Source organism: Serratia sp. CY83965 (genome assembly GCF_052166375.1).
Lineage (GTDB): Bacteria > Pseudomonadota > Gammaproteobacteria > Enterobacterales > Enterobacteriaceae > Serratia > Serratia marcescens.
The window spans coordinates 113139-170213 of the sequence record NZ_JBJNOV010000016.1 but is presented as its reverse complement, the minus strand read 5'-3'; the positions used below and the strand labels follow the sequence as shown (position 1 = coordinate 170213).

51 protein-coding genes, 1 pseudogene and 1 riboswitch (2 of these 53 running past the window's edge) are annotated in these 57075 nt (G+C 61.6%); of the genes and pseudogenes, 36 read left to right on the top strand and 16 right to left on the bottom strand.

Going from position 1 to position 57075, the window contains the following annotated elements; genetic code table 11:
- A protein-coding gene (gene mgtE / locus ACJ8PL_RS22210; RefSeq protein ID WP_442531398.1) for a magnesium transporter crosses the window boundary here: on the top strand, positions 1-289 show its end. The gene continues 1145 nt to the left of window position 1, outside the view; the window shows 289 of its 1434 coding nt (coding positions 1146-1434); its start codon lies beyond the left edge, outside the window; the stop codon is at positions 287-289.
- 276 nt (positions 290-565) lie between these two features.
- Positions 566-919 (top strand): DNA-binding protein, encoded by a 354-nt coding sequence (locus ACJ8PL_RS22205; protein ID WP_028127779.1) that lies wholly within the window; start codon positions 566-568, stop codon positions 917-919.
- Positions 920-927: 8 nt separating this feature from the next.
- Here the strand turns inward: ACJ8PL_RS22205 and alkA are convergent, their stop codons facing one another.
- The 3 genes from alkA to ACJ8PL_RS22190 form a co-directional block, all read right to left on the bottom strand.
- Positions 928-2418: a DNA-3-methyladenine glycosylase 2 gene (alkA, locus tag ACJ8PL_RS22200; protein WP_033639658.1), complete on the bottom strand. Its 1491-nt coding sequence runs from the start codon at positions 2416-2418 to the stop codon at positions 928-930.
- 161 nt (positions 2419-2579) lie between these two features.
- A complete protein-coding gene (locus tag ACJ8PL_RS22195; protein WP_016926715.1) occupies positions 2580-3419 on the bottom strand; it encodes an oxidoreductase in 840 nt (279 codons plus the stop codon).
- Between the two features lie 147 nt (positions 3420-3566).
- Positions 3567-4577, bottom strand: a complete 1011-nt coding sequence (locus ACJ8PL_RS22190) for an AraC family transcriptional regulator (protein WP_033644051.1) — start codon at positions 4575-4577, stop codon at positions 3567-3569.
- A 259-nt stretch (positions 4578-4836) separates the two neighbouring features.
- Here ACJ8PL_RS22190 and yegD point away from each other — a divergent pair, with 259 nt between their 5' ends.
- Positions 4837-6189 (top strand): molecular chaperone, encoded by a 1353-nt coding sequence (yegD, locus tag ACJ8PL_RS22185; protein ID WP_033639655.1) that lies wholly within the window; start codon positions 4837-4839, stop codon positions 6187-6189.
- 51 nt (positions 6190-6240) lie between these two features.
- A complete protein-coding gene (locus ACJ8PL_RS22180) occupies positions 6241-6807 on the top strand; it encodes a GNAT family N-acetyltransferase (protein WP_342097717.1) in 567 nt (188 codons plus the stop codon).
- Here ACJ8PL_RS22180 and ACJ8PL_RS22175 read toward each other — a convergent pair.
- The gene (locus tag ACJ8PL_RS22175; RefSeq protein ID WP_016926711.1) at positions 6804-7421 is read right to left on the bottom strand and encodes a pyridoxamine 5'-phosphate oxidase family protein; all 618 of its coding nucleotides are present in this window, start codon (positions 7419-7421) and stop codon (positions 6804-6806) included. The two genes, ACJ8PL_RS22180 and ACJ8PL_RS22175, sit on opposite strands and share 4 nt — an antisense overlap.
- Positions 7422-7482: 61 nt before the next feature.
- On the bottom strand, positions 7483-8436 hold the full coding sequence (locus tag ACJ8PL_RS22170) for an aldo/keto reductase (RefSeq protein ID WP_442531397.1): 954 nt from the start codon (positions 8434-8436) through the stop codon (positions 7483-7485).
- Positions 8437-8708: 272 nt separating this feature from the next.
- Here ACJ8PL_RS22170 and ACJ8PL_RS22165 point away from each other — a divergent pair, with 272 nt between their 5' ends.
- From ACJ8PL_RS22165 to baeR, 6 genes are read left to right on the top strand one after another with little or no spacing between them, the layout of a single operon-like run.
- The gene (locus ACJ8PL_RS22165; RefSeq protein WP_097101553.1) at positions 8709-9962 is read left to right on the top strand and encodes an MdtA/MuxA family multidrug efflux RND transporter periplasmic adaptor subunit; all 1254 of its coding nucleotides are present in this window, start codon (positions 8709-8711) and stop codon (positions 9960-9962) included.
- Positions 9962-13081 carry an MdtB/MuxB family multidrug efflux RND transporter permease subunit gene (locus ACJ8PL_RS22160; protein WP_016926708.1) on the top strand — a complete coding sequence of 1040 codons (3120 nt, stop codon included), beginning with the start codon at positions 9962-9964 and terminating at the stop codon, positions 13079-13081. Before ACJ8PL_RS22165 ends, ACJ8PL_RS22160 begins: the two co-directional genes overlap by 1 nt.
- Complete coding sequence (gene mdtC / locus ACJ8PL_RS22155; RefSeq protein ID WP_016926707.1) at positions 13078-16158, top strand: multidrug efflux RND transporter permease subunit MdtC; 3081 nt, start codon at positions 13078-13080, stop codon at positions 16156-16158. The genes ACJ8PL_RS22160 and mdtC overlap by 4 nt, the downstream gene beginning before the upstream one ends.
- Before the next feature lie 10 nt (positions 16159-16168).
- Entirely contained in the window at positions 16169-17599 is a 1431-nt protein-coding gene (gene mdtD / locus ACJ8PL_RS22150) for a multidrug transporter subunit MdtD (RefSeq protein WP_193843016.1), read from the top strand.
- On the top strand, positions 17596-18978 hold the full coding sequence (gene baeS / locus ACJ8PL_RS22145) for a two-component system sensor histidine kinase BaeS (RefSeq protein ID WP_442531396.1): 1383 nt from the start codon (positions 17596-17598) through the stop codon (positions 18976-18978). Before mdtD ends, baeS begins: the two co-directional genes overlap by 4 nt.
- Positions 18978-19694, top strand: a complete 717-nt coding sequence (baeR, locus tag ACJ8PL_RS22140) for a two-component system response regulator BaeR (RefSeq protein ID WP_004941568.1) — start codon at positions 18978-18980, stop codon at positions 19692-19694. The genes baeS and baeR overlap by 1 nt, the downstream gene beginning before the upstream one ends.
- A gap of 6 nt (positions 19695-19700) precedes the next feature.
- Here baeR and ACJ8PL_RS22135 read toward each other — a convergent pair whose 3' ends face one another.
- Together ACJ8PL_RS22135 and ACJ8PL_RS22130 are read right to left on the bottom strand one after the other, a co-directional pair.
- Positions 19701-20090, bottom strand: coding sequence for a type II toxin-antitoxin system VapC family toxin (locus ACJ8PL_RS22135; protein ID WP_016926704.1), 390 nt, complete (start codon positions 20088-20090; stop codon positions 19701-19703).
- 3 nt (positions 20091-20093) lie between these two features.
- Entirely contained in the window at positions 20094-20357 is a 264-nt protein-coding gene (locus ACJ8PL_RS22130; protein WP_004941563.1) for an antitoxin, read from the bottom strand.
- Between the two features lie 338 nt (positions 20358-20695).
- Between ACJ8PL_RS22130 and ACJ8PL_RS22125 the strand changes: the two genes are divergently transcribed.
- From ACJ8PL_RS22125 to gutQ, 17 genes are all read left to right on the top strand, one after another.
- Entirely contained in the window at positions 20696-21034 is a 339-nt protein-coding gene (locus tag ACJ8PL_RS22125; RefSeq protein ID WP_442531395.1) for a YegP family protein, read from the top strand.
- Positions 21035-21212: 178 nt separating this feature from the next.
- Complete coding sequence (trhP, locus tag ACJ8PL_RS22120) at positions 21213-22565, top strand: prephenate-dependent tRNA uridine(34) hydroxylase TrhP (protein WP_028127781.1); 1353 nt, start codon at positions 21213-21215, stop codon at positions 22563-22565.
- A gap of 467 nt (positions 22566-23032) precedes the next feature.
- The gene (gene yegS, locus ACJ8PL_RS22115; protein WP_442531394.1) at positions 23033-23938 is read left to right on the top strand and encodes a lipid kinase YegS; all 906 of its coding nucleotides are present in this window, start codon (positions 23033-23035) and stop codon (positions 23936-23938) included.
- A gap of 168 nt (positions 23939-24106) precedes the next feature.
- Complete coding sequence (gene manD / locus ACJ8PL_RS22110) at positions 24107-25321, top strand: D-mannonate dehydratase ManD (protein ID WP_016926700.1); 1215 nt, start codon at positions 24107-24109, stop codon at positions 25319-25321.
- Between the two features lie 5 nt (positions 25322-25326).
- Positions 25327-26343, top strand: a complete 1017-nt coding sequence (locus ACJ8PL_RS22105) for a Zn-dependent oxidoreductase (RefSeq protein WP_079452383.1) — start codon at positions 25327-25329, stop codon at positions 26341-26343.
- A 91-nt stretch (positions 26344-26434) separates the two neighbouring features.
- The gene (locus ACJ8PL_RS22100; RefSeq protein WP_015378745.1) at positions 26435-27724 is read left to right on the top strand and encodes an MFS transporter; all 1290 of its coding nucleotides are present in this window, start codon (positions 26435-26437) and stop codon (positions 27722-27724) included.
- 52 nt (positions 27725-27776) lie between these two features.
- Positions 27777-29282, top strand: coding sequence for a mannitol dehydrogenase family protein (locus ACJ8PL_RS22095; protein ID WP_442531393.1), 1506 nt, complete (start codon positions 27777-27779; stop codon positions 29280-29282).
- On the top strand, positions 29263-30594 hold the full coding sequence (locus ACJ8PL_RS22090) for an MFS transporter (protein WP_079452368.1): 1332 nt from the start codon (positions 29263-29265) through the stop codon (positions 30592-30594). The genes ACJ8PL_RS22095 and ACJ8PL_RS22090 overlap by 20 nt, the downstream gene beginning before the upstream one ends.
- A 98-nt stretch (positions 30595-30692) precedes the next feature.
- Positions 30693-31379 (top strand): GntR family transcriptional regulator, encoded by a 687-nt coding sequence (locus ACJ8PL_RS22085; protein WP_016926696.1) that lies wholly within the window; start codon positions 30693-30695, stop codon positions 31377-31379.
- 205 nt (positions 31380-31584) lie between these two features.
- Positions 31585-32634 carry a class I fructose-bisphosphate aldolase gene (gene fbaB, locus ACJ8PL_RS22080; protein ID WP_015378749.1) on the top strand — a complete coding sequence of 350 codons (1050 nt, stop codon included), beginning with the start codon at positions 31585-31587 and terminating at the stop codon, positions 32632-32634.
- Positions 32635-32870: 236 nt separating this feature from the next.
- Positions 32871-33419, top strand: a complete 549-nt coding sequence (srlA, locus tag ACJ8PL_RS22075) for a PTS glucitol/sorbitol transporter subunit IIC (RefSeq protein ID WP_004941528.1) — start codon at positions 32871-32873, stop codon at positions 33417-33419.
- Between the two features lie 15 nt (positions 33420-33434).
- Complete coding sequence (srlE, locus tag ACJ8PL_RS22070; protein ID WP_115436400.1) at positions 33435-34415, top strand: PTS glucitol/sorbitol transporter subunit IIB; 981 nt, start codon at positions 33435-33437, stop codon at positions 34413-34415.
- Positions 34416-34437: 22 nt separating this feature from the next.
- On the top strand, positions 34438-34800 hold the full coding sequence (srlB, locus tag ACJ8PL_RS22065; RefSeq protein ID WP_033639642.1) for a PTS glucitol/sorbitol transporter subunit IIA: 363 nt from the start codon (positions 34438-34440) through the stop codon (positions 34798-34800).
- 10 nt (positions 34801-34810) lie between these two features.
- Entirely contained in the window at positions 34811-35590 is a 780-nt protein-coding gene (gene srlD / locus ACJ8PL_RS22060; RefSeq protein ID WP_028127783.1) for a sorbitol-6-phosphate dehydrogenase, read from the top strand.
- A gap of 46 nt (positions 35591-35636) precedes the next feature.
- Positions 35637-35993: a transcriptional regulator GutM gene (gene gutM, locus ACJ8PL_RS22055; RefSeq protein ID WP_016926693.1), complete on the top strand. Its 357-nt coding sequence runs from the start codon at positions 35637-35639 to the stop codon at positions 35991-35993.
- Between the two features lie 83 nt (positions 35994-36076).
- On the top strand, positions 36077-36850 hold the full coding sequence (gene srlR, locus ACJ8PL_RS22050) for a glucitol operon DNA-binding transcriptional repressor SrlR (protein WP_016926692.1): 774 nt from the start codon (positions 36077-36079) through the stop codon (positions 36848-36850).
- Positions 36843-37814: an arabinose-5-phosphate isomerase GutQ gene (gene gutQ / locus ACJ8PL_RS22045; RefSeq protein WP_016926691.1), complete on the top strand. Its 972-nt coding sequence runs from the start codon at positions 36843-36845 to the stop codon at positions 37812-37814. Before srlR ends, gutQ begins: the two co-directional genes overlap by 8 nt.
- A gap of 40 nt (positions 37815-37854) precedes the next feature.
- On the opposite strand, the gene ACJ8PL_RS22040 is transcribed toward gutQ, so the two are convergent.
- From ACJ8PL_RS22040 to ACJ8PL_RS22025, 4 genes are all read right to left on the bottom strand, one after another.
- Positions 37855-38313: an inhibitor of vertebrate lysozyme family protein gene (locus tag ACJ8PL_RS22040; protein WP_033639640.1), complete on the bottom strand. Its 459-nt coding sequence runs from the start codon at positions 38311-38313 to the stop codon at positions 37855-37857.
- Between the two features lie 84 nt (positions 38314-38397).
- Positions 38398-39198 carry a bifunctional hydroxymethylpyrimidine kinase/phosphomethylpyrimidine kinase gene (gene thiD / locus ACJ8PL_RS22035; protein ID WP_033639638.1) on the bottom strand — a complete coding sequence of 267 codons (801 nt, stop codon included), beginning with the start codon at positions 39196-39198 and terminating at the stop codon, positions 38398-38400.
- Entirely contained in the window at positions 39198-39989 is a 792-nt protein-coding gene (thiM, locus tag ACJ8PL_RS22030) for a hydroxyethylthiazole kinase (RefSeq protein WP_028128367.1), read from the bottom strand. The genes thiD and thiM overlap by 1 nt, the downstream gene beginning before the upstream one ends.
- Positions 39990-40024: 35 nt before the next feature.
- A riboswitch (TPP riboswitch) is annotated at positions 40025-40121 on the bottom strand.
- A gap of 91 nt (positions 40122-40212) precedes the next feature.
- Positions 40213-40827 (bottom strand): TetR/AcrR family transcriptional regulator, encoded by a 615-nt coding sequence (locus ACJ8PL_RS22025; protein WP_033639635.1) that lies wholly within the window; start codon positions 40825-40827, stop codon positions 40213-40215.
- A 217-nt stretch (positions 40828-41044) separates the two neighbouring features.
- On the opposite strand from ACJ8PL_RS22025, the gene ACJ8PL_RS22020 reads away from it, so the two are divergent.
- The 4 genes from ACJ8PL_RS22020 (at position 41045) to ACJ8PL_RS22005 (ending at position 44821) form a co-directional block, all read left to right on the top strand.
- Positions 41045-41308: a YtcA family lipoprotein gene (locus tag ACJ8PL_RS22020; protein WP_004941494.1), complete on the top strand. Its 264-nt coding sequence runs from the start codon at positions 41045-41047 to the stop codon at positions 41306-41308.
- 10 nt (positions 41309-41318) lie between these two features.
- Positions 41319-42356, top strand: coding sequence for a multidrug transporter subunit MdtN (gene mdtN, locus ACJ8PL_RS22015; protein ID WP_110147272.1), 1038 nt, complete (start codon positions 41319-41321; stop codon positions 42354-42356).
- 4 nt (positions 42357-42360) lie between these two features.
- Positions 42361-44325, top strand: coding sequence for an FUSC family protein (locus ACJ8PL_RS22010; protein ID WP_442531392.1), 1965 nt, complete (start codon positions 42361-42363; stop codon positions 44323-44325).
- A gap of 70 nt (positions 44326-44395) precedes the next feature.
- Positions 44396-44821, top strand: a complete 426-nt coding sequence (locus tag ACJ8PL_RS22005; protein WP_016926687.1) for a GNAT family N-acetyltransferase — start codon at positions 44396-44398, stop codon at positions 44819-44821.
- Between the two features lie 8 nt (positions 44822-44829).
- Here ACJ8PL_RS22005 and ACJ8PL_RS22000 read toward each other — a convergent pair whose 3' ends face one another.
- Positions 44830-46041 (bottom strand): MFS transporter, encoded by a 1212-nt coding sequence (locus tag ACJ8PL_RS22000; protein ID WP_116404004.1) that lies wholly within the window; start codon positions 46039-46041, stop codon positions 44830-44832.
- 95 nt (positions 46042-46136) lie between these two features.
- On the opposite strand from ACJ8PL_RS22000, the pseudogene ACJ8PL_RS21995 reads away from it, so the two are divergent.
- The 3 genes and pseudogenes from ACJ8PL_RS21995 to rluF all read left to right on the top strand — a co-directional run.
- Positions 46137-46574, top strand: a pseudogene (locus ACJ8PL_RS21995) (winged helix-turn-helix transcriptional regulator); the annotation flags it as partial.
- Positions 46575-46616: 42 nt separating this feature from the next.
- Positions 46617-47420: an aminoglycoside nucleotidyltransferase ANT9 gene (locus ACJ8PL_RS21990; RefSeq protein ID WP_028127795.1), complete on the top strand. Its 804-nt coding sequence runs from the start codon at positions 46617-46619 to the stop codon at positions 47418-47420.
- Between the two features lie 138 nt (positions 47421-47558).
- Positions 47559-48428, top strand: a complete 870-nt coding sequence (rluF, locus tag ACJ8PL_RS21985) for a 23S rRNA pseudouridine(2604) synthase RluF (RefSeq protein WP_016929734.1) — start codon at positions 47559-47561, stop codon at positions 48426-48428.
- Positions 48429-48566: 138 nt separating this feature from the next.
- On the opposite strand, the gene ACJ8PL_RS21980 is transcribed toward rluF, so the two are convergent.
- Positions 48567-51659: an autotransporter outer membrane beta-barrel domain-containing protein gene (locus tag ACJ8PL_RS21980; RefSeq protein ID WP_442531391.1), complete on the bottom strand. Its 3093-nt coding sequence runs from the start codon at positions 51657-51659 to the stop codon at positions 48567-48569.
- Between the two features lie 195 nt (positions 51660-51854).
- Positions 51855-52169: a lipoprotein gene (locus tag ACJ8PL_RS21975; RefSeq protein ID WP_004941478.1), complete on the bottom strand. Its 315-nt coding sequence runs from the start codon at positions 52167-52169 to the stop codon at positions 51855-51857.
- 175 nt (positions 52170-52344) lie between these two features.
- On the opposite strand from ACJ8PL_RS21975, the gene ACJ8PL_RS21970 reads away from it, so the two are divergent.
- Complete coding sequence (locus ACJ8PL_RS21970; RefSeq protein WP_016929736.1) at positions 52345-52977, top strand: response regulator transcription factor; 633 nt, start codon at positions 52345-52347, stop codon at positions 52975-52977.
- A complete protein-coding gene (locus tag ACJ8PL_RS21965; protein WP_016929737.1) occupies positions 52974-54755 on the top strand; it encodes a hybrid sensor histidine kinase/response regulator in 1782 nt (593 codons plus the stop codon). Before ACJ8PL_RS21970 ends, ACJ8PL_RS21965 begins: the two co-directional genes overlap by 4 nt.
- 97 nt (positions 54756-54852) lie before the next feature.
- Here the strand turns inward: ACJ8PL_RS21965 and ACJ8PL_RS21960 are convergent, their stop codons facing one another.
- Together ACJ8PL_RS21960 and ACJ8PL_RS21955 are read right to left on the bottom strand one after the other, a co-directional pair.
- Positions 54853-55047, bottom strand: coding sequence for a hypothetical protein (locus tag ACJ8PL_RS21960; protein ID WP_126186674.1), 195 nt, complete (start codon positions 55045-55047; stop codon positions 54853-54855).
- A 159-nt stretch (positions 55048-55206) separates the two neighbouring features.
- Positions 55207-57075, bottom strand: the 3' portion of a protein-coding gene (locus tag ACJ8PL_RS21955) for a peptidase domain-containing ABC transporter (RefSeq protein WP_442531390.1). The gene runs 246 nt beyond the window's last position; only the last 1869 of its 2115 coding nucleotides appear in the window; its start codon lies off the right edge, out of view; it ends in the stop codon at positions 55207-55209.

Sequence of the window (57075 nt, the reverse complement as noted above, 5' to 3'; positions counted from 1 at the left end):
CCTGATGCTCAGGGAGCTGGGCGTCGCCATCATCAACGGCGTGGTGTGGGGCGGCATCATGGGCGTGGTCACCTGGCTGCTTTACGGCGACGCGGCGATGGGCGGCGTAATGACGCTGGCGATGCTGCTCAACCTGCTGCTGGCGGCGCTGATGGGCGTGGTGATCCCGATGACTATGCTCAAACTGGGCCGCGATCCGGCGGTCGGCTCCAGCGTGCTCATCACCGCGCTGACCGATACCGGCGGCTTTTTCATCTTCCTCGGCCTCGCCACTCTGTTCCTACTGTAATACGCCAAAAGCCGGCCCTGTGCCGGCCCTTTCCACCGGATGACATCGTTGAAAACGTGCCCTGATGATTCGCCAGAATAACAGAGCCCCCGCCGCCATTTGCCGCGTTCAAACCACGCCGTATTCCCTCATCCGTCACATTATGTTAACCAAGACAAGATTAGTGATATAAATAACACCTGAGGCTTAAACGATTAAGTAAGATGAAGCGCCCATGCGAGTATCAGCGTATCCGTTGATTTTCCTCGACATGTGATGGCTCAGGGATAAGGGACTATGGAAAAGAAATGGTTTTCCGCCAGGGAACTGATGGGTAAGGCGGGCTTGCCTTCAACTCCGCAAGGGGTCAATTTGATGGCCCGGCGTGAAGGCTGGGTCAGCCGCCGCCGCAGCGGCGTACAGGGCAAAGCGCTGGAATACCATATCGATAGCCTGCCGTTCGGCGCGCGCAGCCTGTCGGCCTTGCGCGAGGCCGATCATCCGGACTACGACGTCAAACGTCAGGATCCGATACGGGTCTGGATCGAGCATTACTACCACCTGACGCCGGCCGAGCGGGAAAAGCTGCTGGCGTTCCTGATGCGCGAGGGCATGAGCCGCCTGCTGCAGCTGATCGACGCCCCTCGCTAGCTCTGCGTTCAACTCTCCCCTTCCGGCGCCCAGCCGTCGTTGTGCCACAGATGCAGCGTGGCGTAAGAACGCCACGGGCGCCAACGTTCGGCGTAGCGTTCTATCTGGCGCGGCGTCATGCCGGGAAAACGCTGTTTGATCAGATAATCGCCGGCCAGGAACACGTCCGGCCACGACCAGGCGCGCATCGCGATATAGCTGGCGGTCCAGCTGCCGATGCCCGGCAGCGCGGTCAGCGCCTTGATGCCCCGCTCGATATCCAGCACGTTGTCGAGCTGCAGCCGCCCTTCGCCCAGCGCGCGGGCGATCTCGATCAGCGCCGCCGCGCGCTTCAGCTGCACCCCGAGCGGGCGCAGTTCTTCGGGCTGCAGCCGCGCCACCCGTTCTGCGGTGGGGAAGACATGGGTGATGCCCTCATGCGGCGTCGCCAGGGCTTCCCCCCAGCGTTCGGCCATCCGCCCGGCGAAGGTCGCCGCCATTTTTACGCTGACCAACTGGCCCAGCACCGCCCGCGCCGCCTGCTCGAAACTGTTCACGCAGCCCGGCAGGCGCAGCCCCGGCGCATCGGCCGCCAGCGAGCCCAGCGCCTCATTGATGCGATCCGGCGCGGCGTCCAGATCAAACAGCAGGCGCACCCGGCGCAACACCTCCGTCGTCACCAGACTGAGCGCAGGCGCGATCTCGACCCGAACCCGATTGCGCGCCTCTTCCGGCTGCACGCTGACCCAGCCGCAGTGTTCCGTGCCGCCCTGGCTGACGGCGATCGAGCGCAGGTAACGGCGTCCGTCGACCCGTTCCACGCCCTGCACGGCGCGCGCCTGCAAGAAATTCAGCATGCGCTCCCAGTCATAGGGCGGCCGATAGCCCAGGTGAAACACCAGCCCGCTGGCGGCGGCCCGTTCACCGCGCGCGCCGCCGCTGCGCAGCGCTGACGGGATCAGGCGGTAGCGCGCCTTGAACAGCTCGTTGAAACGCCGCAGGCTGCCGAAGCCGGCGGCGAACGCCACCTCGCTGAGCGGCAGATCGGTATCCGCCAGCAGGCGCTTGGCTTGCAGCAGCCGGTGCGACTGCGCGTAATCGATCGGCGAAGCGCCAAACTGTTCGGCGAAGATGCGCCGCAGATGGCGATCGGAAATGCCCAGCCGCGCCGCCAGCGCTTCGCAGCTGTGTTCGGACAGATATCCCTGCTCGATGAGCTGCACCGCCACCTGCGCATAACGGTTGCCCAGATCGATCAGCGCCAGACCGGGCGCCAGCTCCGGCCGGCATTTGAGGCAGGGGCGAAACCCCGCCAGTTCAGCCGCCGCCGCGCTCGGATAAAAGGTGCAATTTTCCCGCTTCGGCGTGCGGGCGCTGCACACCGGACGGCAATAGATACCGGTTGAAGAGACGCCGACGAAAAAGCGTCCGTCGAATTTGCGGTCACGCGCGCGCAGCGCGTCGTACAACGCTTGCTGTTGAGTATTCATGGCAACGCTCGGGGTCGGTTTTTTCGGCATTATGGGGCTCGGCTGGCGCGCTGACGTGCGGAATTCGGACATTAAGTTACGCGCCTTCCCGCCGTCCAGATTAGCGATTGTCTTTAATGATTATGCGTCTTAACAGCGTTCAGACGCACCATTTTTACCGCCACCGACATAAAGCCCCGCAGCCCGACGATTTATTGCCCCTGGCGCGGTACCCCCAATGCCCGACGCATCAGCCCATCGAAGGCGCGATCGGACAACAAGCGCCGCAGAAAAATCAACGGTTTCGCGCCAAACCCCACCGCATAGCGCGTTTTCGGACGATGGGCGGCGACGGCTTTGGCGATCGTATCGGCAATCACGCTCGGCGGCGATTGCCGTTTCTTGCTGGCGTCGCTGACCATGGCGTGGGCGACAGCATGAGCCTGAGCGGCGTACTCGCTCTGGCCGGAAACGCCGATCAGTTTTTCCGCGGCGATATCCGCCCATTCACTCTGGATGCCGCCGGGTTCGATCACCACGACGTCGATGCCGAAAGGTTGCACCTCCATGCGCAGACAGTCGCTGATGGCCTCCAAGGCGAATTTGGTGCCGTGATACCAACCGCCCAGCGGCGTATGTATTTTTCCGCCCATCGACGTAATATTGATGACGGTGCCGGAGCGCTGCGCTCGCATGTGCGGCAAAATCAGCTGCGTCAGCCGAACCGCACCGAACACATTCACATCAAATTGAGCGCGAGCCTCATCCGCAGAAACGTCTTCAATAGCGCCATAGGAGCCGTAGCCGGCGTTATTGACCAGCACATCGATACGCCCCGTTTCGGCGATGATGGTCTTTACCGCCTGCGCCATGGAAGCATCGTCGGTGACGTCCAACGGCAAAACGCGAATGCCAGCGGCAACCAGAGCCTGCATGCGCTCAACCCGGCGGGCGGCCGCATAAACGGTGTGCCCGCGCTGCTTTAACGTGACGGCGGTGGCTTCACCAATACCGGACGAAGCGCCGGTCACCAGGATCACTTTGGACTTCATACTGACTGCTCCTTATTAGGATGATTGCGTTGGCGACTGCCTGCGCAGTCTGTATGTTGTCCACTTTAAGCGACGGGCCCTGCCGCAACCATGTCGAACCGCGCCAATCAACTCGCAGAATGCGCCAACGTGAACAGCGCCTCTCGGCTAATTCAGCCGCATCGCCTGGCGAGCCGCTTCCGGCGTTTGCCCTGTCCATTCGTGAAAGGCGCGAAAGAAAGAGTTCGGCTCTTCAAAACCGAGCAAAAAGGCAATCTCTCCGCTGGTAAGGGTCGAATGCTTAAGATAGTGGCGCGCCAATTTTTCCCGGGTGCCATTGCTCAGCGAACGAAAACTCTCGCCCTCATCTTCCAGACGCCGCTGCAGCGTCCGGCGGCTCATGCCCAATCTTGCCGCCACCGCATCGATGCCGGCGGTATTGCTGGGAATCAACTCCAGCAGCACCGCACAAACGCGCTCTCCGGTGGTTGCCGTGGCGTCCAGTTCACTGAGGCGACGACGCAGCTCGGGTTCGAAAACGCGCCACATGCCCTCATTCACTGTCAAAAAGGGACGCAAGGCATCTGCGGAGGAGAAAGTAATGCCCGGCCCTGCCCCAGGCGTTACCGCGCAGCCGAAGAAGGCTGCCAAGGGGCGTGAAAGGGCTGCAGGCGGCAGTTCAGGCAAGGTGATACGGCGCGCTTTTACCGGTTCGCGCGTGGCAAGCTGCGCCAGCCGAACATAAAATGCCAGCTCAGCCACCAGCAAAGACGCCGGTACTGCCTCCTCCGCCAACAGCCAGCGGGGTGAAATCGTCATTTCGCCTTCAGGGCCGATGGCGAGCTCCAGGCTCATCGGCGCCGTAAGTTGCTTGTATTTCGCTAACCGCTGGACAGCTTGCGCCAGATTGGCGCTGCACAGGGCGGCGAATATCGGAGGGTCAAACGATTCCGTTGACATCAGCGCAACGATTTTCAACGGAAACAACGGGTCGCCCGTTCCTTCCTCCATCGCGCGCCAGAAGCGGAAATATTCTTCCGTTGTGATCCCTTCAGCGGTGCGTGACAACAGATCTTCAGGCAATGCAGCCCGGCGTAAAACATCCGTCGGCTGGAGTCCCAGATCTTTCAGCAGGGTTCGCCAGCCGATATTCATGAGAAAGGTAGAGTTGCGCGTCATGGAATCCTCATCGCAGAGTCATAGGGAAAGGCATTCCCCGCTCGGAATACCTGTTGAGTATAAAGAAATGGCGTGCGTCTTGATGGGCGAAGCACGCCATTTTCATAGCCGACTGTGCCATTGCTGCGGCTTGAGCGTTATTCACACTGAGAAAGTTCGCGCACGCTAAATTTTTCGACACTCGCGCATTGGCGCATTGCCCGCCGGCCCCGTCTCGGGTAAAGTCGCCCCCCTTCATTGGCATGGGGACAAAAAAGAGATGTTTATTGGATTCGACTACGGGACAGCCAACTGTTCCGTTGCAGTGATGCGCGACCACGGCCCCGAGCTGTTGACGCTGGAAAACAACGCGCCCTATCTGCCTTCGATGCTGTGCGCGCCGACCCGCGAAGCGGTGAGCGAATGCCTGCACCGCCATTGGCAGATCCCGACCGGCAGCGAAGAAAACCAGCAGTTGCTGCGCCGCGCCATCAGTTACAACCGCGAAGAAGACATTCCGGTCAACGGCGACAGCGTGCTGTTCGGTCTGCAGGCGCTGGCGCACTACATGGAAGATCCGGAAGAGGTGTACTTCGTGCGCTCGCCGAAATCCTTCCTCGGGGCCAACGGCCTGAAACCGCAGCAGATCGCGCTGTTCGAAGACCTGGTGTGCGCCATGATGTTCCACATCAAACGCCAGGCGGAAAACGTGCTGCAGACCGGCATCGATCAGGCGGTGATCGGCCGGCCGATCAACTTCCAGGGCATCGGCGGCGACGAAGCCAACCGGCAGGCGCAGGGCATTTTGCAGCGCGCCGCCGAACGCGCCGGTTTCAAGGACATTGAATTCCAGTTCGAGCCGGTGGCGGCGGGGCTGGACTTCGAAGCGACGCTGAGCGAAGAGCAAACCGTGCTGGTGGTGGACATCGGCGGCGGCACCACCGACTGCTCGGTGCTGCTGATGGGGCCGCAGTGGCGCGACCGCGCCGATCGCCAGCAGAGCCTGCTGGGCCACAGCGGCTGCCGGGTCGGCGGTAACGATCTGGACATCATGCTGGCCTTCAAACAGCTGATGCCGCTGTTCGGCCTGGGCGGCGAAACCGCGAAAGGCATCGCCCTGCCGGCGCTGCCTTACTGGAATGCGGTGGCGACCAACGACGTGCCGGCGCAAAACGATTTCTACAGCGCCGCCAATGGCCGCGTGCTGCGCGATCTGATCCTCGACGCGGCGGAGCCGGAAAAGGTCAAGCGCCTGCTGAAAGTGTACCAGCAGCGCCTGAGCTACCGATTGGTGCGGGCGGCAGAAGAGAGTAAGATCGCCCTGTCCGGCCAAACGGCCATCAGCGCGCCGCTCAATTTCGTGCAGGCCGATCTGGCGGAGAACATCAGCCAGGCTCAGCTCGCCGACGCCATCTCGCAGCCGTTGATGCGCATTCAGGAGCAGGTCAGCGCCGCGCTGGCCAGCAGCCAGACCGCGCCGCAGGTGATCTACCTGACCGGCGGCAGCGCGCGCTCCCCCCTGCTGCGCGCCGCGCTGCAACAGCAGCTGCCGGGCATTCCGATCGTCGGCGGCAACGACTTCGGCTCGGTCACCGCCGGGCTGGCGCGCTGGGCGCAAACGCTGTTCCGTTGACTGCCCACGGGCGCGGCTCGCCGCGCCCTTGTTCATTGGAGGCTATGCATCATGTCGACCATCCTTACCCTCGACAGCGCCAGGCTGCGGCTGCGCCCCTGGCGTGATGACGATCTGCCGGCCTTCGCCGCGCTCAACGCCGATCCGCAGGTGATGCGCTATTTCCCGGCGCCGATGACGGCCGAGGGAAGCCGCGCGCAGGCCGAACGCATCCGCGCCTTCATGCAACAACACGGCTGGGGGCTGTGGGCGGTGGAAGTGAAAGGCGGCGCGCCCTTTATCGGTTTTGTCGGGCTGGCGCGGCCGGGCGACGACCTGCCTTGCGCCCCCTGCGTGGAGATTGGCTGGCGGCTGGCGGCGGCCCACTGGGGCAACGGCTACGCCGCAGAGGCGGCGCGCGCCGCGCTGGCGTGCGCCTTCGACACGCTGCACTTGCCGGAAGTGGTGTCCTTCACCGCCGAAGATAACCAGCCGTCGCGCCGGGTGATGACGCGCATCGGCATGCGCTTCGACGGCGAAACCTTCCTGCACCCGCGTCTGCCGGCGGGCCATCCGCTGCAACAGCACGTCTTGTACCGGCTGAACCGGCAAACGTGGCGCGAACGCCACGGCAATTAATACAGCGTATCCTTCAGTCGCTGCGGCAGCGCGCTGTCGTACTCCTCACCGTCGAAGCGCGTTTGGCTCACCGCGGCCAAAATATGGCCGGGGCTGGGCAGCGCCGAACGTTCGAGGCGGCTGCCCTCTTCCCACAATCCCGAACGCAAGATCGCCCGGCTGCACTGGAAGAACACCGCCTCCACCCGAATGCGCAGCACCGAACGCGGCAACTGGTTGCGGTGGGCGAAGCGCTGCAGCACCGCCGGCGCCACCACGATCTCCGCCCGCCCGTTAATCCGCAGCGTTTCGCCGATGCCGGGGATCAGCAACAGCAGCGCCACCCGGTTATCGTGCAGGATATTGCGCAGGCTATCGATGCGATTATTGCCGCGCCGGTCCGGCAGCAGCAGGGTTTTCTCGTCTTCGATCTGGATAAAACCGGCCGGATCGCCGCGCGGGGAGACATCCATGCCGTCCGGCCCGACGGTCGAGAGGGCGGCAAACGGCGCCGCCTCGATAAACGGACGGTACGCCGGGTGGATATAGCTGACTTCTTTAAAAACCGAGGGCGCGGCGGGTTTGCCGTAAAGCTGTTCCAGCGCCGCGAGGTCGTTGATGATATCGCCAGACATTGCAGTTTCCTGAATAAGTCATATTGACCCCTTCAGCATAGAGCAAAATCGCCGGCGACTCTTACTCAGCGCTGGCGTGGTTCAGCGTCTGAATGTCGTCCGCATCCAGCGTCAGGCGGGTGGCGCTGACCAACTCATCCAACTGCGGCAACGAGGTGGCGCTGACGATTGGCGCGGTGATGCTCGGGCGCGCAATCAGCCAGGCCAGCGAGACCTGCGCCGGGGAGCTGCCGTGTTTGCCCGCCACCTGATCCAGCGCCGCCAGAATGCGGAAACCGCGCGGGTTCAGGTAGCGTTCGACGATGCGATCGCCGCGCTGGCTTTTGCCCTCGTCCGCTTTGCTGCGGTATTTGCCGGTCAGAAAACCACTGGCCAGCGCGAAGAAATTGATCACCCCGAGCCCGTGGCGCTGCGCCACGCCTTCCAGCTCGGCTTCATACCCTTCGCGCGCATACAGATTGTACTCCGGCTGCAGGGTTTCGTAGCGCGCCAATCCGTTGCTTTCGCTCACCCGCAGCGCTTCTTCCAGGCGATCCGCCTGATAGTTGGAGGCGCCGATCGCCCGCACCTTGCCGGCCTTGATCAGCACATCGAACGCCGCCAGCGTCTCTTCCAGCGGCGTATCGCGGTCATCGTCGTGCGACTGGTAGAGATCGATATAATCGGTTTGCAGACGGCGCAGCGAATCTTCCACCGCCTGCTGAATATAGCGCGGCGACAGCCCCTGTTTGCCTTCGCCCATCGGTTTGCCCACCTTGGTGGCGATGATCACCTGGTCGCGCTTGCCGCTCTTCTTCAGCCATTCGCCGATGACGGTTTCCGATTCGCCGCCCCGGTTGCCCGGCGCCCAGCTGGAATAGACGTCGGCGGTATCGATAAAGTTGAGCTGATTGTCCACCAGCGCATCCAGCAGACTGAACGAGGTCGCTTGATCCGCCGTCCAGCCGAACACGTTGCCGCCAAAGGTCAACGCCGGCACCTGAATGCCCGAACGGCCCAGTTGTTTCTTGCTCATCACAAAGGCTCCATGGGTTAAATGATTTGCCTGTTAATTATTAGCGCCAAATGCAGGAAATCGTTAAAACGTATTGGCTATAAGCCGGAATAAATCACTTATAAACATAGCACGCGCAAATCACCCACTTATTAAGACAATGCTGACGGTTCCTCCATATTTCCTTCATTTTTATGCCGTCTTCGCTGGCTAAACTAGTATCCTGTAAGGAGTGTCATTTTTGTGGCAATGAGTGCCCGCGCCCCTGCCTTTTGGAGAGAATTTTCACCACCATGAATGCAAAACCCCAACGTCGTTCCCTGCTGCTGCGCCTGCTGGCTGCGGCGATTGCGATCATCGTCGCCGTTCTGGCCTGGCGCCATTTCAGCGCCGTTCAACCGACCGCCGGGACGACGCCGGGCGCGCACCAGGCCGCCGGTAAAACGGGAGCGGGCCGCGCGGCGGGCGGCAGACGCGGCGCGCCGATGTCGCCGGTGCAGGCGGCGACAGCCACGCAACAAACCGTGCCGCGCTATCTTTCCGGCTTGGGCACCGCCACCGCCGCCAATACCGTGACCGTCACCAGCCGGGTCGATGGCCAACTGATGGCGATCCACTTTACCGAAGGCCAGCAGGTCAAAGCCGGCGATCTGCTGGCGGAGATCGATCCCCGGCCGTTCCAGGTGCAGCTGACCCAGGCTCAGGGGCAGTTGGCAAAAGATCAGGCCACGCTGGCCAACGCCCGGCGCGATCTGGCGCGCTATCAGCAGTTGGTGAAAACCAATCTGGTTTCCCGTCAGGAGCTGGATACGCAGGCCTCGCTGGTGCAGCAGACCGAAGGCGCGATCAAGGCCGATCAGGGCGCGGTCGACAGCGCCAAACTGCAGATCACCTACAGCCGCATCACTGCGCCAATCGACGGCCGCGTCGGCCTGAAACTGGTCGACGTCGGCAACTATGTCACCAGCGGCAGCACCACCGGTCTGGTGGTGATCACGCAGACGCACCCGATCGACGTAGTGTTCACGCTGCCTGAAGGCAACATCGCCGATCTGCTCAAGGCGCAAAAAGCCGGGCCGGTGAGCGTCGAAGCCTGGGATCGCACCAACCAGAACAAGCTGACGACCGGTTCGCTGCTGAGCCTGGACAACCAAATTGATACCGCCACCGGCACCATCAAGCTGAAAGCGCGTTTCGCCAACGAAGATGACGCGCTGTTCCCCAACCAGTTCGTCAACGCGCGGCTGCAGGTGGATACCCTGCACGACGCGGTGGTGATCCCGACCGCCGCGCTGCAGATGGGCAACGAGGGCAACTTCGTCTGGACGCTCGGCGAAGACAACAAGGTCAGCAAACATCGGGTCACCGCCGGCGTGCAGGACAGCCGGCAGGTGGTGATCAGCGCCGGCCTCAACGCCGGCGATCGGGTGGTGACCGACGGCATCGATCGCCTGACCGAAGGCATGCAGGTGGAAGTGCTCGCGCCGAGCGAAGCGCCTGCGGCGGCCAACCCCAAGCGCGAACCTGACGTTCAGAGGAAGTCCTGATGCAGGTGATGCCTCCCAACGCCGGCGGCGGTCCGTCCCGCCTGTTTATTCTGCGCCCGGTCGCCACCACGCTGCTGATGGTGGCGATATTGCTGGCGGGGATTATCGGCTATCGCGCGCTGCCGGTGTCCGCCCTGCCGGAGGTGGATTACCCCACCATCCAGGTGGTGACGCTATACCCCGGCGCCAGCCCGGACGTGGTGACCTCCGCCATTACCGCGCCGCTGGAACGCCAGTTCGGCCAGATGTCCGGCCTGAAGCAAATGGCGTCGCAAAGCGCCGGCGGCGCCTCGGTGGTGACGCTGCAGTTCCAGCTGGCGCTGCCGCTCGACGTCGCGGAGCAGGAAGTGCAGGCGGCGATCAACGCCGCCACCAACCTGCTGCCGAACGATCTGCCCTACCCGCCGATCTACAGCAAGGTTAACCCCGCCGATCCGCCGATCCTGACGCTGGCCGTGACCTCCACCGCCATGCCGATGACGCAGGTGGAAGACATGGTGGAAACCCGCGTGGCGCAAAAAATTTCTCAGGTGACCGGCGTCGGCCTGGTGACCCTGGCCGGCGGCCAACGCCCGGCGGTGCGCGTAAAATTGAACGCCGCGGCGGTCGCCGCCTATGGCCTGGACAGTGAAACCATCCGCGCCGCCATCAGCAACGCCAACGTCAACTCGGCGAAAGGCAGCCTTGACGGCCCGACCCGATCGGTCACCTTGTCCGCCAACGACCAAATGAAATCTGCCGACGACTATCGCCAGCTGATCGTCGCCTATCAGAACGGTGCGGCGATCCGCCTGCAGGATATCGCCACCATCGAACAAGGGGCGGAAAACACCCGGCTGGCGGCCTGGGCCAACAAGCAGCAGGCGATCGTGCTGAACATTCAGCGCCAGCCCGGCGTCAACGTCATCACCACCGCCGACAGCATCCGCGAAATGCTGCCGACGCTGATTAAAAGCCTGCCCAAATCGGTCGACGTCAAGGTGTTGACCGATCGCACCACCACCATCCGCGCCTCGGTCAGCGACGTGCAGTTCGAGCTGCTGCTGGCGATCGCGCTGGTGGTGATGGTGATCTACGTGTTCCTGCGCAACGTGCCGGCGACCATTATCCCCAGCGTGGCGGTGCCGCTGTCGCTGGTCGGCACCTTCGCCGCCATGTATTTCCTCGGCTTCTCCATCAACAACCTGACGCTGATGGCATTAACCATCGCCACCGGTTTCGTGGTGGATGACGCCATCGTGGTGATCGAGAACATCTCGCGCTACATCGAGAAAGGGGAAAAACCGCTCGACGCCGCGTTGAAAGGGGCCGGCGAGATCGGCTTCACCATCATCTCGCTGACCTTCTCGCTGGTGGCAGTGCTGATCCCGCTGCTGTTCATGGGCGACATCGTCGGCCGCCTGTTCCGCGAGTTCGCCGTGACGCTGGCGGTGGCGATTTTGATCTCCGCCGTGGTATCGCTGACGCTGACGCCGATGATGTGCGCCCGCATGCTCAGCCACGAATCGCTGCGCAAGCAGAACCGCTTCTCCGCCGCCTCCGAGCGCTTTTTCGAGCGGGTGATCGCGCGATACGGCCAGTGGCTGAAAACGGTGCTTAACCACCCCTGGCTGACGCTCGGCGTGGCCGTGGGCACCCTGGCGCTGACGGTGTTGCTGTACCTGCTGATCCCGAAAGGCTTCTTCCCGGTGCAGGACAACGGCATCATTCAGGGCACGCTGGAGGCGCCGCAGAGCGTTTCGTTCAGCAATATGGCCGAGCGCCAGCAGCAGGTCGCGGCGCAGATCCTCAAGGATCCGGCGGTGGAAAGCCTGACCTCGTTTGTCGGCGTCGACGGCAGCAACGCCACGCTCAACAGCGGCCGGTTGCAGATCAACCTGAAGCCGCTGAGCGAACGCAGCGACCGCATTCCGGCGATCATCAGCCGCCTGCAGCAGCAAACGGCGCAGTTTCCCGGCGTGAAGCTGTACCTGCAGCCGGTGCAGGATCTGACCATCGATACCCAGGTCAGCCGCACCCAGTACCAGTTCACCCTGCAGGCGATGTCGCTGGACGATCTCAGCCTGTGGGTGCCGCAGCTGATGGATGAGCTGAAACAAACCCCGCAGTTGGCGGACGTCACCAGCGACTGGCAGGATCAGGGGTTGGTGGCCTACGTCAACGTCGATCGCGATTCGGCCTCCCGCCTCGGCGTCACCATGAGCGACGTGGACAATGCGCTGTACAACGCGTTCGGCCAGCGCCTGATCTCCACCATCTACACCCAGGCCAACCAATACCGCGTGGTGCTGGAGCACGACGTCAGCGCGACACCGGGGTTGGCGGCGCTCAATGAGATCCGTCTGAGCGGCAACGATGGCGCCGTGGTGCCGCTGAGCGCCATCGCCAAAATCGAAGAGCGCTTCGGCCCGCTGTCGGTCAACCATCTCGATCAGTTCCCGTCGGCCACCGTTTCGTTCAACGTCGCCGACGGCTACTCGCTCGGCGAGGCGGTGGACGCGGTCACCCAGGCGGAAAAAAATCTCAACATGCCAAGGGACATCACTACCCAATTCCAGGGGGCGACCCTGGCCTTCCAGGCGGCGCTCGGCAGCACGCTGTGGCTGATTTTGGCGGCGGTGGTGGCGATGTACATCGTGCTGGGCGTGCTGTATGAAAGCTTCATTCATCCGGTCACCATCCTCTCCACCCTGCCGACCGCCGGGGTCGGCGCGCTGCTCGCGCTGATGATGGCCGGCAGCGAGCTGGACGTGATCGCCATCATCGGCATCATCCTGCTGATCGGCATCGTGAAGAAGAACGCCATCATGATGATCGACTTCGCGCTGGCGGCGGAACGCGAGCAGGGCTTATCGCCGCGCGACGCCATCTATCAGGCCTGCCTGCTGCGTTTCCGGCCGATCCTGATGACCACGCTGGCGGCCCTGCTCGGCGCGCTGCCGCTGATGCTGAGCACCGGCGTCGGCGCGGAGCTGCGGCATCCGCTCGGCGTCTGTATGGTCGGCGGTTTGATCATGAGCCAGATCCTGACGCTGTTCACCACGCCGGTGATCTACCTGCTGTTTGACAAACTGGCGCGCAACACGCATCGCCAGCCGGATACGCAGGAGTTGCCGTGAGATTCTTCGCCCTGTTCATTCACCGGCCGGTGGCCACCACCCTGCTGACGCTGGCCATCGCCATCAGCGGCGCGATCGGCTTTCGCCTGTTGCCGGTATCGCCACTGCCGCAGGTGGATTTTCCGGTGATTTCGATCAGCGCGTCGCTGCCGGGCGCCTCGCCGGAAACCATGGCGTCTTCGGTGGCGACGCCGCTGGAGCGCGCGCTGGGCCGCATCGCCGGGGTTAACGAAATGACGTCGATGAGCTCGCTCGGCAGTACCCGGGTCATTTTGCAGTTCGATCTCGATCGCGACATCAACGGCGCCGCGCGCGACGTGCAGGCGGCGATTAACGCCGCGCAAAGCCTGCTGCCGACCGGCATGCCGAGCCGCCCCAGCTACCGCAAGGTCAACCCTTCCGACGCGCCGATCATGATCCTGACGCTGACCTCGGACACCTACAGCCAGGGGCAGCTTTACGATTTCGCCTCCACCCAGCTGGCGCAGAAGATCAGCCAGACTGAGGGCGTCGGCGACGTTTCCGTAGGCGGCAGCTCGCTGCCGGCGGTGCGGGTGGAGCTGAACCCTTCGGCGCTGTTCAATCAGGGCGTGTCGCTGGACACCGTACGGCAGGCCATCGCCAACGCCAACGTGCGCCGCCCGCAGGGCGCCGTGGAAAACCCGCAGCAGCGCTGGCAGATCCAGGCCAATGACGCGCTGAAAACCGCCGACGCCTACCGCCCGCTGATCGTTCATTACAACAACGGCTCGGCGGTGCGTTTAGCCGACGTGGCCGAGGTCAAAGACTCGGTGCAAGACGTGCGCAACGCCGGGATGACCGACGCCAAACCGGCGATCATTCTGGCCATCAGCCGCGCGCCGGACGCCAACATCATCGAAACCGTCGATCGCATTCGCGCCGAGCTGCCCGCCCTGCAGGAGAATATCCCGGCCTCGATTCAACTCAACGTCGCACAGGATCGTTCGCCGACCATCCGCGCGTCGCTGGCCGAGGTGGAACAGTCGCTGGCGATCGCCATCGGGCTGGTGATCCTGGTGGTGTTCATCTTCCTGCGCTCCGGGCGCGCCACGCTGATCCCGGCGGTCGCCGTACCGGTATCGCTGATCGGCTCGTTCGCCGCCATGTATCTGTGCGGGTTCAGCCTCAACAACCTGTCGCTGATGGCGCTGACCATCGCCACCGGCTTTGTGGTGGACGACGCCATCGTAGTGCTGGAAAACATTTCCCGCCACGTCGAGGCCGGCATGAAACCGATCAACGCCGCGCTGCTGGGCGCGCGGGAGGTCGGTTTCACCGTGCTGTCGATGAGCGTTTCGCTGGTGGCGGTGTTTATCCCGCTGCTGCTGATGGAAGGCCTGCCCGGCCGGCTATTCCGCGAGTTCGCCGTCACCCTGTCGGTGTCGATCGGGCTGTCGCTGATCGTCTCGCTGACGCTCACGCCGATGATGTGCGCCTACCTGTTGCGCCACCAGCCGCCGCGTTCGCAGCGGCGGGCGCGCGGCTTCGGCAAAATGCTGCTGGCGCTGCAGCAGGGCTACGGGCGCTCGCTGAACTGGGTGCTCGGCCACTCTCGCTGGGTGCTGGCGGTGTTCCTCGCCACCGTTGCGCTCAACGTCTGGCTGTATATCAGCATCCCGAAAACCTTCTTCCCGGAACAGGATACCGGGCGTCTGATGGGCTTTATTCAGGCCGACCAAAGCATTTCGTTCCAGGCAATGCGCGGCAAACTGGAAGACTTCATGAAAATCGTGCGCGAAGATCCGGACGTGGAAAACGTCACCGGTTTTACCGGCGGTTCGCGCACCAACAGCGGTTCGATGTTCATCTCACTGAAACCCCTGTCGGTACGCAGCGACGACGCGCAGAAAGTGATCGCCCGCCTGCGCGCCCGCCTGGCCAAAGAACCGGGCGCCAGCCTGTTTTTGATGGCGGTGCAGGATATCCGCGTCGGCGGCCGGCAGGCCAACGCCAGCTACCAATATACGTTGCTGGCGGACGATCTCGCCGCGCTGCGCGAATGGGAGCCGAAGATCCGCACCGCGCTGGCCGCATTGCCCGAGCTGGCGGACGTCAACTCGGATCAGCAGGATAAAGGCTCGGAGATGGATCTGGTCTACGATCGCGAAACCATGGCGCGCCTCGGCATTTCGGTGTCCGACGCCAACAACCTGTTGAACAACGCCTTCGGCCAGCGACAGATTTCGACCATCTACCAACCGCTCAACCAATACAAAGTCGTGATGGAAGTGGCGCCGCCCTACACCCAGGACGTGAGCTCGCTGGACAAAATGTTCATCATCAACAACGAAGGCAAAGCGATACCGCTCTCCTACTTCGCCAGTTGGCGGCCGGCCAACGCGCCGCTGTCGGTCAACCATCAGGGGCTGTCCGCCGCCTCGACCGTCTCCTTTAACCTGCCGGACGGCGGCAGCCTGTCGGACGCCACCGCGGCGATAGAGCGCACCATGACTCAGCTCGGCGTGCCGTCCACGGTGCGCGGCGCGTTCGCCGGCACCGCCCAGGTGTTCCAGGACACCCTGAAGTCGCAGCTGATCCTGATCCTGGCGGCGATCGCCACGGTGTATATCGTGCTCGGCGTGCTGTATGAGAGCTATATCCATCCGCTGACCATCCTTTCCACGCTGCCTTCCGCCGGCGTGGGGGCGCTGCTGGCGCTCGAGCTGTTCGGCGCGCCGTTCAGCCTGATCGCGCTGATCGGCATCATGCTGTTGATCGGCATCGTGAAGAAAAACGCCATCATGATGGTCGACTTCGCGCTCGAAGCGCAGCGCAACGGCGGCATCAGCGCCCGCGAGGCGATTTTCCAGGCCAGCCTGCTGCGTTTCCGGCCGATCATGATGACCACGCTGGCGGCGTTGTTCGGCGCGCTGCCGTTGGTGCTGACCAGCGGCGACGGCGCGGAGCTGCGCCAGCCGCTCGGCATCACCATCGCCGGCGGCCTGGTGATGAGCCAGCTGCTGACGCTGTACACCACCCCGGTGGTCTACCTTTACTTCGACCGGCTGCAGGCGAAGTTCCGCCGCAACAAGCAACTGGCTCCGCTGCCCCATTAATGGCCGACTGATGCTGATGAAACACGCCGCCACGGTACGCTGGCAACTCTGGATAGTGGCATTCGGCTTCTTTATGCAGACGCTGGATACCACTATCGTCAACACCGCCCTGCCCTCAATGGCCGCCAGCCTGGGGGAGAACCCGCTGCGCATGCAGTCGGTGATCGTCTCCTATGTGCTGACGGTGGCGGTGACGCTGCCGGCCAGCGGCTGGCTGGCGGACAAAGTCGGCGTACAGCGGGTGTTTTTCAGCGCCATCGTGCTGTTCACCCTCGGCTCCCTCCTCTGCGCCCGTTCGGAAACCCTGAACGAGCTGATCGCCTCGCGCGTGCTTCAGGGCGTCGGCGGCGCGATGATGGTGCCGGTCGGGCGCCTGACGGTGATGAAGATCGTGCCGCGCGAGCAGTACATGGCGGCGATGACCTTCGTGACGCTGCCGGGCCAGATCGGCCCGCTGATGGGGCCGGCGCTGGGCGGTTTCCTGGTGCAATACGCCAGCTGGCACTGGATTTTCCTGATCAATATTCCGGTGGGCATCGTGGGCGCCATCGCCACGCTGCTGCTGATGCCCAACTACCAAATGCAGACCCGCCGCTTCGATCTCAGCGGCTTTATCCTGCTGGCGATCGGCATGGCGTCGCTGACGCTGGCGCTCGACGGCCATAAAGGCATGGGGCTGTCCGGCAGCGCCATCGCCGGCCTGGTGGCGCTGGGCGCAGCGGCGCTGTTGGGGTATGTTTGGCATGCCTACGGCAATAGCCGCGCCCTGTTCTCGCTGCGGCTGCTTCGCACCCCGACCTACAAAATCGGGCTGCTGGCCAGCCTGCTGGGGCGCATCGGCAGCGGCATGCTGCCGTTCATGACGCCGCTGTTCCTGCAGGTGGGCATGGGGTTCACGCCGTTCCACGCCGGGCTGATGATGATCCCGATGATCATCGGCAGCATGGGCATGAAGCGCATCGTGGTGCAGGTAGTCAACCGCTTTGGCTACCGCAACGTGCTGGTGGCCGCCACGCTGCTGCTGGCGCTGGTCAGCCTGAGCTTCCTGCTGGCGGCGATGCTCGGCTGGCTGTGGCTGCTGCCGGTGGTGCTGTTCTTCCAGGGGATGATCAACTCACTGCGCTTCTCGGCGATGAACACTCTGACGCTGAAAGATCTGCCGGACCGGCTGGCCAGCAGCGGCAACAGCCTGCTGTCGATGGTCATGCAGCTGTCGATGAGCCTCGGCGTCAGCGTCGCCGGCATCTTGATCGGCAGCTTCGCCCATCACCAGGTGGTGGCCGATAGCCCGGCCATCCACAGCGCATTCATTTACAGCTACTGCTGTATGGCGTTGATTATCGCTCTGCCCGCGCTCGCCTTCGCGCGCGTGCCGGCCGATAGCGCGCCCAACCGCACGCTGACCAAAGAGCCGGGTACCGGCTCAACGAGGTTGCAATGAGGATAGGCATTACCGGAAAACTGTTCCTGGCCATTTTCGCTACCTGCATGCTGGTGTTGATCACCATGCATTGGGGGGTGCGTGTCAGCTTTGAGCGCGGCTTTATCGATTACATCAAGAGCAGCAACGAGCAGCGCATCAACATGCTGAGCGAAGCGCTGGAGGAACAGTACAGCCATCATGGCAACTGGATATTCCTGCGCAACAACGATCAGGTGGTCTACCAAATCATGCGTTCGTTCGAGCAGAATAGCGACAGCAGCCACAATCTGCCGCCCAAGGGGTGGCGCACCCAGTTTTGGGTGGTGGACAGCCAGTTCAATCGGCTGGTCGGGCATTCCGGCCCGTTGCCGAAGGAAGGGCCTCGCCACCCGATCCGCTACAACAACGAGATCGTCGGCTGGGTGCTCACCACCCCGGTCGAGCGCCTGACGCGCAATACCGACATCAACTTCGATCGCCAGCAGCGGCGCACCAGCTGGATTATCGTCGCGCTCTCCACCCTGTTGGCGGCGGCGGTGACCTGGCTGCTGTCGCGCGGCATGCTGGCCCCGGTCAAGCGCCTGGTGGCGGGCACCCACCGCCTGGCGGCCGGCGATTTCACCACCCGCGTGGCGGTCAGCAGCCAGGATGAACTGGGCAGGCTGGCGCACGACTTCAATCAGTTGGCCACCTCGCTGGAAAAAAACGAGCAGATGCGTCGCGCCTTTATGGCCGACGTGTCGCACGAGCTGCGCACGCCGCTGGCGGTGCTGCGCGGCGAGCTGGAGGCGCTGCAGGACGGCGTGCGCCAGCCGACGCCGGCGTCGCTCAGCTCGCTGCAGGCCGAGGTATCCACCCTGACCAAACTGGTCGACGATCTGCACCAGCTGTCGCTCTCCGATCTCGGCGCGCTGGCCTATCGCAAGGCGTCGGTGGACTGCGTGCACCTGGTGCAGATCGCCGTCGCCGCCTTCCGCGAACGCTTCCGCGCCAAAGGGCTGGAGATCGTCACCCATCTGCCGGCGCAAGCGCCGCTGTTCGGCGATCCCGATCGCCTGAACCAACTGTTCAATAACCTGCTGGAAAACAGCCTGCGTTACACCGACGCCGGCGGCCGGTTGGAGATCGGCGTCGAGCAGCTGCCGGGGCGGTTGCTCCTTTACTGGCAGGACAGCGCGCCGGGCATCAGCGATCAGCAACTGACGCGCATTTTCGAACGTTTCTACCGGGCGGAAGGTTCACGCAACCGCGCCAGCGGCGGTTCCGGGCTGGGGTTGGCGATCTGCCACAACATCGTGGAAGCGCACGACGGGAAAATCCGCGCCGAGCATTCGCCTTTAGGCGGCGTGCGCATTACAGTAGAATTTGCTACCCCGATAAAAAATAAGGCGCCCTGATGGACATTCAGAATCAACCCGTGCAGATCATGATTGTTGAAGATGAGCCCAAGCTGGGCCAACTGCTGGTGGATTATCTCCAGGCGGCGGGCTACGCCACCCGCTGGCTGACCAACGGCAATGAGGTGGTGCCGACCGTGCACCAGCATCCGCCGGCGCTGATCTTGCTCGACCTGATGTTGCCGGGGGCCGACGGCCTGACGGTGTGCCGCGAGCTGCGCCGCTTCAGCGACGTGCCCATCGTGATGGTGACGGCGAAAATTGAAGAGATTGACCGCCTGTTGGGGCTGGAGATCGGCGCCGACGATTACATCTGCAAACCCTACAGCCCGCGCGAAGTGGTGGCGCGGGTGAAAACCATCCTGCGCCGCAGCTATCGGCCGCAGGAGAACGCGCGGGAAGATGACCTGCTGCACATCGATGAACCGCGCTTCCAGGCCAGCTATCAGGGGCAGTTATTGGATCTGACGCCGGCGGAGTTCCGCCTGCTGAAAACGCTGGCCAGCCAGCCGGGCAACGTGTTTTCACGCGAGCAGCTGCTGAACAACCTGTACGACGACTACCGGGTGGTCACCGACCGCACCATCGACAGCCACATCAAAAACCTGCGTCGCAAACTGGAACTGATCGACGGGGAAAAATCCTTCATCCGCTCGGTATACGGCGTGGGCTACCGCTGGGAAGCCGAGCCCTGCCGGCTGATGAATGGGGTTTAGGGGAAATCAGCGCGTCCAGTCTTCAACCGCCAACCCGGGCACCATGGCGAATGCGCGATCGTTGGTCACCAGCGTCGCGCCACGGCTCTGCGCGTGAGCGGCGATCAGTTGATCCATCGCGCCCATGATTTTGCCCTTTCTCTCCATGGTTGCCCGCATTTCACCGTAGCAACGGGCGGCCTCGCTATCCCATGCATAGACCGTCACTGCAGCAAGAAAGGCCTCGACCATGCTTTGCAACGCCTTGTTCCGCCGTTTAGCCACACCGTAAAGCAGTTCCGCCTCCGTGACGCTGGAAATACATACGGCAGAAGGCGGGAGCTTTTCCATGACGTTAAGCACCTGCGGATGCTGCCGAAACAAGTGGCTGACGGTGTTGGTATCAAACATGTACATCGCCTACTCTTCCTCTGAGAACGGATCGCGGTCTGCCACCCCTTGCTGACGATCTTCCGCGCCAAGAAATTCTTGCGGCACCGGCGTTTGGGCGATAATGCTCAGCAGCGGTGCCCAGCTGTCCGGCTTTGCCGGATATTTGGATAAAATCACGTTGCCCTCCCGATCGCGACGGATATAGACACGATCCGTATCAAATTCAAATTCCACCGGTAATCTCACCGCCTGATTTCTGCCGTTTTTAAACAGCTTTGCGATTCTTTCCATCTTGACACCTCCACAGCAGGCATAGGCCAAAGCATATGCCTGTAGCGTTTCGATGCCAAGATATATCGCTCATTTTTCATCCACATTGACGAAACGGCCAAACAGTAACGCACAATCTCACGGGGTGAAACCCTGTTCCCCTTGTTATGCGGCGCACTGCGCAATCGCCGTCCGCTCCCTTAGCTTCCCGTGCGGCGCTGTGCTTCTCGGACGAAAACTCCGCGCCGGCGCAAAAAAACTGCGCATTTTTTCGACTAAGCTGCTGTGAGGTTTAGCCGCCGATTTTCAAGCGATTGGCTACACTTACATCACGAATCGGAACCTACAGGAGAAGAACCATGGCAATCGGTCATTACGAGCTGAAAAAAGCAAAGAACGGACAGTACCACTTCAACCTGAGAGCCAGTAACGGCGAGATCATTCTGGCCAGCGAGATGTATGCCAGCAAAGCCTCGGCGGAGAACGGCATCGCCTCGGTGCAGACCAATTCACCGCACGAAGCGCAGTACGAACTGAAGCACAGCGCCAGCAATCAGCCCTATTTTGTGCTGAAGGCCAAGAACCATCAGGTGATCGGCGTCAGCGAAATGTACAGCTCCGAAAGCGCGGCCAAAAACGGTATCCAGTCGGTGACGAAAAATGGCCCGACCACCGACATCCGCGATTTGAGCGCCTGATCCACCGTTTCGCCCGCGCGGTGGCCGCCACCGCGCGTTTTCCGTTTGACCGGGATCAATCTCCCTTGAATAAATCCGGTTAACTGCTGATTTCTTGCCGCGCTGCGGCTACAATCCCCCGCTTTTACTGCGCCATCAGGTGGCGTGGTGCTGACCTGAAATCAGACCGAGACACACTATGTTTACACCGGAACTTCTCTCCCCGGCCGGCACGCTGAAAAATATGCGTTACGCCTTCGCCTACGGCGCCGATGCGGTTTACGCCGGCCAGCCGCGCTACAGCCTTCGGGTGCGCAACAACGAGTTCAACCATGAGAATCTGGCGCAGGGCATCAACGAAGCGCATGCGCTGGGCAAAAAATTCTACGTGGTGGTCAACATCGCCCCGCACAACGCCAAGTTGAAGACCTTCCTGCGCGATCTGAAGCCGGTTATCGATATGGGCCCGGATGCGCTGATCATGTCCGATCCTGGCCTGATCATGATGGTGCGCGAAGCCTTCCCGCAGATGGACATCCACCTGTCGGTGCAGGCCAACGCCGTTAACTGGGCGACGGTGAAGTTCTGGAAGCAAATGGGCCTGACCCGCGTGATCCTGTCGCGCGAACTGTCGCTGGAAGAGATCGCCGAGATCCGCGCCGAAGTGCCGGACATGGAGCTGGAAATCTTCGTCCACGGCGCGCTGTGCATGGCCTACTCCGGCCGCTGCCTGCTGTCCGGCTACATCAACAAGCGCGATCCCAATCAGGGCACCTGCACCAATGCCTGCCGCTGGCAGTACAAAGCGGAAGAAGGCAAAGAGGACGACACCGGCAATATCGTGCACCTGCACGAACCGATCCCGGTGCAAACCGTCGAGCCGACGCTGGGCATCGGCGCGCCCACCGACAAGGTGTTCATGCTGTCTGAAGCGCAAAAGCCAGGCGAATATATGAGCGCCTTCGAGGACGAACACGGCACCTATATCATGAACTCCAAGGATCTGCGCGCCATCCAGCACGTGGAGCGTCTGACGCAGCTCGGCGTGCATTCGCTGAAGATCGAAGGGCGCACCAAGTCCTTCTACTACTGCGCCCGCACCGCTCAGGTCTATCGCCGCGCCATCGACGACGCGGCCGCCGGCAAACCGTTCGATCCGACCCTGCTCACCACGCTGGAAGGCCTGGCGCACCGCGGCTATACCGAAGGCTTCCTGCGCCGCCACGTGCACGAAGCGCAGCAGAATTACGACTACGGCTCCTCGCTCTCCGAGCGCCAGCAGTTCGTCGGCGAATTCACCGGCGTGCGCCGTGATGGCTGGGCGGAAGTCGACGTGAAGAATAAGTTCGCGCTCGGCGACAGCGTCGAAATGATGACACCGGGCGGCAACGTGGTGTTCACCCTCGAGAGCATGAAAAATAAGAAAGGCGAATCGATTGAGGTGGCGCCGGGCAACGGCCATATCGTTTATTTGCCGATCCCGCAGGATATCGATCTCAATTATGCGTTGCTGATCCGCAATTTGGCGGAAGAAAATAGCGCCGGGGCATAAAAATGAATCGCCGTCATTCGGCGGCGATTTTTAGCAAATATTAGAATTGGATCACATCAATGTGCGCGCAGCTTGGTTACTATCACGCTGCTTAAAACGAACAACGAAAATATTTGCATAGCAATACTAGGAACCACCTCCTTAGCCGGCCCAATCTCCCTTGGGCTGGCTTTTTCTTTATGGGTGCGCCTATTTTTTTCCACCACGCCTATTTCCATAACTTATTCCCATTATCCGTTTTAATAATAATAATCACGCCGCTTCGATATATAAATAACGCTACAGCGATTAATCCTCGCTTCTTTAACACTTTGCTTATTTCCGCGTAAAATTCAGATAAATTCGCATTGCTTCATATTCACTGAGCGCCGGGAAATAACCGGAATTAGCTGAATATTCTGATGGCTTGGCGGCGTAGGCTGGTTTATCTTGAGGCATTATTGGTTTTCCGCCGGAGGATATCGGCAATGCCTCAACACACACATGCGCCCGCCCTGCTTATCATCAACGGCAAAGGCGCCGGTAACGAAGAGCTGCGTCAGGCGGTCACACGGCTGCGTGCAGAGCAAATCGAGCTGTACGTGCGCGTGACCTGGGAACACGGCGATGCCGCGCGCTATGTCGCGGAAGCTGCACAACTTGGCGTCGGCACCGTCGTCGCCGGCGGCGGTGACGGCACCATCAACGAAGTGGCCGCCGCGCTGGTGCAGCTGCCGGCGCACAACCGGCCGGCGCTGGGCATCCTGCCGCTCGGCACCGCCAACGACTTCGCCATGGCGTGCAATATCCCTCCGTCCCCCGAACTGGCGCTGCAGCTGGCGATCAAGGGCCGTTCAGTGCCGATCGATCTGGCGAAGGTCAACGGCGAGCGCTACTTCATCAACATGGCCACCGGCGGCTTCGGCACCCGCATCACCACCGAAACGCCGGAGAAGCTGAAGGCGGCGCTGGGCGGCGTGTCCTACTTTGTGCACGGCCTGCTGCGCATGGATACGCTGCAGGCCGACCGCTGTGAAATCCGCGGGCCGGACTTCCGCTGGGCCGGCGAGGCGCTGGTGATCGGCATCGGCAACGGCAAACAGGCCGGCGGCGGCCAGGAACTGTGCCCCAGCGCGCTGATCAACGACGGCCTGCTGCAGCTGCGCCTGCTGATCGCCGATGAATTGCTGCCGGCGCTGGTCGCCGCCCTGTTCAACGACGAAGAGAGCAACAGCATCCTCAGCGCGGCGCTGCCGTGGCTCGAGATCGACGCGCCGCATGAGATGACTTTCAACCTCGACGGCGAACCGCTCAAAGGCCGCCATTTTCGCATCGAAGTGTTGCCACAGGCCATCGAATGCCGCCTGCCGCCTAACTGCGCCCTGCTGGGCTGACCTTGTCGGGCGCAGCCGCTGCGCCCCGCTTCTTCCCCTCCGTTCATCCGCTTCCACTCGCGATCAAATGTGATCCTCTCCGGCAAATTCATTAATTCATACTTGTATGGTAGTTAGTTCATGGCGTATTTTCGCGCTATCTCTCCGCAGCTACAGGATGTGAAGGTTATGAAAATCGTCAACGCCGAGGTGTTCGTCACCTGCCCGGGGCGCAACTTTGTCACGCTGAAAATCACCACCGATGACGGCATCATCGGCCTCGGTGACGCCACGCTGAACGGGCGCGAATTGCCGGTGGCCTCTTACCTGAAAGATCACCTCTGCCCGCAGTTGATCGGCCGCGACGCGCAGCGGATCGAAGACCTCTGGCAATTCTTCTACAAAGGCGCTTACTGGCGGCGCGGCCCGGTGACCATGTCAGCCATTTCCGCCGTCGACATGGCGCTATGGGACATCAAGGCCAAGGCCGCCAATATGCCGCTGTATCAGCTGTTGGGCGGCGCCTCGCGCTCGGGAGTGATGGTGTATTGCCACACCACCGGCCACTCGATCGACGAGGTGCTCGACGACTACGCCAAACATAAAGAGCAAGGCTTCAAGGCGATCCGCGTTCAATGCGGCGTGCCGGGCATGAAAACCACTTACGGCATGGCCAAGGGCAAAGGACAGGCTTATGAGCCGGCCACCAAGGGCGACTGGCCGGAAGAGCAGCTGTGGTCGACGGAAAAATACCTCGATTTCACCCCCAAACTGTTCGACGCGGTGCGCACCAAGTTCGGTTTCAACGAGCACCTGCTGCACGACATGCACCACCGCCTGACGCCGATCGAAGCGGCGCGCTTCGGTAAAAGCGCCGAGCCGTATCGCCTGTTCTGGATGGAAGATCCGACGCCGGCGGAAAATCAGGCCTGCTTCCGCCTCATCCGCCAGCATACCGTCACGCCGATCGCCGTCGGCGAGGTGTTCAACAGCATCTGGGACTGCAAACAGCTGATCGAAGAACAGCTGATCGACTACATCCGCACCACCCTGACGCACGCGGGCGGCATTACCGGCATGCGGCGCATCGCCGACTTCGCCTCACTGTATCAGGTGCGTACCGGTTCACATGGCCCTTCCGATCTGTCGCCGATCTGCATGGCGGCGGCGCTGCACTTCGATCTGTGGGTGCCAAACTTCGGCGTGCAGGAATACATGGGCTATTCCGAGCAAATGCTCGAAGTGTTCCCGCACAGCTGGACGTTCGACGACGGCTATATGCATCCGGGCGACAAGCCGGGCATCGGCATCGAGTTCGATGAAAAGCTGGCGGCCCGTTACCCGTATGAACCGGCCTACCTGCCGGTCGCGCGTCTGGAGGATGGCACCTTATGGAACTGGTAAACACCATGCGCAGCGTCGTGATCGAACAGCCCGGGCGCCTGGCGATCCAGACGCGCGCGCTGCCGCTACCGGCGGCCGGCGAAGTGCGGGTCAAGGTGAAATTTGCCGGCATCTGCGGCTCCGACGTCCATATCTATCACGGCCATAACCCGTTCGCCCGCTACCCGCGGGTGATCGGCCACGAGTTCTTCGGCCTGATCGATGCGCTGGGCGAAGGCGTCGATCCGGCGCGCCTCGGCGAACGCGTCTCGGTAGACCCGGTGGTGAGCTGCGGCCACTGCTATCCCTGTTCGGTCGGCCGCCCCAACGTCTGCACCTCGCTGCAGGTGATCGGCGTGCACTGCGACGGCGGCTTCAGCGACTACGCCTGCGTACCGGCGCGCAATGCCTACCCGGTTCCGTCGGCCATCAGCGATCGCCACGCCGCGATGATCGAACCCTTCAGCATCGCCGCCAACATTACCGCCCATCTGCAACCGCGCCCCGACGACATCGCGCTGATCTACGGCGCCGGGCCGATGGGGCTCACGGTGATCCAGACGCTGAAAGGGGTGTATGGCGTCAAGCAGGTATGGGTCGTCGATCGCATCGCCGAGCGGCTGGACATGGCGCGCGCCAACGGCGCCGACGAAACATTCAACAACGCCGAGGCCGCATTGCCGCAGGCGCTGCAGCAGCGCGGCGTTCAGCCGACGCTGATCGTCGATGCCGCTTGCCACCCCGCCATTTTACCGGAGGCGATCGCGCTGGCTTCGCCGGCGGCGCGTATCGGCATCATGGGCTTTTCCGGCGACGCCTGCACCCTGACCCAGCAGAGCATCACCAGCAAGGAGCTGTCGATCTTCTCTTCGCGCCTGAACAGCGCGCGCTTCCCGCAGGTGATCGCCTGGATGGCGGACGGCAAGCTGGAGCCGCAGCGGCTGCTCACCCACTGCGTGCCCGCCGACGACGTCGAACGGGCGATGCAGATGTTCGAGCGGGATCAGCGCACCTGCTGCAAGGTGCTGCTGCAGTTCGAGTAACGCCAAGGCGGCATCGGGGCATGGGGCGGCGCCCGCCGCCCGTGCAAACAACGAAGCATCACGATTAAAACGACACCCAGTGGAGTGCTTTATGTTTAAAAACCTGCGTTGGACCATCGTGTTCCTGCTGTTCATGGTCTACATGATCAACTACCTCGATCGCGTGGCGCTGTCGATCACCGTGCCGATGATCGAACAGGATCTGATGCTGAACGCCGAACAGTTCGGTCTGATCTTCGGCAGCTTCTTCTTCGGCTACGCCATTTTCAACTTCGTCGGCGGGCTGGCGGTCGACCGCTTCGGCCCGACGCTGGTGCTGGGCGTGGCGGTCGGCCTGTGGTCCATCTTCTGCGGCATGACGGCGATCGCCACCGGTTTTTACTCAATGCTGATCCTGCGCGTCCTGTTCGGCATGGCCGAAGGGCCGATCTGCGCCTCGGCCAACAAGATGATTAACGGCTGGTTCCCGAAGAAACAGGCGGCGACCGCCGTGGGCCTGCTCAGCGCCGGTTCGCCGTTGGGCGGCGCGGTGGCCGGGCCGATCGTCGGCTATCTGGCGCTGGCGTTCGGCTGGCGGCCGGCGTTTATGATCATCTGCGCCATCGGCATCGTCTGGATGCTGGTGTGGTTCTTCGTGGTGGCGGATAACCCGGCGAAAAGCCAACGCGTCAGCAACGAAGAACGGGCGCTGATCGCACGGTTGAAACAGGAAAATCTCGGCGAGGAAAGCGCCTTGAGCGACGCTCCGCACGGGCTGGGTTACTACCTGAAGCAGCCGATCATTCTGGTCACCGCCTTCGCCTTCTTCTGCTACAACTACATCCTGTTCTTCTTCCTGAGCTGGTTCCCCTCGTATCTGGTGCAGGCGCACAACCTGAACATCAAAGAGATGAGCCTGACCACGATGATCCCGTGGATCGTCGGCTTCGTCGGGCTAGCGCTCGGCGGCTATATTTCCGACAAGATCTTCAACATCACCGGCAAATTGCTGCTGTCACGCAAGATCGTGCTGGTCACCAGCCTGCTGGCGGCGGCGGTGTGCGTGGCGTTGGCGGGCACCGTCAGCAGCGTGGTGCCGGCGGTGATGCTGATGTCGGTGTCGATCTTCTTCCTCTACATTACCGGCGCTCTCTACTGGGCGATCATCCAGGACGTGGTGCATAAATCCCGGGTCGGCGGCGCCAGCGGGTTCATTCATTTGATCGGCAGCGTCTCCGGCATCATCGGGCCGATCGCCACCGGCTACATCGTGCAGAACACCGGCAAATTCGACAGCGCCTTTATGCTGGCGGGCGGCGTCGCCGCGCTGGGCGCGCTGCTGGTGCTGCTGGTGATCAAGGCGCCGCGCGCAACGGCGGGCGTGCAAATCTTAAAACCCTAACGCCAGACGGGGCGGCTTCGCCCCTTTGCTTACCTCTCCAGGGACATTGAACATGAGACTTTCCGACCACAGCGCGCTGCCGGCCGCCGTTATCCGGCCCGGCTACGCACGTGAGCGCGTGAAACCGCGCATGGCGCATATCGGCTTCGGCGCGTTTCACCGCGCGCACCAGGCGATGTACGCCGACAGGCTGGCCAGCGAGCACGGCAGTGACTGGGGCTACTGCGAAATCAGCATGCAGCACGGCCGGCAAAAGATCGTCGATCTACGGCAACAGGACCTGCTGTTCTCGGTGTCGGAGATGGACGACGACGGCTGGCGGGGCCGGGTCATCGGCGTGGTGCGCCAGGCGCTGCACCTGCAAACCGACGGGTTAGCGGCGGTGCTGGCGGCCCTGACGCAGCCCGAGATCGCCATCGTCTCGCTGACCATCAGCGAAAAGGGCTATTGCCACCACCCCGCCAGCGGCCGGCTGATGGCGGAACACCCGGCGATCGCGCATGATATCGCCCACCCGGCTCAGCCGCAGTCGGCGCCAGGGCTGCTGCTGGCGGCGCTGCGCCTGCGCCGTGAACACGGGCTGCCGCCGTTCGCCGTGATGTCCTGCGATAACATGCCGGCCAACGGCCGGGTCACGCGCCAGGTGCTGGTCGAACTGGCGCAGCGGCAGGATCCGGCGCTGGCCGACTGGGTGCGTCAAGAGGTCGCCTTCCCTTCCACCATGGTGGATCGCATCGTGCCGGCGGTAACGCCGGAGGCCCGCCGGCAGTTGCGCACCTGGCTGGGCGGCGTCGAAGATGAGGTCGGCGTAGCCTGCGAGCCGTTCAGCCAGTGGGTCATTGAGGACCGATTTCCCCAGGGGCGCCCGGCCTGGGAAAAGGTCGGCGCCGAACTGGTGAGCGACGTGCTGCCGTACGAGGAGATGAAGCTGCGCATGCTGAACGGCAGCCATTCGTTTCTCGCCTACCTCGGCTACCTGGCCGGTTATCAGCACGTCGGCGATTGCATGCAGGATGCGGATTTTGTCCGCGCCGCCCGTCACCTGATGCTGGCGGAACAGGCGCCGACCCTGCAGGTGCCGAACGTCGATTTGGCGCAGTATGCCGACTCGCTGCTGCAGCGTTACCGCAACCGTGCGTTGAAGCACCGCACCGCGCAGATCGCCATGGACGGCACGCAGAAGTTGCCGCAACGGCTGCTGGACGCGATCCGCTGGCATCTGGCGCGCGGCAGCCGCTTTGACTGCCTGGCGCTGGGCGTCGCCGGCTGGATGCGCTACGTCGGCGGCCGCGATGAACAAGGCGAGCCGATCGCCATCAGCGATCCGCTGCGCGAACGCCTCGCCGCGTTGGTCGCCGGCAGCGAGGAAGGCCGGCCCCGCGTCCTGGCGCTGCTGCAACTCGACAGCGTCTTCGGCCGCGATCTGCCCGATTCGCCTGACTTCGTCCACGCCGTCAGCCACGCTTATCACCAATTGCTGAGCCGGGGGGCCAAAGCCGCCGTCGCCGCTCTGCCGCTTACCGACCGGGAGGTTTCCGATGACCGTCACCACGCATAACGCCGTCAATACCGGCAATCAACCGCTGCTGCGGCGCGTCGCCAGCGCTTCGGCCATCGGCACCGCCGCCGAATACTATGATTTCTTCGCCTACGGCACCGCCGCGGTGCTGTTCTTCGGCCAGCTGTTTTTCCCCAGCGCCGATCCGCTGATCAGCACGCTGGCGGCCTTCGCCACCTACGCGGTCGGTTTCCTGGCGCGTCCGCTGGGCGGCATCGTGTTCGGCCACATCGGCGACAAGGTCGGCCGCAAGAAGGCGCTGGTGATCACCATCCTGATCGTCGGCCTCGGCACCTTCTGCATCGGCCTGCTGCCCACCTATGAGCAGATCGGCATCTGGGCGCCGATCGCGTTGATCTTTATCCGCGTGCTGCAGGGCTTCGGCGTCGGCGGCGAACAGGCCGGCGCGGTGCTGATGACCGCCGAATATGCGCCGCCGCCGCGGCGCGGCTTCTACGCCAGCTGGGTGCAGATCGGCGCGCCGGCCGGCTTCCTGCTGCCGTCCGGGCTGTTCGCGCTGCTGACCGCCGTGCTGTCACCGGCGCAAATGCTGGACTGGGGCTGGCGCATTCCGTTCCTGCTCAGCCTGCTGCTGGTGCTGGTCGGGCTGTTTATTCGCCTGAAGATCGACGAATCGCCGGTGTTTACCCAGATCCGCGCCACCAAAGCGGTGGAGAGCCGGCCGGTGGTGGAAGTGGCCCGCCGCTATCCCGGCCTTATCGCCAAAGGGGTGTGCGCCAAGCTGATCGAAGCCTGCGCCTTCGCCATGTTCACGGTGATCGTGCTGGCCTACGGTAAGGCCAACCACCTCAACGAAAGCATTCTGCTGGAGGCGATGATCGTGGCGGTGCTGCTGGAGATTTTCGCCATTCCGCTGATGGGCCGCCTCTCCGATCGGCTGGGGCGCAAACCGGTTTACATCGCCGGCGCGCTGCTGCAGGTGGTGTGCATCGTGCCGTTCTTTATGGCGATCAACCTCGATAATTTCTGGGTGACGCAGAGCGCCATGATTGTAGTGCTGACCTTCGGCCACAGCATGTGCTACGCGCCGCAGGCCTCCTACTTCCCGGAACTGTTCCCCACCCGCGTGCGCTGCAGCGGCATCGCGCTGATCTGGCAGATCGGCTCGCTGATCGGCAGCGGCATTCTCGGGCTGCTGGCGGTGAAGATCCTGCAGGTGACCGGCGGCCATTACTACGGGCTGGCCGGCTACATGATGGTGCTGGGCGTGGTGTCGGCCCTCGGCCTGAGCCTGATGCCGGAAACCGCGCCAGAGCGGCGCAAGCAGGAGTATCAGGATTGGCATCACTGAGTTACCCTGCCCGGCGGGTGGATTTATCCCCCCGCCCTCAACCAATAATCTGCTAGTATGGTGGCATTCGAATTCCAGCCAGATGCCTGATTGTCGCCATGTCTGAAACGTACAGTCTCACCAACAACGTCCCGGTCAACCAGCAGATCTATCGCTTCCTGCGCAAAGATATCGTCGACTGCACCATCCCCCCCGGCACCCTGCTGTCCGAGAAAGAGATCTCCACCCGCTTTTGCGTTTCGCGCCAGCCGGTGCGCGAAGCCTTCATCAAGCTGGCGGAGGCCGGTCTGGTGCAGATCCTGCCGCAGCGCGGCACCTTCGTGATGAAGATTTCCGCCAAGCGCGTGGCCGACGGGCGCTTTATCCGTCAAGCGGTGGAATGCGCCATCGTGCGCCGCGCGGCTGAGCGCGCCACTCCGGCGCAGCTGATGACGCTGGAGCATAACCTGCACCGTCAAGAGCTGGCGGCGCAGAACGGGCAAACGCGCGAATTTTTGGCGCTGGACGACGAGTTCCACCAGCTGCTGACCCAGTTTGCCGACTGCCCGCTGGCGTGGGAGACCATCGAAACCATCAAGGCCACCATGGATCGGGTGCGTTTCCTCAGCCTGAGCGAAGTCTCGCCGCCGGAGAGCCTGATCAAGCAGCACTACCGCATCTACGAAGCGCTGAAAGCGCGCGATGCCGAGGCGGCGGAGCGCGCCATCCACGATCATCTGCAGGAGATGATCTACTCCATCACCCCGATCGCCCTGCAGAACACCGAGTGGTTCGAGATCGAATAATCAACCGCTTAGCAAGCCGGGGGCGATCGCCCCCGCGTATTTGGCCACGCCAATGGCATTTCCTCTCAATCGCATCTATTGTTTGTCCTTGCCGGATCAAGTTCGGTAGCATCGCTTTACAGCTTCAATCACCGCTTTTTACTGCGCCGGTGGTCAAAAACCCTTGCATTGCCGGTGTATGAAGAAGCTTAATCGGGAGTGAATCATGACTGATATTGTGCAGTTGCTAGGAAAGGAAGCGGAAGATCTGCTGCAACACCGCTGTACCACTATCCCCGCCGAGAATCTCTACCTGCCGGGCGCCGACTTCGTCGACCGCGTAATGATCGATAACAACCGCCCCAACAGCGTGCTGCGTTCGATGCAAACCCTGTTCAACCACGGCCGCCTGGGCGGCACCGGTTATCTGTCTATCCTGCCGGTCGATCAGGGCATCGAGCACTCCGCCGCCGCCTCGTTCGCCGCCAACCCACTGTATTTCGATCCGAAGAACATCGTCGAGCTGGCGATTGAAGCCGGCTGTAACTGCGTCGCTTCCACCTACGGCGTGCTGGCGTCGGTATCGCGCCGCTACGCGCATAAGATCCCGTTCCTGGTCAAACTCAACCACAACGAAACGCTGAGCTACCCGACCCAGTACGACCAGACCCTGTACGCCAGCGTCGAGCAGGCGTTCAACATGGGGGCAGTGGCGGTCGGCGCCACCATTTACTTCGGCTCCGAACAGTCGCGCCGCCAGATCGAAGAGATCTCGATCGCCTTCGAGCGCGCGCATGAGCTGGGCATGGTCACGGTGCTGTGGGCCTATCTGCGTAACCCGGCGTTCAACAAGGACGGCGTGGACTACCACTCCAGCGCCGATCTGACCGGCCAGGCCAACCACATCGCCGCCACCATCGGCGCCGACATCGTCAAACAGAAAATGGCCGAAAACAACGGCGGCTACCGCGCGGTGAAATTCGGCTATACCGACGACCGCGTCTACACCAAGCTGACCACCGATCACCCGATCGATCTCGTGCGCTACCAGCTGGCCAACTGCTATATGGGTCGCGCCGGGCTGATCAACTCCGGCGGCGCCGCCGGTGAGAACGATCTGCAGGAATCGGTGCGCACCGCAGTGATCAACAAACGCGCCGGCGGCATGGGCCTGATCCTGGGGCGCAAGGCGTTTAAGAAATCGATGAAAGACGGCGTGGCGCTGATCAACGCCGTGCAAGACGCCTACCTGGACAAGAAGGTCACCATCGCCTGATGTGACGGACCGTCTGTCCCAAAGCCCGGTTCGCCGGGCTTTTTTGTGCCCGTTATCCCGCCTCACGCGCCGTTCACCTTCTCTTTCTTTCACTTTAAACTTTCAAAATAAAATATTTATCTTTCAAATTGTGATCTATTTAAAACAAATAGCCCAACAAAGTGACTACTGTAAGGCCCATGGCGACAGAGCCGCCGTTCGCTCCAGGCCATATCAGTCCATTACAGGAGAACATAATGATTGAGCTAATCACCCACGGCGCCGAGTGGTTTATCGGCCTGTTTCAGAAAGGCGGTGAAGTGTTTGTCGGCATGGTGACCGGCATTTTGCCCTTGTTGATCAGCCTGTTGGTTATCATGAACGCGCTGATCAAATTTGTTGGCCAGGAACGTATCGAACGATTGGCGCAGCGCTGCGCGGGCAACCCCGTTTCGCGTTATCTGCTGCTGCCGCTGATCGGCACCTTTGTCTTCTGCAACCCGATGACCCTCAGCCTGGGGCGCTTCATGCCGGAGAAATACAAGCCGAGTTACTACGCGGCGGCCTCCTACAGCTGCCACTCGATGAACGGCCTGTTTCCGCACATCAACCCCGGCGAACTGTTCGTTTACCTCGGCATCGCCAGCGGCCTGACCACCCTCGGCCTGCCGCTCGGCCCGTTGGCGGTGAGCTATTTCCTGGTGGGGCTGTTCACCAACTTCTTCCGCGGCTGGGTCACCGATCTCACCACCAGTCTGTTTGAACGCAAGATGGGCATCCGTCTGGATCGCCAGGTGCAACTTTAATTCGTGGAGTGCAGCATGAGTGCTTATATCCGTATTGAAAAAGGCGCCAGCGGCTGGGGCGGCCCCCTGGAGCTGCCGATAGAGCCCGGCAAAAAAGTGGTGTACATCACCGCCGGCACCCGGCCTTCCATCGTCGATCGCCTCAGCGAATTGACCGGCTGGCCCGCCGTCGACGGTTTCAAAGAGGGCGAACCGCCGGCGGAAGAGATCGGCGTGGCGGTGATCGACTGCGGCGGCACCCTGCGCTGCGGCCTGTACCCGAAACGCCGCATTCCGACGGTCAACATCCATGCCACCGGCCAGTCCGGCCCGCTGGCGCAGTTTATCCTCGAAGACATCTATGTCTCCGGCGTGCGTGACCACAACATCAGCCGAATCGACGCGGCGGAGAACCCACCCGCCGCCGCGGTTGCAGCGCCGCCCAAGGCGCGCGACTACGACACCAGCAAGAAGATCACCGAACAAAGCGACGGGCTGCTGGCGAAGGTCGGCATGGGCATGGGATCGGTGGTGGCGGTGTTCTTCCAGGCCGGACGCGACACCATCGACACCGTGCTGAAGACCATTCTGCCGTTTATGGCGTTCGTCTCGGCCTTGATCGGCATCATCATGGCCTCCGGCCTCGGAGACTTTATCGCTCACGGCCTGACGCCGCTCGCCAACAGCCCGATCGGCCTGGTGACGCTGGCGCTGATCTGCTCATTCCCGCTGCTGTCGCCATTCCTCGGCCCCGGCGCGGTCATCGCCCAAGTGATCGGCGTGCTGGTCGGGGTACAGATCGGCCTCGGCCATATTCCGCCGCAGCTGGCGCTGCCCGCGCTGTTCGCCATCAACGCGCAGGCCGCCTGCGACTTCATTCCGGTCGGCCTGTCGCTGGCGGAAGCCAAACAGGACACCGTGCGGGTCGGCGTGCCTTCAGTGCTGGTTGGGCGCTTTCTGACCGGCGCGCCAACGGTCCTGATCGCCTGGGCCGCCTCGGCCTTTATTTATCAATAGCATGATTTCCAGGGAGACGTTTATGCACACCATTTTTCATACCACCATCACGCAGATCGGCGGCTGCGCCCGCGACGCGTTGCTGGACAACATGCTGATCACTTTCCGTGAAGGCGCGCCGGCGGATATCGAAGAGTTCTGCTTTATCCACCGCCACGGCGCAACCGCCGGCGAGCTGCAGGTCGGCGGCGTGATGGAACTGGCGCAGCAGCGCTACGCCATCACCGCCGTCGGCAGCGTCGCCACGCAGAATCTGCGCGAACTGGGCCACGTCACCGTGCGCTTCGACGGCGAAGCCGAAGCCGAATTCCCCGGCTCGATCCACGTATCCGGCCCGACGCCGACTGATATCCCGTTGGGCAGCACGCTGTCATTTATCGCATAAGGAGTAGACCATGTCTGAAGTAGCTGTAGTGATTGGCGGCGGCCAAACGTTAGGCGCCTTTTTGTCCCACGGGCTGGCGCAGGCCGGTTATCGGGTGGCGGTGGCCGATCTGAACGCCGACAACGCCAATCGGGTGGCACAGCAGATCAACGAAGAGTACGGCACAGGCAGCGCCTGCGGTTTTCAAGCCGACGCCACCGACGAGCAGAGCGTGATCGCGCTGGCGACGGCGGTTGACCGGGCGTTCGGCCAAGCCAACCTGCTGGTGTACAGCGCCGGCATCGCCAAGGCGGCGCCAATCACCGATTTCCCGCTGGGCGACTTCGACCGCTCGCTGCAGGTGAACCTGGTGGGCTATTTCCTCTGCGCCCGCGAGTTCTCGCGCCTGATGATCCGCGACGGCATCGCCGGGCGCATCATCCAGATCAACTCCAAGTCCGGCAAGGTCGGCAGCAAGCACAACTCCGGCTACAGCGCCGCCAAGTTCGGCGGCGTGGGGCTGACGCAGTCGCTGGCGCTCGATCTGGCGGAGTACGGCATCACCGTGCATTCGCTGATGCTCGGCAACCTGCTGAAGTCGCCGATGTTCCAGTCGCTGCTGCCGCAGTACGCGCAAAAACTGGGCATCGCGCCGGACCAGGTGGAGCAGTACTACATCGACAAGGTGCCGCTGAAGCGCGGTTGCGACTATCAGGACGTACTGAACACCCTGCTGTTCTACGCCAGCGATAAGGCCTCTTACTGCACCGGCCAATCGATCAACATCACCGGCGGCCAGGTGATGTTCTGACGCCATCGACGCCCCCTTCCACGGAAGGGGGCCTAAGGAGAACCCCATGACACAAGCTTTGATCGCCTTCGCGCTGCTGGCCTGGCTGCTGCAAATCGCCTTCGGCTGGTGGCAACTGCAACGTTTCAACCGCGCCTTCGACGGCTTATGCCGACTGGGCGCCGTCGGCGTCGGCCGCTCCGGCGGCCGTTTTCGCCCGCGGGTGGTGCTGGCGCTGGCCTTCGACGCCGATCGGCGGGTGTGCGGCAGCCTGTTGCTGCGCGGCCTGACCGTTTTCGCCCGGCCCCGCCCGCTGCCTCATTTGCACGGTTTGCATCAGCGGGATTTGCGCCCGGATGTGATCTTCCCCGAGGATCGCGCATGCCAGTCTGCACTATCGTTAGCGATTGACCCCAAATCGTGATATTTTCACATTAAAAGACATTACCTTTCATAGTGAATTATTCAGCGAGGGGAAATGCCCAACTCTTGTGAACGGGAATCGCGATGAAACCAAAGCAGCGGCAGGCCGCTATCCTTGAATATCTGCAGCGGCATGGCAAAACGGCGGTGGACGCCCTGGCCGAGCATTTCTCCACCACCGGCACCACCATCCGCAAGGATCTCACCCTGCTGGAAGAAGAAGGCGAGGTGATCCGCACCTACGGCGGCGTGGTGCTCAGCCGCGACGACGGCGATCAGCCAATCGACCGTAAAACCCATATCAACACCGAGAAAAAGCGCCGCATCGCCAGCGCCGCCGTGGCGCTGATCGCCGACGGCGACTCGCTGATCTTCGACGCCGGCAGCACGGTGCTGCAGATGGTGCCGCACCTGGCGCAGTTCAATAACATCACGGTGATGACCAACAGCCTGACCATCGTCAACGCGCTGGTGGAACTGGACAACGATCAGACCATCCTGATGCCCGGCGGCACCTACCGCAAAAAATCGGCCTCGTTCCACGGCAGCCTGGCGGAATCGGCGTTCCAGCAATTCAGCTTCGACAAGCTGTTTATCGGCGCGGACGGCGTCGATCTCAACGCCGGCGTCACCACCTTCAACGAAGTGCACAACGTCAGCAAAGCGATGTGCGAAGCCGCCGGCCGCATTATTCTGTTGGTTGACTCCTCGAAATTCGGCCGCAAGAGCCCGAACGTGGTGTGCGAACTCAGCGCCGTCGACACGCTGATCACCGACCGAGACATCAACCCCGATTACCTCGCCGCCCTGCAGGCGAAAGGCATCAATATCATTCTGGTAGGAGACCCCGATGAGTAACGCCAACGCCCTGCTCGCCTTCGCCCGCGAAACGCTGGAGATCGAGTTGACCGAAGCGCAGCGCCTGCTGGCGCGCCTGGATGACAACTTCGTCTGCGCCTGCGAGCTGCTGCTGAACTGCCGCGGCAAAGCGGTGATTTCCGGCATCGGCAAGTCCGGCCATATCGGCAAAAAAATCGCCGCGTCGCTGGCCAGCACCGGCACGCCGTCATTCTTCGTGCATCCGGCGGAGGCGCTGCACGGCGATCTCGGCATGATCGGCGCCGACGACGTGGTGGTGTTCATCTCCTACTCCGGCCGCGCCAAAGAGCTGGATCTGATCCTGCCGCTGCTGGCGGAGAACGGCATTCCGGTGATCGCCGTTACCGGCGGCAAAGAGTCGCCGCTGGCGCAGGCCGCGGCCTGCGTGCTGGATATCGGCGTCGAGCGCGAAGCCTGCCCGATGGGGCTGGCGCCCACCTCCAGCGCGGTCAACACCCTGATGATGGGCGACGCCCTGGCGATGGCGCTGATGCGCCAGCGCGGCTTCAACGCGGAAGACTTCGCCCGATCGCACCCGGGCGGCAGCCTGGGCGCGCGTCTGCTGAACCGCGTGCATCACCTGATGCGCACCGGCGATCGCCTGCCGCGCGTGAGCGAAAGCGCCAACGTGATGGAGGCGATGCTGGAACTGAGCCGCACCGGGCTGGGGTTGGTGGCGGTCTGCGACGCGCAGCAGCGGGTGGTGGGCGTATTTACCGACGGCGACCTGCGCCGCTGGCTGGTGAAGGGCAACAGCCTGCAGGATCCGCTCAGCCCGGCGATCACCCGCCCCGGCTATCGGCTGCCAGAGCAGTGGCGCGCCGGGGAGGCGCTGGAAGCGCTGCACGAACAACACATCAGCGCGGCTCCGGTGGTCGATATGGACGGCGTGCTGGTGGGGGCGCTCAACCTGCACGATCTGCATCAGGCCGGCATCGGCTGATCAACGCCGGGGGCGCCATCACCGGCGCCCCCCGGTCAGATCATTTCCAATCGGGATTGTTCTCGAACTGCTGCTTCAGCAGCGCTTTCATGTCGTCATTCGGCTTGCCGAGCCACTGGTACTTGGCATACTTCTTCGGATGATCGACGGCTTCCGGCCGATCTTCCACTTCCACCCGCACGCCCCAGGCCTGGGATTTGTCCGCGCTGAACGCCACGATCAAAAAGTTATTGCCGCAGTCGTGGGGCTTGCACAGGTTGCCGACCAGATACTCTTTGCCCTTCCAGTTCAGATTCTGCGCCGGCGTAGAGGTGCCGACGCCCTTGCGCGCCCAGCCCGGCATCCGCGCCTGGCCTTTCACCATGTTTTGCCAGCTGGCCTGATACCCCGGCTGCTGAATCAAATCCGATGTGGTGACGATTTGTTGGGCAAAGCTGCCCGCGCTGAAGCTGAGCAGTGCGCCAAAGAGGGCGCAACGCAGCGCCTGGTGTCCCGTCATAGTCCTTCTCCCTAGGTTAAATCAGGTTTCGCCCATAAAACCGGGCCTGAACTAGTCAGACCACGGTTGCGGCAAAAAGTTGACTCACCACCAGGCGTGAAAATGATGCACCGGCCCGATGCCGTGCCCCACTTCCAGCGTATCCGCCTGTTGCAGCGCTTGTTGCAGGTAACCCTTGGCGGCGGCCACCGTGGCCGCCCAGTCGGCATGGCGCGGACGCAGCGCCGCCAGCGCGGCCGAGAGCGTGCAACCGGTGCCGTGGGTATGGCGGGTGGCGACGCGCGGCGCGGTAAAACGCTGCTCTCCTTCGGCGGTAAACAGCCAGTCCGGGCTCTCGCTTTCGCTCAGGTGGCCGCCCTTCATCAGCACCGCCCGGCAGCCCATCGCGAGCAGCGCCCGCCCCTGCTCGCGCATCTGCGCTTCATCTTCCGCCGGCGCGCACGCCAGCAGCGCCGCCGCTTCCGGCAGGTTCGGCGTAATGATCGACACCAGCGGCAACAGCTCGCGTCGAATCGACGCCACCGCCTCCGGGGCCAGCAACGGATCGCCGCTTTTCGCCAGCATCACGGTGTCCAGCACCACGAATTCCGGCCGGTAATGGCGCAGCCGTTCGGCCACCGCCTGCACGATATCGGCGTTGGCCAGCATGCCAATCTTGACGCTGTCGATGCGCACGTCGCTGAACACCGAGTCCAGCTGCGCGGCGACGAACGCCGGATCGATGTAATACACCGACTGCACGCCGCGGGTATTCTGCGCCACCAGCGCGGTGATCACCGAGGTGCCGTAGGCGCCAAGCGCCGAGAAGGCCTTCAGATCGGCCTGAATGCCGGCGCCCCCGCTGGGATCGGTGCCGGCGATGGTCAGCGCGTTAATGCGTTTCATCACAGATCCTCCCCGCGCAGCTGATACAGGGCGTCGAGGAACGCCGGCGTAAAGCTGCCCGGCCCGGCGGCCTGCCTGGCCGCGAGGCCGCCGCAGTGGGACATCACCCGGCAGGCGGCCGCCACGTTGTCCAGGCGATCGCCCGGCAGGGCGCAAAACGCCGCCGCCACCGCCGACAGCGCGCAGCCGGTGCCCACCACCCGCGTCATCAGCGGGGAGCCGCCTTCGATCGCCCAATCGCGTTGGCCGTCGGTGACGTAATCCACCGCGCCGGTGACCGCGACTACCGCGCCGCTGCGCTGCGCCAGCTCACGCGCGGCGGGCAATGCCGCCAAGGAATCGTCGCCGCTGTCCACGCCGCGGCCGCTGGCCAGCAACCCGCTGAGCGCCATGATTTCCGAGGCGTTGCCGCGTATCGCCGCCGGTTTCTCGTCCAGCAGCTGTTTGGCGAAGGCGGTGCGGTAGGAGAGCGCGCCGACCGCCACCGGATCCAGCGTCCAAGGCTTGCCGGCCCGATTGGCGGCGGCCACCGCCGCGCGCATCGATTCGGCGCGCAGCGCGTTGAGGGTGCCGACGTTGATCAGCAGGCCGTCGGCCAGCGCGCTGAACTGCGCCGCCTCTTGCGGTTCCACCACCATCGCCGGGGAGGCGCCGAGCGCCAGCAGCACGTTGGCAGTCAGCGATTGCACCACTTCGTTGGTCAGGCAGTGGATCAGCGGAGGCCGCTGTTGGAATTGAGTCAGGCAGGCCGCGGCGCGAGCGCCGGGTAGTGCATCAGGTCGAGCGATCATATTCCTCCCAACCGGCGTTCAAGAAGGCGGCGCCGGTTGGGCGGCCGTGACTTCCCTACGCTGGCATTATCCAGATCAGGTAATACGGGTATTTCTCAGCCTTCACGCAGAAGGGCACCCCGAGTCATGAAAATCAATAGGTTGTGATCAACGTTGCGTTAATCCCTGAGCGGGATCATGCCAGCGGCGGCGCGGACAAACAAGCGAATAAATTCGCTCGCGCCTAAGCGATGTTGCCCTCTTTTCCCGCCAGATACAGGCTCAGCACGCCGGGCAGCTCCGCCAACGTAAACGCCACGCTCTGCGGTGCCGTTTTGAAGATGTGATGCAAGGTGCCGGCCACCAGGCTTTGCAACAGCCGGGTTTGCTGCAGGATCTCCGCTTCGGCGGTCTCGGGGCGGCGCAGCTGCAGCACTCGGGCGATCAGCGCCAGGAAGCTGGACTTTTCGTCCGGCAGGTTCATTTCCCGCATCACCGGCAGGTAGTCGGCGTGCTCGCGCAGGTACTGCGCATAGGGTGAAAACAGCCGCTGGATCACCGCTTCAGCGGAGAGGCGCCGCCACTCGTCGTCGCTGGCCAACGCCATGTCGCGCACCAGCGCCTCGATCGATTCAGTGTGCCGATCCGCCAGCGCCTTGATCACCGCGTGGCGATCGGGGAAAAAGTGATACATCGAGCCGATGGAGGTTTTGGCGTGTTTGGCCAGCCGCTGCATGCTGAGCGCCGCCAGGCCATCCTGCGCCACGATCGCCGCCGCTGAATCCAGAATGGTTTGTACGCGTTGCCGCCCTCTTTCCTGCTGCGGCTCTCGCCCGGTGATGTGTTCGTCGATTTGCATATTCGTTTCTGCCCGCTGTCATCAACGCATTATACCCATTTGCCGCCGCGAAGGCAGGGTGACACAAAAAACTAGATTAACTCCTCTAATTTAGAGTAGAGTATTTATTCTAGTTTACCCTTGCGCAAGCATGAGGGTGACAAACAGTGACCTCACTCACTGAAAAAGAGTCATTTCATTCGGCCCGTCGACCAAGCCAATCGCCAGAGAACGCCCTATGCCCGACAAAAAACTGCTTATCACCTGCCTGACCGCGCTGTTGCTCACCGGGTGCTCGCCGGCACCGTCCATGGTGGTGTTCGGCGCTTCGTTCCCCGACTGGCTGTTTTGCCTGTGCGGCGGCGTGGCGGGCATGGTGGCGATCCACCTGCTGCTGCGCACCCCGGAAAAACGCGCCTGGCTGGCGCCGCAGCTGCTGACGTATCCGGCGCTGACCGCGCTGATCGCCATGCTGACCTGGTTACTGGTTTTCCCCCACTGAGACTGACGCCATGACCCAACCACAAACCTCCAACAAGCGCAGACTGCTGGTGCTTACCATCCTGGCGTTGACGCTCATCGTGGCCGCCGTCGTCGTCTGGCGGGTGGAAAACGCCCCCACTACCGACGATGCCTACGCCTATGCCGACACCATCGACGTAGTGCCGGAGGTGAACGGCCGCATCATCGAGATGCCGATCCGCGACAACCAGGAAGTGCGGCAAGGCGATCTGCTGTTCCGCATCGATCCGCGCCCTTACCAGGACGCGCTGGCGGCCAGCGAAGCGCGCCTGATCACGCTGAATGAACAGATCAAGCTGACGCAGCGTTCGGTCAACGCGCAGCAGTACAACGCCGAATCGATGAACGCCATCGTCAAACGCTCGCAGGCGCTGGTGGCGCAGGCGACCGACACCCTCAACCGCCGGCAGAAGCTGCTCGGCAAGAACTACGTTTCGGCGGAAGAAGTGGAAACCGCCCGCACCTCCCAACGCTCGGCGCAGGCGGAACTGCAGGCCGCATTGCTGCAGGCGAAACAGGCGGAAGCCGCCGTCAGCGGCGTCGAAGCCCTGGTCGCGCAGCGTGCCGAAGTGCAGGCCGACATCGCCATCGCCAAACTGAACCTGGAGTTCACCGAGGTGAGAGCGCCGTTCGACGGCCGCATCGCCTCCCTGAAAACCACCGTCGGCCAATATGCCTCCAGCGCCAAACCGGTGTTCACGCTGATCGACACCCGCCACTGGTACGTGGTCGCCAACTTCCGCGAAACCGACCTGAAAGGCGTGCATCCCGGCCTGCCGGCCACGCTGTATTTAATGAGCGACGCCGGCCAGACCTTCAGCGGCAAGGTGGAATCGATCAGCTACGGCGTGCAGCCTGACGACGGCGGCACAGTGCTGGGCGGGCTGCCCAACGTGTCGCGCAACATCAACTGGGTGCACGTTTCGCAGCGCTTCCCGGTCAAGATCGCGGTAGAGGCCCCCAACCCGGCGCTGTTCCGCGTGGGCGCTTCGGCGGTGGCCAAGCTGAACCTGCGCCATGAAGAATAAAACGATGTCTCACGGCTGGCTGTACCAGTTGATCGACGAGCTGCGCCCTTCGGACAGCCGCATCAACCTGGTGATCCGCGCCCTGCTCTCCAGCGCGATCGCCATCGTGATCTCGCAGACGCTGCAGGTGCCGTGGCTGGCGCTGTCGCTGATCGCTGTCTTCTTTATCACACAGTCCAATATCGTGATCACCCGCGCAATCGGCATCCTGTTTTTCGTCAGCTCCACGCTGGCGATCGGCGCCGCTATCCTGGTGCTGAAATTCACCTACGACTACCCGATGCTGCGCATCCTGCTCTCCAGCGCGCTGTTTTTCCTCAGCGTGTTCCTGATGCGAGTGACCAAGGTTGGGGTGCTGTTCTTCCTGATGGCGCTGGTGGTGATCTACACGCAAAGCTTTGTCGATCTCACTCCGCAGGCGGAAGTGGTGATACGGCTGGTGCTGTGGGTATGGGTGGCGATCAACTACGCCATCCTGCTCACCCTGATCGTCAATACCCTGCTGCTGCCGGCTGAACCGCTGAAACAGCTAAAGGGCCGGATGAACGCGGTGTTGGACGAAACCCGCGCTATGTTGGCCAACGGCGGCGAGACGCGCGATCTGAGCGCCATCTCGCAGCACGCCACCGAGCTGCACAAGCTGCTGCGCTTTTCGGTGATGCGCAGCGATCGCTGCCGCGCCAACGAGCCCGGTTATCTGGCGCTGATCACCTTGGTGTTGCAGCTCAATATTCTGGCCTACCAGCTGCCGCCGGCTTTCGGCACGGCCGCGCGTCAATTGGCGCAAGAGATAGACGCCGCCTGCCGCGCGCTGCAAACCGCGATCAGCCACGACAGCGCGCTGCGATTTTCCGTCGCGATCGCCGGCAGCGACGATCCGCAGGTGCCGGCGCCGCTCAATGAAATGGCCGGCCTCCTGCAGGTCTACGCCAACCGCAGCGACTACGCCGACGCCCTGCAGGCCACGCCGCCGCAAAAAGTGCCCTTCTTTACCCCTGATGCCCTGACCAACCCGGTTTACATCCAGTTTTCGTTGAAAACGCTGCTGACCGTGCTGGTCGCCTACGTGTTTTATACCGCCGTCGATTGGTCCGGCATTCATACCATCATGCTGAGCTGCCTGATCGTGGCGCAGCCCAGCCTCGGCGCCACACAGCGGCGGGCGCGGCTGCGTCTCGGCGGCGCGGCGATCGGCAGCCTGCTGGCGCTGATCTCGGTGGTGTGGATCATGCCTCACCTCGACAGCCTCGTCGGCTTGCTGCTGCTGACGCTGCCGGTGATCGCCCTCTCCGCCTGGATCGCCGCCGGCTCCGAGAAAATAAGCTATGCCGGGGTACAGATCCTGTTCACCTTTTCCCTGGCGCTGCTGGAAAGCTTCGGCCCGGTCACCGAGCTGACCGAGATCCGCGATCGCCTGATCGGCATCGTGCTGGGGGTAGGGTTCGCCACCTTCATTCACGCCACGCTGTGGCCGGAATACGAAGGGGAGTCACTGCGGCAGCAGGTTGCCAACGTGCTGCGGGAACTGTCGCGCTTCCTCGGCGGCGAGAACACAAACGCCATCGGCATCTGGCAAAAGATCGAGGGCTGCGAAGCGGTGGTGGCCCGGGTGACGCTGGAGCCCACCTGGCAGCTGGCGGACGATAATCATGAAAGCTTCACCCGGCATATCCAACTGATCTTTAACCAGACGCGCAGCCTGTTGCTGACCAGCGAAAAGCTCAACACCTATCTGGCAGGCGGCGGCGCGGCGCTGTCCGCGCAGGAACGCCAGGCGCTGATAGAGGTGCAACGTCAGGGCGGGCGCGTTCTCGCCGAGTATGCGGCGCAGCTTTCCCGCGCGCCGCAAGCGTTGCGGGCGCCCGACTTTCATCCACCGTCGGCCGCCCTGCACGCCGACACCGTGCGCCATCTTGCTCAGGAGCTGAGCGACGGAGTCAATCGCCTGCCCGCCTGGGGCGACGCCTAGCATTTTCCGTTTGTGGCCATGCACGCCCGGCGCCATGCGCTATAGTGAGCACAAACCACCGGGAGATGTCATGCAAATAAGACCTTACCAAGAGGCCGATCGCCCCTTCCTGCGCACGCTGTACCTGGCGTCGCGCAAGGCGGCGTTCGGTTGGCGCAATACCTCAAACTACCAGTTGGAAGATTTCGACCGCGCGACGCTGGGCGAAGCGATTTGGGTGGCGGAAGACGGCGGCGTGCTGCTGGGATTCGTCTCCATCTACCGCGAAGACAACTTCATTCATAACCTGTATGTCGATCCCCATCAGCCGCCGCGCGGCGTCGGCAGTGCGCTGCTGCAAGCGGCGCAAGCCACCTTCACCGCCACCGGCTCGCTGAAATGCCTGGTGAAGAATGAAAAGGCGCTGACGTTCTACCGCAAACACGGTTGGCGTATTATCTCTACCGGCAACGACGGCGAAGAAGATTATTACCTGATGCATTCGCCGGCCCGCTAGCTATTACCCTAGGCATCCGGCATCCCGCGCAGCGTCAGCCGCCAAAACAGCAGCGCGCTCAGGCTGACGCCCGCCCCCAGCCAGCAGACGCCGCTCCACCCCGCCCAGACGTACATATGGGTGCCGGCAAAGGCGCCCAGCCCGCTGCCGACGGCGTAAAACAGCATGTAGCAGCCCACCAGCCGGCTATGCGACTGCGGGTGCGCGCGGAAGATCATGCTCTGGTTCAGCACGTGGATCGCCTGGCCCGCCAGATCCAGCAGCACGATGCCCGCCACCAGCCAAACCAGGCCGCTGCCGAGCAAACCGAGCGGCAGCCAGGCCAGTGTCAACAGCAGCAGACACGCGCCGCTGGCCGCCTGCCCCAGCCCGCGATCCGCCAGATGCCCGGCGCGCACCGCCGCCAGCGCGCCCACCGCGCCGACCAGGCCGAACGCTCCCACCGCGGCATGGGTGAAATTGAACGGCGCCTGGCTCAGCGGCAACACCAGCGAACTCCAAAAGAGGCTGAAAGCGCCGAACATCAGCAGCGCCAACATGCCGCGAATTTGCAGCGTGCGGTCATGCAGCAACAGGCTCAGCATTGAACGCAGCAGCGCGGGATAACTCAGCGTGCTGGGAGCGGTGCGCGGCGCAGGCAGCAGGCGCGACAGGATCGGCAGCAATACCAGCGTCACTCCGGCGGAGAAGAAGTACACCGTGCGCCAGCCGCCAACGTCCGCCAGCGCGCCGGACAAGGTGCGCGCCAGCAGCAACCCCAGCACCACCCCGCCCTGCGCCGCGCCGACCACCCGCCCGCGCTCCTGCGGCGGCGCCAGGGCGGCGGCGAACGCGATCAGGCCCTGCGTCATGGCGGTGCCCAGTAGCCCCACCAACATCATCCCCACCAGCAGCCAGGCCGCACTGGGCGCCCAGCCCACCAGCAGCAGCGCAGCGATCAGCCCCAGCTGTTGCCCCGCCAGCAATCGATGCCGGTTCAACCGATCCCCCAGCGGCACCACCAACAGCAACGCCAGCGCGCAGCCCAACTGAGTCACGGCGATCACCATGCCGACCGCCGCCAGGCTGATGGAAAAATCGCGGGCGATGGCGTCTAACAGCGGCTGCGCATAGTAAACGTTGGCCACGCTAAAGGCGCTGGCGGCGGCCAACAGCAGCACCAGGGCGGCCGGCAGGCGCCCCAATGCCGCACAGGGAGGTTCCAGCAGTTTGTCGCTCATCGCACACCTCAATGTGGTTTCATTATTAAACCCAATGAACTTTAGGCGCAGAGGTTTTATAATGCAACCAGAATGTGCAGCAGGAGATAATCGTCGTGAAACGTAAGAGCCTGGAAGACGCGCCGTGCCCGGTGGCGCGCACGCTGGATGTGATTGGCGACTGGTGGTCGCTGCTGATCGTGCGCGACGCCTTCGACGGCATCACCCGCTTCAGCGAATTTCAAAAAGGGCTGGGGATGGCGAAGAACATCCTTGCCACCCGGCTGCGCGCCCTGGTGACGCACGGCGTGCTGGAGATCGTGCCCGCCGCAGACGGCAGTGCCTATCAGGAGTATGTGCTGACCGAGAAAGGCCGCGCGCTATTTCCGGTGATCGTTGGCCTGCGCCAGTGGGGGGAAGATCATTTGTTCGCCGAAGGAGAGGCGCATTCAACGCTGGTGGAAAGCGACAGCGGCCGCCCCGTGCCGCGCCTGACGCCGATCGGCAACGCCGGGCAGACGCTCACCCCGCTTAACACCCGGGTGGTGAAGGTGGGGGAACGGTTTGAGCCATCTTTTAACAATCGCCAATTAGCTATAAAAGAAACACTTCCAGCCGAAATCGCCGCACAGATCGACGCCGCATACAATGTGCTGACAGAGCAACTCGGCGAGACACTCTTGGGCATCCATCTGTATGGATCTGCGGTCGATGGCGGTCTTAAACCCAACAGCGATATCGACATCTTGGTCGTCATCAGCAAGCCGCTGATGTCAACCACTCGGGCCGCCCTCATGAAAGCTTTGCTGACCGTGTCGGCTCCGCCAGATGCCGACAGTATTTTTCGCCCGCTGGAAGTCACCGTGCTGGTACAGACCGACATCAAACCTTGGCGCTATCCGCCACGACGTGAGTTACAGTTTGGCGAATGGCTGCGTGAAGAGTTGCTGGTGGGAATTGTCTCCCCCGCCACCTTGGATCCTGATGTGGCGATCCTGCTTACCAAAGCCCGGCAGCATCATCGACATCTGTTCGGCGCCTCCTTTGAACTCCTGTATGACAGCGTCCCTCGCAGTGACTTCATCGCCGCGCTCACCGATACCCTGAGTCAATGGAACGAACCTGATGACTGGCATGGCGACGAATGCAACATTGTGCTTGCGCTGGCGCGCATCTGGTTCAGCGCGGCAACCGGTCGGATCGCCCCCAAAGATGTGGCCGCCGAATGGCTGCTGGAACGCTTGCCATCTGAACACCAGCCGGTACTTAGCACCGCGCGGCGAGTTTATCTCGGACAAGCGATAGATGACCTGTCTCAGCATCAGCAGCCGTTGGCGGCATTCATCGGCTATGCCAAAACGACGATCGCAAGTCTATTGACGACAACAGCATCGCAATAAGACGCAGGCCTGTCGACACCACTTATCGTCTGCACTTTTTGATGCAGGGACGGATTTTGTTCATAGCCGCCGCCCCCTGCATGATTCGCTTCGCAGCGCCATCCGGGTAATGTATAGTCCGCGTTTTACGGAGATCCCATGCTGACCAACTCATCCATTCGTTTGAACAAATACATTAGCGAGAGCGGCATCTGCTCACGCCGCGACGCCGATCGATACATCGAACAGGGCAACGTTTTCATCAACGGTAAACGCGCCACCGTTGGCGCCCAGGTATTTGCCGGCGATGTCGTGAAGGTTAACGGTCAGCTGATCGAACCGCGCAATGAAGAAGATCTGGTGCTGATCGCGCTGAACAAACCGGTCGGCATCGTCACCACTACCGAAGACGGCGAGCGCGACAACATCGCCGACTTCGTCAACCACAGCAAGCGCATCTTCCCGATCGGCCGCCTGGACAAGGATTCGCAGGGGCTGATCTTTCTGACCAACCACGGTGACCTGGTCAACAAGATCCTGCGCGCCGGCAACAATCACGAGAAAGAGTATCTGGTGACGGTCAACAAGCCGGTGACCGACGAGTTTATTCGCGGCATGGGCGCCGGCGTGCCGATGCTGGGCACGGTGACCAAAAAGTGCAAGGTGAAGAAAGAAGCGCCGTTCGTGTTCCGCATCACGCTGGTGCAGGGGCTGAACCGTCAGATCCGCCGCATGTGCGAACACTTCGGCTATGAGGTCACCAAGCTGGAACGCACGCGCATCATGAACGTCAGCCTGAAAGGCTTGCCGCTGGGCGAATGGCGCGATCTGACCGATGACGAGCTGATTGAGCTGTTCAAGCTGATTGAAGGCTCTTCGTCAGAGGCCAAGCCGACGAAGAAAGCCCCGGCCAAATCTGCCCCGGCGAAAAAGCCGAGCGCCGGCGGGCCGAAAAGCGCCGATAAAACCGCTGCGCCGGCCGGCCGCAAGCGCTTTACCCAGCCGGGGCGCAAGAAAAAAGGGCGTTAAACGCCTTCCCCCGCTCAGCCCGCCGTTGCGCGGGCTTTTTTATCATAAAAGTCAGTCGCAGGCCGCCACTGAGTTCTCACCATAAAAAAGGCCCGCATCAAGCGGGCCAGTCGGTACCAGAGAAGTCTAGAGGGAAAATCAGAACGACCAGCGCAGGTTGGCGTTGACCGAATTAACGCGGGTATCGGCGCCGAATTGCCCCTGATAGCCGACATCCAGCGTCGCGGCGCGCGACAGTTTCACGCTCACGCCGATATCGCCCACCATCATGTTGTCATCCACGGCCTGGCCCTGCGTGACGAACGCGTCGCTGCCGGCAAACGCCATGCGCGATGAGGTGCTCTTATCGCCGTAAGCATGTTGCCATCCGAGCGAGCCGTAGAGGCTGACGTTCTTCGGCAGTTCGGTCACGCCGCGCACCCCGAGCGTGGAGTAGAAGGTATTCATCGTTTCATTGCGCACGCTCAACGCCGCCGCGCCGCCCGACTCCTGGAAGCTGTCGGTATGCAGGCGGATATAGCTCAGGTTAATGAACGGTTCGACGTTCATCTCCGGCTGGCCGAAACGGTAACCCGCTTCGGTGAACGCCAGCAGCGAGTTCGCGTCGTAATCTGACTTCAGCCGATCCGAGAAGCCGCTGAAATCGACGTTGCGCTTGCCTTCAATCTTGTGCCAGGTGTAACCCAGCGCGCCGCGCAGTGAGAACGCATCCTGCTGCCCGGCCGCATACAGACCGAGGTGGTAGTTGTCGGTATCGGCCTTGGAGCGGCGGCTGTCAACGTCGTAGTCGCCGCGGCTGTAACCGAAGTAACCGCCGATGCGCACGTTATGGTCCGCCAGTTTGCGATCAGCCCCCAACAGGAAGCCGGTGGTATTGCCATCCAGCTTGCCCACGTTGCCGTTGCCGCTGTTTCTGCCCCAGGAACTGAAGGTCTGCCCCCAGACGCCGCTGTTTTGCGCCTGCGCCGGTTGCACCAGCGACATCGCCAACGGCGGTACCGGCAGGCTGTCGTTGTCGAACAGGCGCAGCATGCGCTGGTTCAGCACGTTGAACAGCTGGGTGCTGCCGGCGATCAGGTTAGACTGCATCGACGGATAGACTTCGCCGGACAGCTGATTGAACGCTTCGCGCGCTTCCGGCGCGCTCAGCAGCAGCAGCGAGTTGTACAGCGCCAGCGAAGGGCCGCTCTGCGTCAGCGTCGAGAGCGCGCCGGCGGTATTCCACTGGTTGCCGCTTTCGGCCACCGTTTGGAAAATGCCCGGCTTGCCGCTGCCTGGGTTCTCGCCCCCCGGGTTTTCCCCGCCCGGGTTCTCGCCCCCAGGATTCTCACCGCCCGGGTTTTCTCCGCCCGGATTCTCACCGCCCGGGTTTTCTCCGCCCGGATTTTCACCGCCCGGATTCTCACCGCCCGGATTCTCACCGCCCGGGTTTTCCCCGCCCGGATTCTCGCCGCCAGGGTTTTCCCCCCCCGTGTCTTTCTGCGCGATGGTCAGATCCACGGCGTTGGCGCTGTGCTTCAACGCCACATCGAGGAAGGCAGACTTGGAGACCGCCGCCGCGAACTGGCCTTCAATGCCGCCGTCCGAGGTCAGAATGCGGTAGCTTTGGCCAGTTTTATAGCTGGTTTGCGGATCCAGCGCCGTCACCTGCACTTTGGCCTGATCGCTGATGGTGGTTTTGCCCGCCACCAGCAGTTGATCGCTGCGTCCGTCGCCGGCGATATCGACGTCATAGAAGGATTCGCCGATAAAGTTCAGGTAGCGTTTCAGCGTCAGCGTGCCGATATTGCCGTCGCCGGGCGAGATATGGCCGCCGGACAGGATCTCGGTCTGGCCCAGCGTGCCGTTGCCGCCCAGCGTGCCGCCGGCCTTGATCGACGCTGCGCTGCTGTAGCCCTGCCCGTTATTGACATCGGCGCCCGCCGTCGCGTTGAGGATCAGCGTGCCGCCGTTCTCGGCGCTGAGGGTTTGGATCTCAAAGATGTCGTCTTCTTTCTGGGTGTTGATGTCGCTGGCGATGATGAGCTTGCCGCCGCGCGCGGTGACGTTCGCCTGCAGGCCAGTGAGATCGCCGTTCAGCGTCGTATGCCCGGCGGTGTTGATCACCTCGCCTTCGCCGCTCATCTTGTTGCTGAAGACGTAATTGCCGTCGGTATGGTTGAAGTACACATAGCTGCGGAACAATCCGCCCCGCAGGGCGATCGCCGTCTGGGCATCGATAGTGCCTGCAGCGCCCGCCGCGCCGAGCGTCGGCTCGGTCAACCCGGTGCCGGTATCCATGTTGCCGCGGCTGCCGATAATCAGCGCGCCGCGGTTAGAACCGGAACCGGCCTTGCCCAGCACCACTTCGTTGCCGCCGGCGGAGAATGTCCCGCCGTCCATGACCGCCAACACGCCATTGCCGTAATCGCCGACGTTGACACTGCTGCCGCTGGTAAACCGTGAGCCGTTGCCGGCGATCGTCAGCTCGGCGGTTTTACGCGCGCCCGAGACGCCCGCCACCTGAATATTACCGACGTTGACCGCGCCGCCGTTCAGCACGTCCAGATCGCCGTAAAGCGTGAGCGCGCGGCCGACGTTCCATTGGGAATTGGCCCCCGTGACCGTGGCTTTCGGGCTCAGCGTATCGGTCTCGCCCGGCCCGCTGCCATTGCCGATGCGCGCGTCAAAGGCGGTGTTCAGCACCGCGCCGTCTTCAATCGCCAGCGTGGATCGCGCCCCTAAGTCGGTGCCGACGCTGAGAAAATTGCTGGTGACGCGAGAACCGGCGCCGGTGGCGATAAGGTGGCTGTCGTAGCCGCGGGTGGTGCCGACCACGATCTCTTTCGCGCTGGCCAGCGCGCCGTCTTCAACCCGCAAAGTGCCCCGCCCCAGATTCAGGCCGCCGCGCAGCACGAACTGATCGTTCACCGCGTTCAGCTCGGCGTTCGGCCCGCGGACCGTGACCAGGCTGTCATGAATTTGGCCGTTGAACATCCGGCCGATATTGATGTTATAGGCGCTGATCTTGCCATTCTCGATCAGCAGGTTGCCGCTTTGATTACGGCCGACGTAAACATCCCCGGTGTAGGCCAATGATTCGGTAATTTTTGAGTCGCCGTCAAAAATGGCATCGTCTGCGCGAGCGATATCGGCAGGCGCCAGCATCAACAACGGCGCGGAAAATAGAGCGAGGTAAAGTTTGGAAAGCGGTGTTCTAACCGCTAAAGGGTGCGATGTCTTGTCATTCACGGGCTATCTCCGTACTCGTTAGCGTGATGTCGCGAAATTTATTGTTATAGGGAACTCAATACACTAGAGGAGGTGTGAGGCGTTATTTCGCGCACGCCGGTTTAGTGATCGTCGAAGCAAAAGCTTATTGCCCCCCGGCGCTGACGCTCCGACGATGAAAAACCAGGAAGCGGTAATACCGCCCCCCAAAGCGAATTATTTATGCGTGACCACCGGCGTACAGGTCGGCGCGCTCAGCGACGGCGATGAACCTAAAATTCCCGGCATCATCAGCGACGAGCAATCGAAAATGCGGCCTTTTTCCGTGGTGGCGCGATAAGAAAGTTTTTGGCCGCCCAGCGCATCCGGCTGCGCGCCATTGACGTTGGTCACGGTAATTTCGTCCGACGATCCCAGCCCCAGCATTTTGGCGGTTTCCGCCTGCAGTAATGGAATGGCCTGATCGGTTTTCAGGGTGGAACAACCGGCTAGCATCATCGTAACGGTTAAAGCGATAAGTGGTTTCTTCATAAATTATCCTTTATAACCAATCAGTTAAAATTACCGATTGGCTTTATGTTTTCTCTTATCCAAATCCTCGAATAATATATTTCCCTTTCCTAAACGAAAAAACCCTCCTAAAGTAGGGAGGGTTGATAATAATTCATCAGACCTATCTGATATTTGAAGGCGAAAGGAGAATCCTTTGGGGCAGGATTATGCGTTGGTCGTTGATGACCATCCATTGGTAGCAAGCGGCATCGCCAATTTTCTCAGCACGCATTGCCGATTCAAACAGGCGCATGTGGTGACCAATGAAGAAAGTTGCTACCGCCATATTAGGGAAAATGGCCCACCGCGTTTACTGGTGATCGATTTTTGGCTCTCTTCCGGTACAGCGTTGAAATTACTCAAAGAAGTAAAACAACGTTATCCGCAGGTGCGGATTTTGGTGGTCAGCGGCGACGAGAATAACGATATCTGGCAGAAAGTTAACAATGCCGGCGGGCATGGATTCGTGTTAAAAAACGAACCACCGGAATTATTCGCCAGGGCGGTTTTTGCGCTGAATAATAATCAGGAATGGTTCCCTGACGGTAATGAAGCCACCGTTAAAAGCCACCATGAACACTTAAATAAATTCAATTTAACGCCGAGGCAAATCGACGTATTAACTATGATGCTGCGCGGCCTACCAAATAAAAGAATTGCGACGCAACTGTCTATTTCCGAACCCACCGTAAAAGAACATATCAGCAATATATTGAAAAAGATCGGCGTCAACAGCCGGGTGGAAGCCATCACGCTGTTGCACGGCAAACGGGATCCGTCGTCATGAGGTTTTTCCAGCATTTACAAAATGATGGCATCTCCCCGCGCGCGCAGATCCGCCTGCTGGACAACACCTTCATGCGGCTGGTGTTCAGCTTCACCGCCGTGCCTTTTGTCGGCATCCCTTTCGCCATCTGGATTTATTTGCTGGGCGACAAGCTCGGCCCAACCATTGCCTGGATCATCGTTTACCTGCTATGCGCCGTGGCGATCCGAATAGGGCATCGGCGCTACCAGCGCGAAGCCAAAGAAAATGATGAAGACGCCGTGCTGCGCCGCTGGCTGCCGCGTATTAATAAGGTGGCCTTTATTCACGGGTTGGGGATCTCATCACTCTATTTAATTACGCCGCAGACCCATAACTTTGACTTTTTCCTGCTGCTCAATATCAGCATCGCCGCGATCGTCGCCGCCAACGCAACGCACCTGACGCCCGTCATCAGCACCTTTACCCGCTTTTTCTTCGCCTCCTGGGGGCTGCTGAACCTCGGCATCATCTGGCGGCTGGAAGACGTGATGTTCATCGTGCTGATGCTGAACTTGTTGTACGGCTTCGCCATTTACCGCCACGCATTAACCTCGCATGCGTTCTTTATTCAGCAGGCGCTGCTCGAAGAGCAAAGCTCGCGCCTGGCGGAGCAGTTCCGCCAGGCTAAAGAAGAGGCGGAACAGGCGCTGTTGGACAAGAACCAGTTCCTGACCACCGCCAGCCACGATCTGCGCCAGCCGGTGCACGCCATGGGCTTTCTGATCGAGGCCATCATCCACAAAAACCGCGACGACAGCCTGACGCCGCAGCTGCTGGATCTGCAGCAGAGCGTGCGTTCGGTGCATTTGATGTTCAATTCGCTGCTCGATCTCAGCAAAATCGAATCCGGCAACGTGCGCACCGCCGCCACCCATGTGGATATCGGCGCCCTGCTCGACTCGGTGGTCACCCTGTTCCGCGAAGAGGCCAACAGCCGCGCCCTGACGCTGCGCACCTGGCGCCCCAGACGGCGTATCAGCGTGATGGGCGATCCGCTGCTGGTGCGGCAATCGCTGATCAACCTGATCCAGAACGCCCTGCGCTACACGCAACGGGGCGGCGTGCTGATCGCCATCCGCCCGCGCGGCGCCGAGTGCCTGGTGGAAGTGTGGGACACCGGCGTGGGCATCGCCGACGAAGAGAAAAGCAAAATCTTCTCCCCTTACTACCGCCCCGAGCTGGCGTGGAAAATCGACAGCGCCGGCCACGGGCTGGGGCTGGCGGTGGTGGCGCGCTGCGCCAAGCTGATGAAGGTGAAGTACGGCATGCACTCCGTCGAAGGCAAAGGATCGCGTTTCTGGATGCGCTTCACGCAATACATCGGCGAAGACAAAGCGCCGGAAACCGCGGCCGCCTACGACAACACCGCCACGCCTACCCGCTATGCACCACTGCGCGGCGCCTGCCTGGTGGTGGACGATGATCCCTTGGTGACCTCCGCCTGGGAGAGCCTGATGAGCACCTGGGGCATCACCGTGCGCTGCGCAGCCTCCGCCGAGGAGGCCTTCGCCATCGTCGACGACGGTTTTACGCCGTTCGCCGTGCTGTGCGACCAGCGCCTGCGTTCCGGCGAGAGCGGTTTCGACATCCTGAAAGCGCTGTTCGAACGCCTGCCGGACGTGAGCGGCGCGATGGTCAGCGGCGAGTTCAATTCGCAAATATTGCAAGAGGCCGAGCAGGAAGGCTATCTGGTGCTGCGCAAGCCGCTGGAGCCGGCCAGGCTGCATGCGCTGCTGACCCAGTGGGGGGCAAGTTAACTGCGTCGATGGCGCACGTTATCCGCCAGCAATAAGGCAGGCTTAATGAATAAAACATTAAGCCTGCCGCATATTACGCTGCGTTATCTAAATACGATTAATCGCATTTAGGCGGTTTTGGTTTGCAGACCGGCGGCTCAGGTTTACATACCGGCGGTTTTGGTGTGCAACCGCCCCAGGCATTATTCCACGCGTTTCCCCAGCTGTTAACAACCTTGCCGATGATAGCCAAACCCAGGCCAATCGTTGCGCCGTTCACCTGCTGAACTTCTGTTGAGTTTAATTCTCTCATTTTTCATCTCCATTCACTAAAAAGAATCAATTAAAAAAGACTGCCTTTTATGAACCGTCGGTTCACGTTTTAGGTATAAGACGCTCAATAAATTAACTCAATAACGAAAATCTTAATCAAAGATGAAATAAATATAAAATTTTATATTTCATCAAACAATTATGTCATTGTATTTACAGGTTGCAATGTAATTACCCGATCTGCCGATGCAATCGTCGATGGCCGATGAGCAATGATAACGCGGGTCATTTTCAACGAGGATATGGCTTCGTTCACCCTTTTTTCATTGTCCAGATCCAAATGACTAGTCGCTTCGTCCATAAACAGAATACTGGGCCTTCGATATAACGCGCGGGCGATAAGAACCCGCTGTTTTTGTCCGCCGGAAAGGTTCCCCCCCAATTCGCCCACCAACGTTTCATATCCCATCGGCATTTTCATAATATCGTCGTGAATATTGCAATGCTTGGCGCATTCAACGATAAATTCCGTATCGGGATGAGCATCAAAACTGCATATGTTCTCGGCAATTGAACCAGCAAGCAGTTTATCTTCTTGCAATACACACGCGATGCACTCCCGATAATTATTAATGCCAATATCATGAATGTTAATGCCGTTGATAAACAAGCGCCCTTCCGTCGGTTCCAACAACCCACACATCAGCTTCATCAACGTGGTTTTGCCGACGCCTGAAGGCCCGACGATCGCCACGCTTTCTCCCGCCGCGATCTGCAGGCTGAGCCCGGGGATCACTGGGCGCGAAAGGCTGTCATATTGATAAAGCAGATCGCGCACTTCAAAAGTCACCGCCTCGTTGGGATTGCATATCTTGCGATAGGGCTTCTCTTCCTCTGTCGTAGAAAGCACGATATCCGCCAGCCTTTCATTATGCAAATTCAGCATTCGCAGCCGAATTACCATATCGATAAGATTTGACGCGCGATCGGAGAATTGCCCCCGATAGGCATTAAAGGCGACAAACATGCCTAATGTCATTTGACTGTCGATCACTAAAGACGCGCCTAACCACAAGATAACGATTTGATCGCAGGCCGCAAGAAACGCATTCACGCCGCCAAAGAACATATCGAGCTTCGTCACCCGAATATTGGCGTTTGCCGTATCGATATTTAAATTTAGCCAGAACTGCGAACGCGTTCCCGCCAACCCCAACGACTTCAGCGTCGCGATGCTGTACAACGTCTCCATAAAATGTGAGCTGGCTTTCGCCGACTTCACCAATTGCTCCTCGGACGCTTGCCGATAATAGCGATAGGTCGAAAGGCGCAGCAGAACATATAAGACCGTAAAGCCGGAGGCTACCCACACCAGCCAGCCGCCGTACATGAACATCATGATAAATACGCCGACCGACATGATGCCATCAATGATGCTGGAAACGATACTGGTGGTAAACGTGGTGCGAATGGCGTCCAGCGAGCCAAAGCGCGATTGAATATCACCCAGCTTGCGCTTTTCAAAATAGGCAAGCGGGAGCTTCATCAAATGATCAAACAGCCCTGATTTCCACTGTATATCGATCAGCGCGCCCATCACGATGGAGATCCACGAGCGAAACATCGAAACGCAGGTGCGGAACAAGATAAAAAACAGTAAACCGACGCAAATAATGACCAATAAATTATGGTCGCCGGCCTGAATGACGTGGTCCATCACCAACTGAGTCCCGACGGGCATCAGCAGGTTGACGGCCTCAATGACCAGCGACAGAGCGAAAATTTTTACCAGCGCGCTTTTAAGACCGGTGACATTGTTGAGCAGTTTTCTAAAGTGCAGGCGGTTTTTCTGCACCACAGGCGTGAATTCACTGCTTGGCCATACCTCTAAAGCTATTCCGGTAAAATGAAGGGAAAACTCCTGCAGGCCGATAACCCGGCGGCCAAATGCCGGATCGTGCAGGGTTATCCGTCCACCGCGAATGTTGACCAGGACCACAAAGTGATTCATATCCCAGTGCAATATGCAGGGCCTTTTCACCTGGTGAATCTCATCCAGGCTCAAGGA

Bases quoted from the DNA above. Each gene is read 5' to 3' on its own strand.
- ACJ8PL_RS22095 (WP_442531393.1), top strand. From the start codon at position 27,777: ATGAGACTTTCCGACCACAGCGCGCTGCCGGCCGCCGTTATCCGGCCC.
- yegD (WP_033639655.1), top strand. From the start codon at position 4,837: ATGTTTATTGGATTCGACTACGGGACAGCCAACTGTTCCGTTGCAGTG.
- ACJ8PL_RS22025 (WP_033639635.1), bottom strand. From the start codon at position 40,827: ATGCAAATCGACGAACACATCACCGGGCGAGAGCCGCAGCAGGAAAGA.
- ACJ8PL_RS22020 (WP_004941494.1), top strand. From the start codon at position 41,045: ATGCCCGACAAAAAACTGCTTATCACCTGCCTGACCGCGCTGTTGCTC.
- thiD (WP_033639638.1), bottom strand. From the start codon at position 39,198: ATGAAACGCATTAACGCGCTGACCATCGCCGGCACCGATCCCAGCGGG.
- manD (WP_016926700.1), top strand. From the start codon at position 24,107: ATGAAAATCGTCAACGCCGAGGTGTTCGTCACCTGCCCGGGGCGCAAC.
- ACJ8PL_RS22165 (WP_097101553.1), top strand. From the start codon at position 8,709: ATGAATGCAAAACCCCAACGTCGTTCCCTGCTGCTGCGCCTGCTGGCT.
- mdtD (WP_193843016.1), top strand. From the start codon at position 16,169: ATGCTGATGAAACACGCCGCCACGGTACGCTGGCAACTCTGGATAGTG.
- ACJ8PL_RS22135 (WP_016926704.1), bottom strand. From the start codon at position 20,090: ATGTACATGTTTGATACCAACACCGTCAGCCACTTGTTTCGGCAGCAT.
- trhP (WP_028127781.1), top strand. From the start codon at position 21,213: ATGTTTACACCGGAACTTCTCTCCCCGGCCGGCACGCTGAAAAATATG.
- gutQ (WP_016926691.1), top strand. From the start codon at position 36,843: ATGAGTAACGCCAACGCCCTGCTCGCCTTCGCCCGCGAAACGCTGGAG.
- ACJ8PL_RS22130 (WP_004941563.1), bottom strand. From the start codon at position 20,357: ATGGAAAGAATCGCAAAGCTGTTTAAAAACGGCAGAAATCAGGCGGTG.
- srlD (WP_028127783.1), top strand. From the start codon at position 34,811: ATGTCTGAAGTAGCTGTAGTGATTGGCGGCGGCCAAACGTTAGGCGCC.
- ACJ8PL_RS22175 (WP_016926711.1), bottom strand. From the start codon at position 7,421: ATGTCTGGCGATATCATCAACGACCTCGCGGCGCTGGAACAGCTTTAC.
- baeS (WP_442531396.1), top strand. From the start codon at position 17,596: ATGAGGATAGGCATTACCGGAAAACTGTTCCTGGCCATTTTCGCTACC.
- ACJ8PL_RS21960 (WP_126186674.1), bottom strand. From the start codon at position 55,047: ATGAGAGAATTAAACTCAACAGAAGTTCAGCAGGTGAACGGCGCAACG.
- ACJ8PL_RS22190 (WP_033644051.1), bottom strand. From the start codon at position 4,577: ATGACGCGCAACTCTACCTTTCTCATGAATATCGGCTGGCGAACCCTG.
- ACJ8PL_RS22085 (WP_016926696.1), top strand. From the start codon at position 30,693: ATGTCTGAAACGTACAGTCTCACCAACAACGTCCCGGTCAACCAGCAG.
- alkA (WP_033639658.1), bottom strand. From the start codon at position 2,418: ATGCCGAAAAAACCGACCCCGAGCGTTGCCATGAATACTCAACAGCAA.
- ACJ8PL_RS22010 (WP_442531392.1), top strand. From the start codon at position 42,361: ATGTCTCACGGCTGGCTGTACCAGTTGATCGACGAGCTGCGCCCTTCG.
- ACJ8PL_RS22180 (WP_342097717.1), top strand. From the start codon at position 6,241: ATGTCGACCATCCTTACCCTCGACAGCGCCAGGCTGCGGCTGCGCCCC.
- srlR (WP_016926692.1), top strand. From the start codon at position 36,077: ATGAAACCAAAGCAGCGGCAGGCCGCTATCCTTGAATATCTGCAGCGG.
- ACJ8PL_RS21965 (WP_016929737.1), top strand. From the start codon at position 52,974: ATGAGGTTTTTCCAGCATTTACAAAATGATGGCATCTCCCCGCGCGCG.
- ACJ8PL_RS22000 (WP_116404004.1), bottom strand. From the start codon at position 46,041: ATGAGCGACAAACTGCTGGAACCTCCCTGTGCGGCATTGGGGCGCCTG.
- ACJ8PL_RS22040 (WP_033639640.1), bottom strand. From the start codon at position 38,313: ATGACGGGACACCAGGCGCTGCGTTGCGCCCTCTTTGGCGCACTGCTC.
- srlA (WP_004941528.1), top strand. From the start codon at position 32,871: ATGATTGAGCTAATCACCCACGGCGCCGAGTGGTTTATCGGCCTGTTT.
- ACJ8PL_RS22195 (WP_016926715.1), bottom strand. From the start codon at position 3,419: ATGAAGTCCAAAGTGATCCTGGTGACCGGCGCTTCGTCCGGTATTGGT.
- ACJ8PL_RS22105 (WP_079452383.1), top strand. From the start codon at position 25,327: ATGCGCAGCGTCGTGATCGAACAGCCCGGGCGCCTGGCGATCCAGACG.
- ACJ8PL_RS22100 (WP_015378745.1), top strand. From the start codon at position 26,435: ATGTTTAAAAACCTGCGTTGGACCATCGTGTTCCTGCTGTTCATGGTC.
- ACJ8PL_RS22170 (WP_442531397.1), bottom strand. From the start codon at position 8,436: ATGAGCAAGAAACAACTGGGCCGTTCGGGCATTCAGGTGCCGGCGTTG.
- mdtN (WP_110147272.1), top strand. From the start codon at position 41,319: ATGACCCAACCACAAACCTCCAACAAGCGCAGACTGCTGGTGCTTACC.
- yegS (WP_442531394.1), top strand. From the start codon at position 23,033: ATGCCTCAACACACACATGCGCCCGCCCTGCTTATCATCAACGGCAAA.
- ACJ8PL_RS22125 (WP_442531395.1), top strand. From the start codon at position 20,696: ATGGCAATCGGTCATTACGAGCTGAAAAAAGCAAAGAACGGACAGTAC.
- gutM (WP_016926693.1), top strand. From the start codon at position 35,637: ATGACACAAGCTTTGATCGCCTTCGCGCTGCTGGCCTGGCTGCTGCAA.
- ACJ8PL_RS22090 (WP_079452368.1), top strand. From the start codon at position 29,263: ATGACCGTCACCACGCATAACGCCGTCAATACCGGCAATCAACCGCTG.
- thiM (WP_028128367.1), bottom strand. From the start codon at position 39,989: ATGATCGCTCGACCTGATGCACTACCCGGCGCTCGCGCCGCGGCCTGC.
- ACJ8PL_RS22160 (WP_016926708.1), top strand. From the start codon at position 9,962: ATGCAGGTGATGCCTCCCAACGCCGGCGGCGGTCCGTCCCGCCTGTTT.
- srlB (WP_033639642.1), top strand. From the start codon at position 34,438: ATGCACACCATTTTTCATACCACCATCACGCAGATCGGCGGCTGCGCC.
- rluF (WP_016929734.1), top strand. From the start codon at position 47,559: ATGCTGACCAACTCATCCATTCGTTTGAACAAATACATTAGCGAGAGC.
- ACJ8PL_RS22005 (WP_016926687.1), top strand. From the start codon at position 44,396: ATGCAAATAAGACCTTACCAAGAGGCCGATCGCCCCTTCCTGCGCACG.
- ACJ8PL_RS21975 (WP_004941478.1), bottom strand. From the start codon at position 52,169: ATGAAGAAACCACTTATCGCTTTAACCGTTACGATGATGCTAGCCGGT.
- fbaB (WP_015378749.1), top strand. From the start codon at position 31,585: ATGACTGATATTGTGCAGTTGCTAGGAAAGGAAGCGGAAGATCTGCTG.
- baeR (WP_004941568.1), top strand. From the start codon at position 18,978: ATGGACATTCAGAATCAACCCGTGCAGATCATGATTGTTGAAGATGAG.
- srlE (WP_115436400.1), top strand. From the start codon at position 33,435: ATGAGTGCTTATATCCGTATTGAAAAAGGCGCCAGCGGCTGGGGCGGC.
- ACJ8PL_RS22205 (WP_028127779.1), top strand. From the start codon at position 566: ATGGAAAAGAAATGGTTTTCCGCCAGGGAACTGATGGGTAAGGCGGGC.